At 37.2% G+C, this 41,887-nt stretch carries 57 protein-coding genes and 3 pseudogenes; 54 read left to right on the forward strand and 6 right to left on the reverse strand.

All coding sequences use genetic code 11. From position 1 onward, the window contains the following. From ACINWC743_RS01150 to ACINWC743_RS01390, 50 genes are all read left to right on the forward strand, one after another. Positions 1-471: phage regulatory CII family protein (locus tag ACINWC743_RS01150; protein ID WP_157432061.1), on the forward strand; the 471-nt coding region annotated here is incomplete at its 5' end. Between the two features lie 48 nt (positions 472-519). Further along, the gene (locus ACINWC743_RS01155; protein ID WP_009584050.1) at positions 520-795 is read left to right on the forward strand and encodes a hypothetical protein; all 276 of its coding nucleotides are present in this window, start codon (positions 520-522) and stop codon (positions 793-795) included. Beyond that, on the forward strand, positions 792-1,088 hold the full coding sequence (locus tag ACINWC743_RS01160; RefSeq protein WP_009584038.1) for a hypothetical protein: 297 nt from the start codon (positions 792-794) through the stop codon (positions 1,086-1,088). The genes ACINWC743_RS01155 and ACINWC743_RS01160 overlap by 4 nt, the downstream gene beginning before the upstream one ends. Continuing rightward, positions 1,085-1,444, forward strand: coding sequence for a hypothetical protein (locus ACINWC743_RS01165; RefSeq protein ID WP_009584057.1), 360 nt, complete (start codon positions 1,085-1,087; stop codon positions 1,442-1,444). The genes ACINWC743_RS01160 and ACINWC743_RS01165 overlap by 4 nt, the downstream gene beginning before the upstream one ends. Further along, the gene (locus ACINWC743_RS01170) at positions 1,441-2,364 is read left to right on the forward strand and encodes a hypothetical protein (RefSeq protein ID WP_009584069.1); all 924 of its coding nucleotides are present in this window, start codon (positions 1,441-1,443) and stop codon (positions 2,362-2,364) included. The genes ACINWC743_RS01165 and ACINWC743_RS01170 overlap by 4 nt, the downstream gene beginning before the upstream one ends. Further along, positions 2,361-3,113, forward strand: a complete 753-nt coding sequence (locus ACINWC743_RS01175) for an ATP-binding protein (protein WP_009584030.1) — start codon at positions 2,361-2,363, stop codon at positions 3,111-3,113. The genes ACINWC743_RS01170 and ACINWC743_RS01175 overlap by 4 nt, the downstream gene beginning before the upstream one ends. Then, the gene (locus tag ACINWC743_RS01180) at positions 3,110-3,505 is read left to right on the forward strand and encodes a hypothetical protein (RefSeq protein WP_009584058.1); all 396 of its coding nucleotides are present in this window, start codon (positions 3,110-3,112) and stop codon (positions 3,503-3,505) included. Before ACINWC743_RS01175 ends, ACINWC743_RS01180 begins: the two co-directional genes overlap by 4 nt. Continuing rightward, positions 3,490-4,269 (forward strand): DNA-methyltransferase, encoded by a 780-nt coding sequence (locus ACINWC743_RS01185; protein ID WP_009584059.1) that lies wholly within the window; start codon positions 3,490-3,492, stop codon positions 4,267-4,269. Before ACINWC743_RS01180 ends, ACINWC743_RS01185 begins: the two co-directional genes overlap by 16 nt. Then, positions 4,266-4,502 (forward strand): hypothetical protein, encoded by a 237-nt coding sequence (locus ACINWC743_RS01190; protein ID WP_009584052.1) that lies wholly within the window; start codon positions 4,266-4,268, stop codon positions 4,500-4,502. The genes ACINWC743_RS01185 and ACINWC743_RS01190 overlap by 4 nt, the downstream gene beginning before the upstream one ends. After that, positions 4,499-5,014 (forward strand): hypothetical protein, encoded by a 516-nt coding sequence (locus tag ACINWC743_RS24660; protein WP_009584034.1) that lies wholly within the window; start codon positions 4,499-4,501, stop codon positions 5,012-5,014. Before ACINWC743_RS01190 ends, ACINWC743_RS24660 begins: the two co-directional genes overlap by 4 nt. After that, positions 5,011-5,388: an HNH endonuclease gene (locus tag ACINWC743_RS01205; RefSeq protein WP_009584060.1), complete on the forward strand. Its 378-nt coding sequence runs from the start codon at positions 5,011-5,013 to the stop codon at positions 5,386-5,388. The genes ACINWC743_RS24660 and ACINWC743_RS01205 overlap by 4 nt, the downstream gene beginning before the upstream one ends. After that, on the forward strand, positions 5,381-5,746 hold the full coding sequence (locus ACINWC743_RS01210) for a hypothetical protein (RefSeq protein WP_009584073.1): 366 nt from the start codon (positions 5,381-5,383) through the stop codon (positions 5,744-5,746). The genes ACINWC743_RS01205 and ACINWC743_RS01210 overlap by 8 nt, the downstream gene beginning before the upstream one ends. Further along, positions 5,736-5,912, forward strand: coding sequence for a hypothetical protein (locus ACINWC743_RS24415; RefSeq protein WP_009584024.1), 177 nt, complete (start codon positions 5,736-5,738; stop codon positions 5,910-5,912). Before ACINWC743_RS01210 ends, ACINWC743_RS24415 begins: the two co-directional genes overlap by 11 nt. Continuing rightward, positions 5,905-6,303 carry a hypothetical protein gene (locus ACINWC743_RS01215; RefSeq protein WP_009584074.1) on the forward strand — a complete coding sequence of 133 codons (399 nt, stop codon included), beginning with the start codon at positions 5,905-5,907 and terminating at the stop codon, positions 6,301-6,303. The genes ACINWC743_RS24415 and ACINWC743_RS01215 overlap by 8 nt, the downstream gene beginning before the upstream one ends. Before the next feature lie 4 nt (positions 6,304-6,307). Then, positions 6,308-6,997, forward strand: a complete 690-nt coding sequence (locus ACINWC743_RS01220; RefSeq protein WP_009584031.1) for a hypothetical protein — start codon at positions 6,308-6,310, stop codon at positions 6,995-6,997. Between the two features lie 191 nt (positions 6,998-7,188). Next, entirely contained in the window at positions 7,189-7,788 is a 600-nt protein-coding gene (locus ACINWC743_RS01225) for a hypothetical protein (RefSeq protein WP_009584035.1), read from the forward strand. Between the two features lie 27 nt (positions 7,789-7,815). Next, positions 7,816-8,058, forward strand: coding sequence for a hypothetical protein (locus tag ACINWC743_RS01230; protein ID WP_009584070.1), 243 nt, complete (start codon positions 7,816-7,818; stop codon positions 8,056-8,058). 111 nt (positions 8,059-8,169) lie between these two features. Then, positions 8,170-8,478 (forward strand): hypothetical protein, encoded by a 309-nt coding sequence (locus ACINWC743_RS01235; protein WP_009584042.1) that lies wholly within the window; start codon positions 8,170-8,172, stop codon positions 8,476-8,478. A 215-nt stretch (positions 8,479-8,693) separates the two neighbouring features. Beyond that, positions 8,694-9,110 (forward strand): hypothetical protein, encoded by a 417-nt coding sequence (locus tag ACINWC743_RS01240; RefSeq protein WP_009584037.1) that lies wholly within the window; start codon positions 8,694-8,696, stop codon positions 9,108-9,110. Beyond that, positions 9,091-9,384, forward strand: a complete 294-nt coding sequence (locus tag ACINWC743_RS01245) for a hypothetical protein (protein ID WP_009584032.1) — start codon at positions 9,091-9,093, stop codon at positions 9,382-9,384. Before ACINWC743_RS01240 ends, ACINWC743_RS01245 begins: the two co-directional genes overlap by 20 nt. 13 nt (positions 9,385-9,397) lie before the next feature. Next, positions 9,398-10,039, forward strand: a complete 642-nt coding sequence (locus ACINWC743_RS01250; RefSeq protein ID WP_009584040.1) for a putative metallopeptidase — start codon at positions 9,398-9,400, stop codon at positions 10,037-10,039. Positions 10,040-10,098: 59 nt separating this feature from the next. Next, positions 10,099-10,563, forward strand: a complete 465-nt coding sequence (locus tag ACINWC743_RS01255; RefSeq protein ID WP_009584045.1) for a DUF2280 domain-containing protein — start codon at positions 10,099-10,101, stop codon at positions 10,561-10,563. After that, on the forward strand, positions 10,564-12,102 hold the full coding sequence (gene terL / locus ACINWC743_RS01260) for a phage terminase large subunit (RefSeq protein ID WP_009584047.1): 1,539 nt from the start codon (positions 10,564-10,566) through the stop codon (positions 12,100-12,102). 1 nt (position 12,103) lies between these two features. Next, entirely contained in the window at positions 12,104-13,597 is a 1,494-nt protein-coding gene (locus ACINWC743_RS01265) for a phage portal protein family protein (protein WP_009584028.1), read from the forward strand. A gap of 10 nt (positions 13,598-13,607) precedes the next feature. Beyond that, entirely contained in the window at positions 13,608-14,810 is a 1,203-nt protein-coding gene (locus ACINWC743_RS01270) for a phage minor head protein (RefSeq protein ID WP_009584055.1), read from the forward strand. Next, on the forward strand, positions 14,811-15,101 hold the full coding sequence (locus ACINWC743_RS01275; RefSeq protein WP_005029010.1) for a hypothetical protein: 291 nt from the start codon (positions 14,811-14,813) through the stop codon (positions 15,099-15,101). It abuts the gene before it with no gap. Between the two features lie 55 nt (positions 15,102-15,156). Next, positions 15,157-16,116 carry a hypothetical protein gene (locus ACINWC743_RS01280; RefSeq protein WP_009584026.1) on the forward strand — a complete coding sequence of 320 codons (960 nt, stop codon included), beginning with the start codon at positions 15,157-15,159 and terminating at the stop codon, positions 16,114-16,116. A 3-nt stretch (positions 16,117-16,119) separates the two neighbouring features. Further along, entirely contained in the window at positions 16,120-16,497 is a 378-nt protein-coding gene (locus ACINWC743_RS01285) for a hypothetical protein (protein WP_009584029.1), read from the forward strand. An 11-nt stretch (positions 16,498-16,508) separates the two neighbouring features. Next, complete coding sequence (locus ACINWC743_RS01290; protein WP_004824736.1) at positions 16,509-17,585, forward strand: major capsid protein; 1,077 nt, start codon at positions 16,509-16,511, stop codon at positions 17,583-17,585. Positions 17,586-17,595: 10 nt separating this feature from the next. Continuing rightward, the gene (locus ACINWC743_RS01295) at positions 17,596-17,964 is read left to right on the forward strand and encodes a hypothetical protein (RefSeq protein WP_009584061.1); all 369 of its coding nucleotides are present in this window, start codon (positions 17,596-17,598) and stop codon (positions 17,962-17,964) included. A gap of 8 nt (positions 17,965-17,972) precedes the next feature. After that, on the forward strand, positions 17,973-18,413 hold the full coding sequence (locus ACINWC743_RS01300; protein WP_009584065.1) for a gp436 family protein: 441 nt from the start codon (positions 17,973-17,975) through the stop codon (positions 18,411-18,413). Then, positions 18,414-18,911: a phage virion morphogenesis protein gene (locus tag ACINWC743_RS01305; RefSeq protein ID WP_009584048.1), complete on the forward strand. Its 498-nt coding sequence runs from the start codon at positions 18,414-18,416 to the stop codon at positions 18,909-18,911. Then, positions 18,886-19,308, forward strand: coding sequence for a hypothetical protein (locus ACINWC743_RS01310; protein ID WP_004824732.1), 423 nt, complete (start codon positions 18,886-18,888; stop codon positions 19,306-19,308). Before ACINWC743_RS01305 ends, ACINWC743_RS01310 begins: the two co-directional genes overlap by 26 nt. A gap of 8 nt (positions 19,309-19,316) precedes the next feature. After that, a complete protein-coding gene (locus tag ACINWC743_RS24420; protein ID WP_009584025.1) occupies positions 19,317-19,487 on the forward strand; it encodes a hypothetical protein in 171 nt (56 codons plus the stop codon). Then, entirely contained in the window at positions 19,480-20,214 is a 735-nt protein-coding gene (locus ACINWC743_RS01315; protein WP_009584027.1) for a hypothetical protein, read from the forward strand. The genes ACINWC743_RS24420 and ACINWC743_RS01315 overlap by 8 nt, the downstream gene beginning before the upstream one ends. Positions 20,215-20,278: 64 nt before the next feature. Next, a complete protein-coding gene (locus tag ACINWC743_RS01320; protein WP_009584053.1) occupies positions 20,279-20,839 on the forward strand; it encodes a hypothetical protein in 561 nt (186 codons plus the stop codon). A 60-nt stretch (positions 20,840-20,899) separates the two neighbouring features. Then, on the forward strand, positions 20,900-21,181 hold the full coding sequence (locus tag ACINWC743_RS01325) for a hypothetical protein (protein ID WP_009584067.1): 282 nt from the start codon (positions 20,900-20,902) through the stop codon (positions 21,179-21,181). Between the two features lie 2 nt (positions 21,182-21,183). Next, the gene (locus ACINWC743_RS01330) at positions 21,184-21,768 is read left to right on the forward strand and encodes a hypothetical protein (RefSeq protein ID WP_009584033.1); all 585 of its coding nucleotides are present in this window, start codon (positions 21,184-21,186) and stop codon (positions 21,766-21,768) included. A 2-nt stretch (positions 21,769-21,770) separates the two neighbouring features. After that, positions 21,771-22,319 carry a hypothetical protein gene (locus tag ACINWC743_RS01335; protein ID WP_009584023.1) on the forward strand — a complete coding sequence of 183 codons (549 nt, stop codon included), beginning with the start codon at positions 21,771-21,773 and terminating at the stop codon, positions 22,317-22,319. 96 nt (positions 22,320-22,415) lie between these two features. Beyond that, a complete protein-coding gene (locus ACINWC743_RS01340) occupies positions 22,416-25,466 on the forward strand; it encodes a tape measure protein (RefSeq protein WP_009584022.1) in 3,051 nt (1,016 codons plus the stop codon). Positions 25,467-25,469: 3 nt separating this feature from the next. Then, a complete protein-coding gene (locus tag ACINWC743_RS01345; RefSeq protein ID WP_009584049.1) occupies positions 25,470-25,883 on the forward strand; it encodes a hypothetical protein in 414 nt (137 codons plus the stop codon). Continuing rightward, complete coding sequence (locus ACINWC743_RS01350; protein WP_009584056.1) at positions 25,876-27,831, forward strand: hypothetical protein; 1,956 nt, start codon at positions 25,876-25,878, stop codon at positions 27,829-27,831. The genes ACINWC743_RS01345 and ACINWC743_RS01350 overlap by 8 nt, the downstream gene beginning before the upstream one ends. Then, on the forward strand, positions 27,831-29,447 hold the full coding sequence (locus tag ACINWC743_RS01355) for a hypothetical protein (RefSeq protein ID WP_009584062.1): 1,617 nt from the start codon (positions 27,831-27,833) through the stop codon (positions 29,445-29,447). Before ACINWC743_RS01350 ends, ACINWC743_RS01355 begins: the two co-directional genes overlap by 1 nt. Before the next feature lie 53 nt (positions 29,448-29,500). Further along, on the forward strand, positions 29,501-30,718 hold the full coding sequence (locus ACINWC743_RS01360; RefSeq protein ID WP_009584064.1) for a hypothetical protein: 1,218 nt from the start codon (positions 29,501-29,503) through the stop codon (positions 30,716-30,718). A gap of 3 nt (positions 30,719-30,721) precedes the next feature. Further along, positions 30,722-31,042: a hypothetical protein gene (locus ACINWC743_RS01365; protein ID WP_009584051.1), complete on the forward strand. Its 321-nt coding sequence runs from the start codon at positions 30,722-30,724 to the stop codon at positions 31,040-31,042. After that, positions 31,042-31,434, forward strand: a complete 393-nt coding sequence (locus ACINWC743_RS01370; RefSeq protein WP_009584072.1) for a hypothetical protein — start codon at positions 31,042-31,044, stop codon at positions 31,432-31,434. Before ACINWC743_RS01365 ends, ACINWC743_RS01370 begins: the two co-directional genes overlap by 1 nt. Before the next feature lie 11 nt (positions 31,435-31,445). Then, positions 31,446-33,497 (forward strand): hypothetical protein, encoded by a 2,052-nt coding sequence (locus ACINWC743_RS01375; protein ID WP_009584071.1) that lies wholly within the window; start codon positions 31,446-31,448, stop codon positions 33,495-33,497. After that, entirely contained in the window at positions 33,490-33,720 is a 231-nt protein-coding gene (locus tag ACINWC743_RS01380; protein WP_004831754.1) for a hypothetical protein, read from the forward strand. Before ACINWC743_RS01375 ends, ACINWC743_RS01380 begins: the two co-directional genes overlap by 8 nt. A gap of 63 nt (positions 33,721-33,783) precedes the next feature. Then, a complete protein-coding gene (locus ACINWC743_RS01385) occupies positions 33,784-34,155 on the forward strand; it encodes a hypothetical protein (RefSeq protein ID WP_009584066.1) in 372 nt (123 codons plus the stop codon). Next, positions 34,152-34,667: a glycoside hydrolase family 108 protein gene (locus ACINWC743_RS01390; RefSeq protein ID WP_009584046.1), complete on the forward strand. Its 516-nt coding sequence runs from the start codon at positions 34,152-34,154 to the stop codon at positions 34,665-34,667. The genes ACINWC743_RS01385 and ACINWC743_RS01390 overlap by 4 nt, the downstream gene beginning before the upstream one ends. A 106-nt stretch (positions 34,668-34,773) precedes the next feature. On the opposite strand, the pseudogene ACINWC743_RS01395 reads toward ACINWC743_RS01390, so the two are convergent. The 5 genes and pseudogenes from ACINWC743_RS01395 to ACINWC743_RS01415 form a co-directional block, all read right to left on the reverse strand. Further along, positions 34,774-35,106, reverse strand: a pseudogene (locus tag ACINWC743_RS01395) (SOS response-associated peptidase family protein); the annotation flags it as partial. Between the two features lie 19 nt (positions 35,107-35,125). Beyond that, a complete protein-coding gene (locus ACINWC743_RS01400) occupies positions 35,126-35,803 on the reverse strand; it encodes a hypothetical protein (RefSeq protein ID WP_009584039.1) in 678 nt (225 codons plus the stop codon). Positions 35,804-35,806: 3 nt separating this feature from the next. Further along, the gene (locus tag ACINWC743_RS01405) at positions 35,807-36,142 is read right to left on the reverse strand and encodes an STAS-like domain-containing protein (protein WP_035299982.1); all 336 of its coding nucleotides are present in this window, start codon (positions 36,140-36,142) and stop codon (positions 35,807-35,809) included. 18 nt (positions 36,143-36,160) lie between these two features. Then, complete coding sequence (locus ACINWC743_RS01410; RefSeq protein WP_009584036.1) at positions 36,161-37,183, reverse strand: hypothetical protein; 1,023 nt, start codon at positions 37,181-37,183, stop codon at positions 36,161-36,163. Between the two features lie 121 nt (positions 37,184-37,304). Next, positions 37,305-38,519: a tyrosine-type recombinase/integrase gene (locus tag ACINWC743_RS01415; RefSeq protein WP_009584043.1), complete on the reverse strand. Its 1,215-nt coding sequence runs from the start codon at positions 38,517-38,519 to the stop codon at positions 37,305-37,307. 586 nt (positions 38,520-39,105) lie between these two features. On the opposite strand from ACINWC743_RS01415, the pseudogene ACINWC743_RS25155 reads away from it, so the two are divergent. The 3 genes and pseudogenes from ACINWC743_RS25155 to ACINWC743_RS01425 all read left to right on the forward strand — a co-directional run. Then, a pseudogene (locus ACINWC743_RS25155) lies at positions 39,106-39,397 on the forward strand (terminase); the annotation flags it as partial. Positions 39,398-39,575: 178 nt separating this feature from the next. Continuing rightward, complete coding sequence (locus tag ACINWC743_RS01420; RefSeq protein ID WP_005032415.1) at positions 39,576-39,953, forward strand: hypothetical protein; 378 nt, start codon at positions 39,576-39,578, stop codon at positions 39,951-39,953. Next, positions 39,944-40,174 carry a hypothetical protein gene (locus ACINWC743_RS01425; protein ID WP_035299985.1) on the forward strand — a complete coding sequence of 77 codons (231 nt, stop codon included), beginning with the start codon at positions 39,944-39,946 and terminating at the stop codon, positions 40,172-40,174. The genes ACINWC743_RS01420 and ACINWC743_RS01425 overlap by 10 nt, the downstream gene beginning before the upstream one ends. A 392-nt stretch (positions 40,175-40,566) precedes the next feature. Here ACINWC743_RS01425 and ACINWC743_RS01435 read toward each other — a convergent pair whose 3' ends face one another. After that, positions 40,567-40,968 carry an EF-hand domain-containing protein gene (locus ACINWC743_RS01435; RefSeq protein WP_227510921.1) on the reverse strand — a complete coding sequence of 134 codons (402 nt, stop codon included), beginning with the start codon at positions 40,966-40,968 and terminating at the stop codon, positions 40,567-40,569. Between the two features lie 253 nt (positions 40,969-41,221). Between ACINWC743_RS01435 and ACINWC743_RS01440 the strand changes: the two are divergent. Beyond that, a pseudogene (locus ACINWC743_RS01440) lies at positions 41,222-41,887 on the forward strand (IS5 family transposase); the annotation flags it as partial.

Here is a 41,887-nt window from a genome sequence, read left to right on the forward strand (position 1 = left end):
CAAAACGCTATTTGGCAAATGATAAGTAAAACACCTGGTTTTACTCCTAAAGACATTGCCCAAGTAATAGGGGATTCGCATAACACAGTTTGCAATTACGCAAATATTAATATGCCGAATCACTTACCAAGCATCAAAAAATTAGAAGCAATTCTGTATTACACGCAAAACCCAGCTTTATTAAAAATTTGGGCGCATGAGCTTGGTTATGCATTGCTGCCTGTTGAGTGTGATCGAAGTAAACACCATGAGCTTTCTATTTTTGAAGCAATGATGCAGCACAACATCAAGTCAGGCAAAGCAAACAAGGTTGTTTATGACGCTTATGAAGATGGTGTGGTAACACCTCAAGAATATGAAGAGATACACCAACTCACACAGAATTTAATTGAATTGGCGACTGCTGTAGACCAAGCAGCACTAAAGCAAATGAAAAAATTTACATCAGGTGCAGAAATAGAAAAAGCCTGATTTCGTGGATCAGGCTTTTAGTAATTCAAACATTTGCAAGGATTGAATATGAAAACGAATTTATCACAACAGCAAGACACAAACAAGATTTCAGACAATTATAGGACTGGGGACTTGGTTGTAATTATTGATCACCAATCAACAGATTTATTTACTGTAACTGAGGTAAAGGGTGACTTTTTTGGGGATTGGGTTGTTATGACTAATTCCAAAAATGTGGAGTGGAGCAGTGGAACAAGATTTATTCGCCCCGCAACCACGGCAGAAATCAAAGCCAATCGCCGTTTAACTGAAGCTGAACAAGCTTTAGCGGAGGTTTCATGAATAGTAGCTTTAAATCAATACCTGAGCACAAGCAATCTCAGCAGATCCAGTCGTTTTATGAACCAACTTTAGAGCTTTTAGAAAGCTTGCATGAGATTAAGAAAAATAATTTAAAAATGCGTGGTTACAACGAAGAAAACGCGGCAGTTACAAAAGAGGAACTGTCTCAAAAAATGGCTTACCGATTCAAAATTACAATCTGGTTTGCCAGTCAAGTTATCTCAAGTTTGATAAGAGCTGATCGGATTATTTCATTCGGTGGGTATGTAAAACCTAAAGGTGGTGCGCAATGAGATATTCAGCAAAAAGAAAACAGGATATTTCTGTTTCAAAAGCTCCAATTGAAGCGGTAATCCCATTGCTAGAACCCGTAAGAATTTACACAGCCATAGAGCTTGCAGCAATGCCTTTATCAAAAATGAATGAAGCAATAGCAGCTCAAGAGGCTTATTACCTCATCGAGCATACAACAAAAATGGGGGGGCAAGCCAAAGTTGTGCGCCGTTTAATGCAAGAGGGCGCTCCATTAATACAGGTAATAGAGAAATCAAGAACACGATACAAGATCAAAAACGAGTATGTCGAACCACGAATTATTCGACAGTTGGAAAAACGTGGATTCGTCAAGCTGAATGGAGGTGCTAAATGAATTATTTTAGTACAGGGCATGAGGTCGTTGATCAGGTAGGGAGTGTTCATTTAGAGGGAAATGTATTGCCTACTAATTGGTTTAATTCATTTCGTCTAGAGAATGGAAAACCTGATGTAAATGCCGTTATTTTACTCTCTGAAATAGTGTATTGGCATCGTCCAACTGTGGTTCGTGATGAGGATTCTGGTCAAGTTATAAGCATGAAAAAGAAGTTTAAAGCTGATCTTTTGCAACGTTCTTATCAGAGTTTTTCTGATCAATATGGATTCTCTAAGCAGCAAGTCAAAGAGGCTTTAGATCGTCTTGAGCAATTTGGAGTGATTAAGCGTCATTTTCGAACAATTGAGGCTAACAGTCAGAAATATAACAATGTTTTATTTATTGAGTTGATTACCCCTGTGCTTTTTGAAGTGACAACCCTATCACTTTCAAAATGGGGAGGGTCTACCTTTTCAAATAGGGAGGCTCCCCATTTCAAAAGGGGGACAAATACAGAGAATACTACAGAGATTACTACAGATATAAACTCTCAAGAGAATTTGTCTGAAAATTCGACTCAGGACGATTCATGGAAACCTAATCCTGAATTCTTAAAAAATATCATTCGTCAAACAAAATTTAGTCAACGAGTGGACGAAGTTTTATTGATGCCTGATTTTCAATTTCACTTAGGAAATTTTAATGCGCACTGGGAAGATAAAATTTCACTGACTGAAAACCAAAAAACTCGAAAATTTGTTACTTGGTTGCTAAAAGAGTTTGAGGATCAGATTTTAAAATCTACACCTAAAAAACAAACAAGATTGATTAAGACCAAATCACAAATAGTAAATCGAAATGTTAATGATGCATGGGCTGATATTCCTCAATATCAGGGTCCAGTAGAGAACGTTGAAATACCAGAGGACTTCGTATGAATGCTATGACCTCAATGGAATTTCAAAAAGTAAGTGCATATTGCACCAAACACAAAGTTCAAATGATTCAGACAGGACCTTTTCAAACCTGCCCTAAATGTGCCATTTCAGATGTAGTAACTGGCAATAAGGAGCATCAAGCAGAAGTAGATCAAATGGTACGTGATAATCATTTTGCTGGCGCAATGATTCCTCAACGTCATCAAAATTCAGGGTTTAAAAATTACATCGTGAATCCAGAATTACCTGGACAAAAAAATGCTTTATCGGAAAGTGTGTCTTTTGCCAAGTTAATGATTGCTGGTGATAAAAGAAATTTCATCATGTCAGGCAAAACTGGTACTGGGAAAACTCATTTAAGCTGTGCAACTGCTAGAACACTTCTAAACAAGGGTATTTACGTTCGATACATCACAAGTGAAGAACTTGCTCAAAAAATAATGAATGCATGGGATAAGGACACTAAAGATCAATCAGAGCAATCATTGATTTATGAGTTCACTCAGTACGATCTACTTATTCTTGATGAATATGGTCTACATGACCGTGAAAAGCGTTTAGAGCTTGTTCATAAAGTCTTGTATTCACGTTATGACGCAATTAAATCAACAATGCTTATCTCAAATTTTACTCTCAAACAACTCAAAGAAGATTTGGGTGATCGTCTGTGGTCAAGATTCCAACAGGGCGGTTTAACTCTAGTTGAGTGCAATTGGGGTGATCAACGGATGCAAGGGGAGTCGGTATGAATGCGGTTGAGTTTGTTAGGAAATTTGGGTGGGTGAAGGCTGTTGAAGCTATTAAAAATGCGCCCCCACTGGATGATAAAGTTTGGTATTTCTTTTGGTGCAATGAATGTGGAAATGGCGGAAGTTCACAAACAATGAACACTGACTCTTACATGTCTGATTATTGTGCTTGTTCAGTATGTACTTCTGAAGATTTGAAATCAGATGATGGTGTATATGAAGAATTAAAAAGCCTAGTCGAGAGCTGGGAGATGGTGGGGTCTTATGGTGGGCTAGTTAATGCAAAAATTGAAGTTAAGTACATAGATTTGGATTGGGATTTTAAGAGTCCTCGTCAATTGCGTTTAGAGCAAGCCATTGCAGACGTGGAAAGCGTATGGGGTGGGGTGTGAAAGACTTCAATCTAATGCATGGTGATTGTCTCGAGCGAATGAAAGAAATCGAGAGTGGTACCGTAGACATGATTCTTTGCGACTTGCCGTATGGGACAACGTGCTGCAGTTGGGATGCTGTTATCCCATTTGAGCCGCTTTGGGTTGAATATGAGAGGGTAATCAAACCTAATGGGGCGGTAGTCTTGTTTGGCGCTGAACCATTCTCTAGTCATTTAAGATTGTCTAATTTACAGAATTTTAAATACGATATCGTCTGGGACAAAGTTAAAGGGGTTGGCTTTTTAAATGCAAAAAAACAACCTATGAGAAACCATGAAATCGTTAGTGTTTTTTATAAAAAGCAATGCACTTACAATCCGCAAAAAACGACTGGTCATAAGCTTAAAAAATCATCGCGTGGAAAACATCTGCAGACAGATGTGTATGGTCAAATGAATAATGATTATACATATGAATCAACGGAGCGTTATCCGCGATCCATTCAAGTTTTCTCAACTGATACTCAAAACTCATCTTTTCATCCAACGCAAAAACCAGTTGCTCTTTGTGAATTCTTAATTCGCACATATACAAATGAGGGTGAGACTGTTTTAGACAACACCATGGGGAGCAGTACCACAGGCGTAGCTTGTGTAAATACTGGTCGTCACTTTATTGGAATTGAGAAAGAACAAAAGTATTTCGAAATTGCGAAAGAGCGTATTGCATCGGCTGGAATTGAGAAAGCAAGACAGCCTGACTTATTCGAGGTGGCGGTGTGAGTCAATCAAAACCTAAATACATTGAAACCGAACTTGGCACAGAAAAACTTTGTATTTGTTGTGATGAATATTATCCACTCGATGATGAGTTTTTCTTTCATCGCAAAAGAAAAAACAAGATGGGGGAGAAAAAACAATACGAAGCACCATGCAAGGCTTGTTATCCAATTCATTACAACAAGCAGACAAGTGGACGTTACAGCATTAAGTCGAATTATGAGGTGGCACTATGACAACGATAAACAACCTGACAATTGAGCGGATGAGAGAGATTGTTTCTAAAGCACCTACCAACGCTGAAAGTTATCAAGGTGGTTACTACTTTCGTGAATCACCTCAATTCATGTTTCACAATGGCTTTCATGATCAATGGAATTTAACAGACAACGACGGTTTGTATTTTAGGGCTGCTGGATTTCACCCTGTACGGATAGACGACCTCCGCACCGCCATTGCAAAACATGACGAACAAGGAAGCAATCCTTCCGAGTTTAAGGTGGGGGATTTGGTGGTTTTAAACCAAAGCCACTCACAGAATAGAGTTCTTAAAATTCAAATGTTTCATGAAGATTTTATTAGAGCTTTTGTGAGTGATTCAATCAAATATTCTTTTGGACATAAGATTAATTTCAGACACGCAACCCTTGAAGAAATCAAAGCAGGTCACCGCATAGATGACACAACAGACCACGTCACAGACATTCGCAATCATGTTAGCCCGAGTACAAGAGTGGTGGATTTATGAAATTAACCAAAATTCAACGTGCCGAATTAAAACAAAAATTTGGTGGTCATTGTGCATATTGCGGTATTGAACTGGGTGATAAGTGGCAAGCAGATCATTTAGAGCCAATTCGCAGAAATTCAGATGGTACATGTTTGAATCCACATTTAGATGTTTATGAAAACCTGATGCCTGCTTGCAACATTTGCAATAAGAATAAGCATTCATTCTCATTGGAATTTTGGCGAAAAACTTTAGAGGACTCAAACCGCAAACTTAAGGATTATGTCGCAAATTACCGACTAGCTTTGATGTTTGGACAGGTGCAAGAAACAACTCAGCCAATAGTTTTTCATTTTGAAAAGTTTGGAGTGGAGGCAGAACGTCATGGATAAGTTTGAAAAGGCTATTTGTGAACATAATCCACTCTACAAAGAGGGTTTGCAGGATAAATATTATCAGGGAGCAAAATGGGCATGGCAATCCCGACAGGCTGAGGTTGATGACCTAACCAAAAAGAATAAGGAAGCATACAGTCGTGAAATTAAAGAATTTGAAAAAAATTTGATTTTAAAAGCTGAACTTGAAGAGAAAGACAAAAAACTCAAAGCAGTTGAACTGATATTGATTGAGCTAAAAGAATCAATGACCAATTTCAAAGAATTGGATCTGTACGACAAAGGTGTGAGAGTGGCTACAACTTACACAATTGATGATTTGGAAAAAGCCCTGCGAGGTGAGCATGAATCTTGAATCTAAACCTGTATGCATGGATTGCTTCATTGCTGAGGATGTTCGCTTTGAGCCTGAGCATTCAGAGTTTCTATGTCCAAGCTGTGCTCATTTCAGAGATCAACAAGAAAATGAATCTGAACTTTACGATCAATATGAAGATTGGGGGGGGATTGATTTTGTCTAGCATCTCGATTGCTGATTATTTGAAGAATTATGCGACAAAGAAAAGGAAACCAAAGCGCCGTAATTTGACTAAAAAAGAACGTGTTGTAAGTGAAGGTGAAGCAATATTAATTCAGCATTTTAAGGCTTATGGAATTGGATATGAACAAGAGTATCAGTTCAATGAAAATCGAAAATGGAGGGCTGATTTTCATATTACAGGTACCAAAATTTTAATTGAAGTTGAAGGAGGTATTTGGAGCAATGGCAGACATACAAGAGGTAAAGGCTACATAGCAGATATGGAAAAATATAACTCAGCTACAGAGTTGGGTTATTCAGTGTATAGATATAGCACTGAGCAGGTTAAGAGCGGTAAAGCGATTGAAGAAATTAGACGGTTAATAGGGTGAGTTTATGACAGCAACAGCAAAATTTGAGAAACATCGAAAAGAGACTATAGTTCACGATTTACGCCGTTTATTATTTACTCCAAGTCGCTCAAAGGTCGATTTTACATTGCTCGACTTAGCACAAAAAACAATGGATGGATTTAAGGACGGTGTAGGTGGACCATCAACATTCGGAAGTAAGGTCAATAGTGCTGCTCTAATGATGCAGGATATGAGACCAGAAGTTTATTCAATGTTGTGGGCATTAGTTCGTTCAATCAATCCTACTGATCGTCACTTTGCATTACTTCATAATCTACTAACTTCTGAAATTCGCTTAAAGTTTAAAGAGGATGGTTTTAAAACCAAACAGATAACAACTAAAGAAGCTGCAAAAGGTGTTGCCCGTTCAGCGCTTATTCAATTTTTATTTAAACGAGGTATGTGCACCAAATGTAATGGAAAAGGGTTTGTATTTTCAAAAACTGATAAAAAGCATGTTGAGTGCAGTAAATGCGAAGGGAAAAAAGAAGATGCTTACAATCAATCAGAGCGGCATCGAATTTCTTGTATGAGCATTGATCGAAAAGCTTATTTAAGAACTTATGATAAATACGAAAAGGTAGCATTAGATATTTTAGGGGATTGGAGAATTGATCTTGATGCTCACTTAAGAGGATATTTTCACTATGTGGCTGAAGAATATAATTTATGATTGCATAGTCCCAAAATAAAGGGTATATTTTTCTATACTGGTCGTATTACGGTTTATCCGAGACCAAAACAGTTTTGATTTATTTTTCATGCCTACTAAATTCTACTTTAGTGGGTATTTTTTTGTTCATTATTTAGATTGTAGTAATTCAGTGTATAATTTATATTCCCAATAAAAAATAAGGAATAACAATGCCTTTTGCAGACTTGATGAATGATACAATTTCTATTTATGATGAATATGGAAATCTTGTTAAAGAAGGAGTTAAAGCAAGTGTACAAGGTGGTAAAGCTGTACATACTTTAGGTGCTGATTTTGCAGTTAATATAGGCTATTTTGTTGAAAGAAAAACTCCAGCAGGGGTTGTGGAAAGATATAAAGTTCTAGAGCCAAATTACTATGGCAATTTCCATGGCATTCCAGCGCATTATCAAATGAAAGTTGTAAATGTGAATGCCATTCCTGATCCTAGAACAAGCTCAACTATTAATACAATTCATGCTTCAGGGAACGCAAGGGTTTACCAAAATAGCGTAGATAATTCTATAAATACATATACCGCAACTCAATATAAGCAAGCACTTAATCAAGTAAAGTCTGACATTTTGGATTTAGACCTTGATGAAGTCGAGCAAGCGCTAACAACAAAAGCTATCACCAAAATAACCGAAGAAATAGAAAGCGGTAGCCCAAACAAGGATAAGTTAGGTGCTTATATTTCACTTCTACCTACTGCAGTTGCGACCCTTGAATCTTTGGGAAATTTGGCAACAATGATAGGTTTGAATTAAATTAACAATATGTTTTAAGGAACTTTTATGAAAAGAATAGAATATTTCTCTGCTAAAAAAGAAGATGGCATATACGAATTTAATAAAGAATATTTCGGTGGACAACAGCCTTCTGATTGGTTTCATAGTTCAGATGGTGGGCGATTTGAATTAATATTAAAGTTGGAAGATTATCCAGATGTTCGTTTTTTTATTTATCATAATGAAAAAACTAATGATGAAGATTTAGAAAATATCAAAGCTGCATGGAAAGCATATTGTCCTGAATAAAGAAATAACATAAGTAAAACCTCTTGCAAGGGGTTTTTTTATATCTTTAGATTGAAAATTGATCATTAAACCTTTATATATTATTAGAATTAACAATATTTTGGGGTGAGTATGGATTGGTTGAGAGAGAAGCTGTGGCAATTGGATGCTTTCAAAAAAACATTTCCAAAAGTTTTTTGGTTGTTGTATTTGTTAGTGTTTTTAGTTATGGGTTCAGCGATTTTTTATTTTCCGTTCCTGAATGCAATCGCAAATATAGATTTTGGTTTAATGGGGAAACCTTTTTTCTCAATTATTTCAACTCATATTGAGGTATTAAAATGGGGCGTGTTTGTTGTCCCATTAATTGTCCTTTTATTAGGATTAAATTTTGCTGATAAAATCTATCAAGAAAGATTGGATCAGCTTCGAAGGTTTTAATGAAAATTGATTGTAAAACCACACACTGTTGGGCTTTTTTATTGCCAAAACCTTTGACATTTTTATTTAAAATTATCTCTTAAGTATTTAATTTTGAATAGAAATGTTTTGACATTATTTTTGACATTTTTGTTTTAAATTTGCCGAAAGCATTACGGCACAAAGAACCCCGCTGAATTCTAGATTTTGGCGGGGTTTTTATTTTTAGGTGGTATATGGAAATTAATAAATACACCACTCTTACCCAAAAGAAGCCAATTAAAACAAAACCAAGAGCAAAACCTCTACCCAAAGCAACCCAAAAATATTTAGAAGCTGAAGAGACTTTGTTTCAAGAATTAGAAGAAAACCTAATCGGCTATCGCCGTAAATTTCAGTTTGAATCAACTAGAAATTGGCGATTTGATTTCTATATTGTCAAACTCAATTTACTCATTGAGATTGTTGGTAGCCCTTGGGCAATGGGGCGTGGTGGTAAGAAGATAGCAAATTCATTTAACAAATATGATCTGGCTGAAGATATGGGCTATAAGATTGAGCGGTTTCATCCTGATTCAATTCTATCAGGTCATGTGATTCGCTGGATCAAGTCGAAGTTAGAGAGTTTAGAAAATGAAACAAAGAATATATAAGAAACTGTGCAAACAGGCAGAAGTAGTTTTGGTTCATGGTTTTGGATTTAATCAAGATGATTTTAAGAATGATTCCAACGGTGTACCACATGTTGTGATTGATGAGTGTTATGAGGAATTTGAACAATCGGCTTTAGATGAATTGTTGGTAATGATGGAGGTCCAAGATTTGGATTGTGATGTATATAGCCTAAAACCCAATGCAAGACTCATTAAGGAAGCTATTAAATTCATGTATATCCCACCTCACCTATACTCATTTTTCCGTATTTAAATGGATTGTTGCAATGGACCAGATTAGACCATTTCCACCGACAGACTTGATAGACCAAGCTGAGGAAGAGGTAGCGATTCGCTTGGCACCTGCAGCGGATCTAAAAGAATGGGTAGAGAAAAACTTCTTAACCCTTGGTGGTGAACTTCATAATCCTGATCATGACCACATAGCTGAATTACTTCATGATGACGAAACATTCTTAGCATTCGCATGGGCTTCGTCTGCCGCCGTTGCTAAAAAACGAATGGTATTAGGTCAATGTGAAAAGGTGATGTTTAACCAAGGCGGATGGCGTAAAGCTCGGCAAGAACAACAAATGCGTGATTGGTTTGGGTTTGTTCCTGTTTATCTAATTACAATCGATGCAAGCTTTTGTGAACGTGCGAACGATCGTGAATTCTGTGCTTTGATTGAGCATGAGCTATATCACATTGGTGTAGAACGTGATGAAGATGGGGAAATGCTTTACAGCGATCATACAGGCTTACCTAAGCATTATTTAGCAGGTCATGACGTTGAGGAATTTATAGGAGTGGTCAAACGTTGGGGAGCAAGTGAGGACGTTAAGCGCATGGTTGCAGTCGCTCAAAACCCGCCGTTTGTTTCGGATTTGGAAATAACTAAATGCTGTGGAACGTGTCTAATTAACTGAGCCTTGAGGCTCTTTTTTTTTGGCTATTTAGGTTGACGTAGGTTGACAGGATTAAGGGTATGGCAGCACTAAAAAAAGAGGTAAAACTCTTTATAGTTCGATCACTTGCCGTATTTAACACACCAACAGAAACGGTAGAGCTCGTCAACCAAGAATATGGGGTGATTGTTACTAAACAGCAATGTGAGAAATATGACCCAACAAAGCGAGCAGGTGAAAATCTCAGTGAAGAATTGAAGAAAGATTTCGAAAAGACTCGTGAAATGTTTTTAGGTAAACCTGAAAACATCCCGATAGCAAATTTATCAGTTCGATTGCAACGTTATGAGAACATGTTTATAGGCACAAAAAACAATGTGATGAAATTAAAAATTCAGGAACAAGCTGCTAAAGACATGGGTGGTCAGTACACCAATCGACAAGAAATTACAGGAAAAGGGGGAGAACCTCTACAAACTACTTTTGTTCAGGCTACGCAGGAGCAGGTAAACGAAGCAGTAAGGAGGGCGCAAGAGGAGTATTAAATGGATCTGCAAACGCAAGTAGAAAAGTCATTGTGTGAGCAAGAACATTTGTATTTCACAAGACGCTTTTTTAAGCCACGTATGGGCTTCAAATTTATGGTGAACTGGCATCATGAATATGTGGCTTGGCTAATAGATGAGGTGGTAAAAGGTAATATTGCCAATTTGGTTATAAACGTTCCACCCGGAGCGGGTAAGACCGAACTAACTACAAATCTAATCGCAAGAGGAATAGGCTTAAATCCTCGCTCTCGATTTCTTTATCTTTCTTATTCTCAATCACTTGTTGAGGATGTTTCATCTACAGCTAGAAACATCGTGAAATCTGATGATTTTCAGCGTATGTGGACAACAAACATTTCAACCAGTACGGATGCTAAAGCAAGTTGGAAAACGACTGTAGATGGCTATGAGGCAGGGCATATTTATGCAGCTTCAATGGGTGGACAAGTAACAGGACGAAGAGCCGGAACATTAGCTGAGAATGGATTTACTGGGTGTATTATTCTTGATGATCCTTTAAAACCTGAGGATGCATTTAGTAAACCCGCAAGAGATAAAGCTAATCGAAAAATCTTAAATACAGTCAATTCACGAAAAGCAAAATCTGATACGCCAATCATCATGATTATGCAAAGACTTCATTCAGAAGATCCTACAAATTTTGTGATGACTGGAAATGTACCAGGTGAATGGACTCAAGTTTCCATTCCCGCATTAATTGATGACGACTACATTTCGACTTTGCCAGAACACATTCAAAAACTGATTCCTCGTAATGTTGAGAGAGACTCAAAAGGACGTCAGAGCTACTGGCCACTTAAAGAATCTTTAACCTCACTCTTACAATTGGAAAAGGGTGGAAAGGATAAGGATGGCGCAAAAGTTTCTAGGTATACATTCAGCAGTCAATATCAACAATCACCGAAAAAATTAGGTGGTGACTTAATTAAATCTGAATGGTTCGGGTATTACTCAGAATTACCATCACTTCAATGGCGTGCGATTTATGTAGATACAGCTCAAAAAATCAAAGAGCACAATGACTACACTGTATTTTTACTTGTTGGGCTTGGCATTGATGGGAAGCTGTATTTAATTGACTTGCTACGTGGAAAGTGGGAAGCACCAGAAATGAATCGTCAAGCTCAGGCTTTCATTGATAAACATAAAGATTATACCTATGAGCTAAGACCTATACGCTGGATGAAAGTTGAAGATAAAGCCCACGGTACACAGTTAATTCAGAATCTTGGCACCTATTCAGGTGTTCCAGTGCTTCCAGTACAACGTGGAACAGACAAATTAACTCGTTTAATGGATATACAAGTGCCTCTAGAGAATGACTACGCAAATAATCCAGAAGATAGATTTGTCATGTTGCCAATGAATGCGCCGTGGGTTTCGGCATTCACTGAAGAGTGTGAGGCGTTTAATGCTGCAATGACTCACGATAATGACGACCAAGTTGATACTTTGATTGACGCAGTTGAAGAGGCAACAGTTATGCAAAATTATCAACCACCAAGGGCGGGATAAAATGGCTAAAAGCAAAAAGAAACAGAAGGAAAGCCAACGTTCAGCAGGCGGTTATCTATACACGCAACAGGCTGAAATGGCTCTTCTTAATTATTTGACCAAAATGCCTGATGTGGATGAGGTTTTAAGAAAAGCCGGAGTTACTCGTCATCGGTTATCTGTATTGATGTACGATGATGAAATTTATCAATGTGTAGAAAAACGCCAAGATAAACTTGAGAGTTCTCCTTTTCGTTTAGATCCTGAAAGCGGAATTAAAGACAGTATTCAAACCAAAATATTGACTCAGCAAATTACAAAATGGTGGTCTGAGTTGGTGTTAGGTGCGCAGAATGCCCGTTGGTATGGTTATTCTGTTATAGAAGCCGTATATAACAAGGAGATGCTACACATTGAGAAAAACACAATTACGCCTTTTGTGGGGTGGGGGTGGATTGGTGTTAAGCCAATGCAATGGTTTGAGCCAAAGAATGATGGGCGCTTAATACTGCAGCGTAACTACAACAGCCTGAACAAAGATTTAGAGTGTGATCAAAACCTCAAGTATTTTCTTACCCAATGTAAACCGACTTATGAGAATCCATTAGGCGAAGCATTATTTAGTCGCTTGTATTGGCTGTGGTTTTTTAAGAATGGTACAACTAAATTTTGGGCTAAATTTGTTGAGCGTTTTGGAAATCCTTTGCTACTAGGTAAGTCAGCAAATGTTAATGCGATGATGGATGCTCTACTTCAAGCACATGCGAGTTCAGTATTATCACTTAATAATGGTGAGTCTGTCGAAATACTTTCAGCTTCATCAAATGGTAATGGTGGATCAGCAGCCTTTGAGTCTTTCGATAAGAAAATCGAGAAAAGTATTCAAAAAGTTGTTCTTGGGCAGACTTTAACAAGCGGTACTGATGGATCTGGTTCACGTGCTCTCGGCGAGGTGCATTTAGAGGTCCAAAACAATAAGGTTAATGCTGATATTCGAATGATTACTTCAACGATTCAAGCAATTGTTGATGCTCTTTGCGCTTTAAATGGTTGGGAAAAGCACACCATTGTCATTGGTGATGAAAAATCACTTAAAGCAGATCAAGCAGATCGAGATGTAAAGCTGAAAAATGCAGGTGCCAATTTAACAAAGCAGTATTTTCAGCGTAATTATGACTTATTGGACGGTGATGTTGCTGAAACAGGTGCTCAAAATGGTGTAGCAGCTTTACCTCAATTCAAAGCATTACCTAATCTACCTTTCAAGTTTAAAGCGGGTAAGCAAAATCTTTCGGCTAATCAATTGGAAGTTGAAGAGCTTACAGCTTCTCAAGAGGTGATTAAATTACTCGATCAGAAACAAGTAAATGAACTGATTCAAAGTAGTAAATCGCCTGAAGAGTTGGCTTATAATTTAATGCAGTTAATACCAGGTGCAACACAATCAGAATTTACAGCGAATTTAGAGCAGGCTTTGTTTACGGCTGGTGTTTTAGGTTGTGTAACTGCCAAGTGAGAGAGGTACCATGAAACCTGTTACTTTTCTTGAAGCATTAAAATTCGCAGAATCACGAAAGATCGTATTGCCTGATGAATTTTATTCAATGGATTTAAAGACCCGACAATTGGCAACAACGGTCGGGTTTTTATCGAGTATTGAGCAAATTCAAACAGTGATTAAGGGCGTCAATAAAGCTATTGCAGATGGTACGACTTTTGAGGATTTTAAAAAGTACGTTGCTGATAATGACATTATTCTAAGTGAATCATATTTAAGTAATGTTTTTAGAACCAATATACAGACAGCTTACAGTCATGGACGTTGGGAGCAACAACAGCGAAACAAAACTAAAAAGCCGTATTTGATGTACTCGGCTATTGATGATAGTCGGGTTCGACCAGAGCATTTGGCATTAAACAAAATCATACGCCACATAGATGACCCATTTTGGCTGTTGTATTACCCGCCGTGGGGTTTTATGTGTCGATGTACTGTTATTGCGCTTACAGAAGCTCAGGCGAAGAAATACGGTATTACTTCGGATGAAGATCTACCCGAAGTTGCTCAAGAAATGGGATGGTCTACAAGTCCTATGACTTACGGGGATATGTCGAAATTAGTAGACACTAAAATCAGCGAAACGATTTTAGATAAAGATTATCTCTTAGAGCAAAAGAAAGTAGTTCAAGCTGAATGGACTGCATCGTCAAGATTAACTGATCTATTTGCACCGATGACAGACTCAAGCCGTGATTTATTCAAAGTGATTTCAGATACAGTCATTCCCTTAGATCCTGAAATAAGACCAAGTGCAATCAAAACTTTTATTGATTACGTGCAGGGAAATGATGACAGGCTTACAAGCTATCTTAATCAGCCCTCAATCAATCTTGCTGAGGATGTGCTTAAACGATGGATCAAGGAGGATATGTCTAAGATTCAAGCAATTTCTGCAAATACGAGCGAAGTTATTTCGGGATCTTCGAATTTGACTCAAGTTGCATCGATGGAAGTGGGTAAAGTCATCACTTTAGACTCTCCTATGCTAATTGCAGGTGAATCTAACATCATGATTCAAATTGAGAATGCAAAAGGCTTGGGTATTGATCTAGCTAAATTGAATGCAGGTCAAGGCACGTTGTTGGGATTAGGTCTATCGTTTGAAGTTGTTTCAATTGAAGCTGCAAGCGGGGTAATTATTTATAAACTTAAAGCATTGGTGAATTAAATGAAATTACATTTAAGAGATGGCTCTATATTGCAATACAAAACGAATATGGAGCTTAAAGGATTGGTTATTGATTCAATCGAATTAGAGTTTACTGATAACAATCTCATACCTGAAGAAATTATATGGTGCTGGGATGGAAAGACTTCAATTGATCAAACATATTCATTTGAAGAAAAGATGAAGTTAATCGAAACTTTATCTAATGCTCTTAAATGCAATGATCCTTGTGTTTATGAACACAGTAAGTTAGCTGAGAAAAAGCTACTGTTACTTATCTCAAGTCTATAACTTTTTAAGATTTATTAACCGCCCAATAGGGTGGTTTTTTAATGGAGCATGAAAAATGCCAGAGGAAAACAAAGATCAGTTAAAACATCAATTTACCGCTGTAAATGTACCCATAGTTTTAGCAGAAGATGGAACAAGTAAGCGCCGTACTTTTGATGCGGAAGTGTATAGCGGTGGACGCATAGATAATCATTATTTTTGGGGGAGAAGCGGAGTAGTAATCGATCTTCAAAACATACAGTTAAAAACAAAAATAGGATTAGTGGAAGAGCATTTTGGCGGTCTACGTGTTGGGGTTGCTACTGAATTTGAAACAACCAATAAGTTTAGAGCTAAAGGTCATTTTCTATCTAATCCACGTGCACAAGAAATTGTGAGTGATGCTGATGAAGAGTATCCATTTCAAATGTCTTGGTGGGCAGATCCTGAAAGTATTGAAGAAATTTCAGCAGGAAAAACAATCACAGTAAATGGACAGGAATTTACTGGACCATTGCATGTTTTTAGAAATGTGCGTGTGCATGAAATCACAATTTGCGGTGTAGGAGCGGACACACAAACATCCATCCAAGCCTTTTCTAGCAAAACTAACTCAAATCCAATAGAGGACACTAACGTGACTGAACTCGAACAGGCGAAAGCTGCTCAAAAGAAAGCTGAAGAAGAGCGTGACGCAGCACAAAATGAACTTAAAAAGTTCAAAGCTGATAAACGTGCTGATGATATTGCAGTTTTGGAAACATCTCTAAACAAGCAATTTAGCGCTGAAGAGAAGAAGTCCTATACAGATATGGATGACGTATCTTTTAACTTCTTATCTCAGCAATTAAAGCAATTTTCAGCAGGCACACAACAACCCACTGAACAACCAAATGGAAATAATATTCCAAATCAATTTGCTCATTTATTCAGTCATCAAGCGAATGGTGGGCAGGGCGGTGCATCTAATTCAGATCAACCTCACAAGTTTACATCTGGTGCTCAAGCATTCGCTGACCAGAAAAAAGGGGCTTAATAAATGAGCAATAAAACCTACCTAGGAAGTGTGAATCGCGAGACACGACCTTTCAATTTAGATATTGAAAAACTACGCCGTGCAAATGCCAAAGTGACTGCGGCAACAGCCTACAAAGCAGGGGATCTATTGGTTTTATCTGATTCCAATGTGGTGACGCATGCCACAGATGAAAAAACTTGGAATGTTGTATGTGGTCAAGATGTTACCGCGCAACAAGCAACCCAAATGGCAGCAGATGGGATTGAAATCCCGATTTACTTTGGTGGGGTATTTAGCATCGAAGCTGTGCGAATTGCAGGGGAATATTTAGAGGTTTCTAAATACGACTCAGCTCGTGCCAAAGCAACTTTAAACAATATTGAATTTTCAAAAGTATAAGGATTTTTAAAATGCCTCAATCTTTTACAGTTAATGGCGCGCCACTTGAATTGCTTGATGTTGGTGAGCTTGCATTAATTCACAGTAACTATAAGCCAATGGACACATGGCTAATTGATAAATTATTTCCTAATCGTCCTTCATTTGATCGAGATGAAGTACCATTGTCAGAAATTAGCACAGTTCATGATTTAGCACCGCTGGTATCACCTCATCAACCTGGTAAACCATTCGATACTAAACGAGCAGCTAAAGTAGAATTCGTTCAACCTGCATATTACAAACCTAAAAACATGGTCACACCTGCGACAGCTTTTGATGAAGCATTAATTGAGCGCTTGCGTTCAGCAGGAATTATTTCAACTGGTAGCCAACAATTATCTGAACAGGAAAAAATGGTCATTGCTCAGATCGCTGTAATGAAGCGAAACCATGACGCAATTGATAATTCTGTATTGTTGATGGCAACAGAGTTATTGCTTAAAGGGAAGTATCTACTTCAATCAGATGATTATGAATATAACATGGTAGATTATGAACGAGATGCATCGCTAAATTTCACTCCATTAACTCCTTGGAATCAGGCTGGTGCTAAACCTGTAACAGATATTGAATCAATTGAAAAACTTTTGCTTGATGCAAATGGTGGTCCTTCCAAACTCTATGTTATGTCAGGCAAAGTTTGGGCAGCATTATTCATTAATGAAGAATTTAAAGAACGTTTTGTTAAGCCTTATGCTGGTATTGCAGTGCCATATAAACCAAGCTTAAACGTTCAAGAAGGCGCTTCATTTAAGGGCTACTTGGATGAAAAAGAATTGTGGGTTTATGACGCAACTTATCGTTTAAAAGATGGTGTGAAGCGCTTTATTCCAGATGATTACTTTGGTGCTATCTCTGATACTCAAGGATCAATCGCGCAATGTAAAATCAAAAATATGTTGGCTAATGGTGCAGTTGCTAAATATTTTGATCGTCAATGGTATAGCGAAGATCCAAGCGGTATCTTCTTGATGACTGAATCAGCCCCACTTGCAGTGCCATCAAATAAAAATGGTGTATGTGGTGGTACAGGCTTTATTGTTTAAGGGGAATTACATGCCAAAGTACATCGCAAAACAATCCATTGGTCATTTTCGACCTGGTGACGAAATCAAAGGGCTTGAAGATAAACAAATTCAAGCCCTTTTAGTTTCTGGTGCTATTGAAGAAGAGAAAGCACCAGAAAAAACCAAACAGGATGGCTCTGCTCAACAATTGACTGAACTTGCTGCTGAAGTTGAAAAACTGAAAGCTAATGAGCTTTTGCTTATTGATGCCAAAGATAAAGCCGAGGCTGAAGTTGAAAAACTGAAAGCAGAAGTAGTTAAGTTGCAGGATGCTTTAAATGCTTCAAAACCCAAATCTGCAAAGGATAAAGAGCAACCTCAGGCTCAATCCGAAAAGGCTGCAACTGAATCCAAATAGGTGGCGATATGTATGCGACTGAAGAGGATTTGATTAAGCGATTTGGTAATGAAGTTGAAAACCTAAAAACAATGTTACCTGAGGGTGCGATTGCAGAAGCATTACAAGACGCTACAGAGGAAATTGATAGTTATGTGGCGGTAAAGTACAGATTACCGCTTCCTAGCATTCCAAGCACTCTACAGCGAATAGCATGCAATATTGCAAGATACCGCCTTTACTTTCAGCAACCTACTGATGAAGTAGAGAATCGCTATAAAGCTGAAATTGATTATTTGAAGCGGATTGCTGATGGTAAAGCTGTGCTCAATATCCTAAACCAAAATAATGAAGTCACTGAAGAGAAGCCGAAAAACTCACCTGCAACCATGCCAATCGGTACAACTTATCGAGGTGGTGTTTTTGGAGATGATATTCTCAACAGGATGCCAAGCATCAAGGAAGGTTAAATGGCTATTGCAATAACAATCACTGCTGAGAGTTCGCCACTTGAAGCGATCTTTAAATCATTAGGGGCTTATGAGCGTGAAGAATCAAAGCTTTTTAATGAACTTGGATCTGAGCTACTGGACCAAGTTCAATTAAGGTTTATAGAAGGTGTCGGTGTTGATGGAAACCCTTGGGTGCAATCCTGGCGTGCTGAAATGCAAGGAGGTCAAACATTAAGGGATAAAGGCATTTTGATGAATTCCTATACCTATAATGTTTTGCCGAATGGTGTTGAGGTTGGTACAAACGTTGAATATGCAGCGCCTCTTCATTTTGGTGCGCTTATCCTTCCTAAAAATGGCGCATACATAACTTTTAATGTAGGTGGGCAATATCGCAGAGTTAAACAGGTTGTTTTACCGCCACGTACTCAGCTAGGGATAAATCCTGAAAATGAAGAATCACTTTTGAATATTGTAGGAGATTTTATTAATGAGCTCATTCTTCGCAGTTCGTGATGAAATTGCAAATAAGCTAAAAGAAATTCCAAGTTTTAAGGAAATATACACCCCTCATAATTCAGCAAAAATCACAGAAATGATGCAGATAACGCCGTCAGCTCATGTGAACTTTGCCAGAATTGTAAAAAAGGCTGATGCAGGTGCGGGCAAAGTTAATCAACTTGGGCAGCAATGGGCGGTTTCTGTTGCGTGTCGAAATGCTCAATCTCAAATGACCAATGGCAATGCTGTAAATGATGAAGCGGGTGAGCTCACTGAAGAAGTGATTAAACTCTTATCTGGTTGGCAACCTCGTTCCTCAACTCGACCTTTAACACTTATTGATGTTAAAGAGGGTTACAGTCCAACATGCACATACATTACAGTCATTTTTGAATCACAGAAATTTATTTAGAGGTTACCATGACAAAACAATACATCGCCCGGCAAAAAGTCGGGCGTTTTAGTAAGGGCGATACTGTGGGCGGTCTTACTGAAGCCCAAATCAAACAATTAGAGGCAGATAAGATCATTGAAGAGGTGAAGCCATCTGCTCAAACAAAACCAAGCAAAGAGGTGAAAACAGATGGCTAAGGAATATATTTCTTTACAGGGTAAGTTTTACTTATCCGAAATTGCAAATGGTGTGGCGGCTGAAATGCGCCATATCGGGAACGTACCTGAATTTGAGCTTGAAATCACGACTGATCAAGTTGAGCATGAAGAAAGTACATCTGGTCAACGTACAACAGACTTTGTATTGACCAAAAAAACAGGTGTTAATTTCAAAGGTAAACTTGAAGAAGTAGACCAAGCCAATTTGCAATACATCTTGTCAGGTATGAAATCTGAAATTGCAAGCAAGGTTGTTACTGATCAGGTATTAGGAACAGTTAAAGCTGGTCAAGAAATAAAACTTGATGGTTATAGCCTTACACAAGTTTCATTTAAATCAGGCTCAACGGCAATAACAGCCGATAAATATGTGCTTGATGCCGTGTTTGGAACTGTAATTTTTAATGAAGCAATTGCAGATCCTGTTACAGCAAGTTATACAACTGGTGTTGTTAGCCATACCACAATTGCAAGTGAATTTAATAAAGAATATGAACTTTTCTTTAAAGGAATTAATACTGCTACAGGTAAAAATATGGCAGTGCGTTTGTGGCGCACTAAAAAATCACCAGAAACCACTTTTCCATTGATTCATGAAGAACTCGGTCAATATGAAATTTCAGGACAAGCATTATCAGAAAGTGAAAAAGGTTTAGATCCTACACTTGGCTTATATGGTCATGTTGTCACGATTCCAGCAGCATAATTTAAACTACAGGCACAGAGGGCGCAAAAGCGTCTTTTTTTGTGCCTGTATTTAGGAATTTAAAATGAATGAATTTTTTCTGGCTTCTAATAGATCTATTTATGTTCATGATTTAGAGTTAAAACAAATAACAGTAAAAGACTTGGATCAATGGTCTCAGTTTGCAGAACTGATTCGCAAAGATTTAAAAAATGATTTCTCAAAAGAAAATATTGAATCAATTGTAAAACAGCATATTGTTTCGGCTTTAGTGCTTTGTTCGCTTACCACGATTTATGATGTTAAATATTATTCAGATTTAATGAGCAATGAAGCTGATATGTTTTTAGATATTTTCAGAAATGTTCTTAATGTAAACAAAGCATATTTTGACCAAGAGGATTCGAAAAGCCAAAATAAAAAATCTGAAAACACTTGGTTTGATTCATTTCAGTTTTTAATCAGTAAAGGGCATCGACATAAAGATATTTTGGATTACAGCTTTGGCACATTTCTAGAATATTTAAAAGCTGCACAACGTAATGAAAGAAATTCTTTATTAAGTTTTAGTGGTGCTATGCGAGTTTCATATCATGCAGATGCTAAAAGATTTGAAAAGTATAATAAAGAGATGAAATCTGTTTAAAATTCACATTGCGCAACAAACATTCGAAATATATCCTGTTCTAATAATGAGGGGATTTTCATGAAAAAATTATTATTAGCACTTGCACTCTTAAGTTCAGCGGATGTCTTTGCTGTTGATGCTCGAAGCATTAGAACAACAAATGATATTGTTGAGTATAACGATTCTGTAGGAACCATGATGTCTAAGCTTGGACGTCCTGATGGTAAATATGAATACTCAGGTCGAGATACTAGAGGTAAATTAGTATTCTTCACAGACTTCTATTACAGCATTGATGGCTTGAAATACACAATTACAGTGCTTGAAGGCAAAATCTATAGAATTCAGTGGGAGCGTTGATTGTGGAAGTATCAATTTCAAAACAGCAATTAATCTTATTAGTAGGGGCTATTCTTTTGCTGATAGGCGCATTCTTACCTGTTCTCAGTGTACCAATAATGGGTTCATTATCGTTATTCAATAACGGCAGAAGTGATGGTTTAATTATTGCGGGCTTAGCTATTGCAGCTATTGCATTAACTATTTTAAATAAGATTAATATTATTCGTATTGTCGCTATTTCTTCTTTGGGTATCGTGTTTTTTGACCTTTATAGGGTTTATACAAAAATAAGTAATGCAAAAATCGAGATGTCTGAAAAACTTGCTAACAATCCTTTTGGTAACGCAGCTAGCGCAATGATGGATACAATTCAGCTTCAATATGGTTGGGTGGTATTAATTATAGGGTGTTTAATTTTGCTTTTCGGATCATTTTTTAAAATAGTAAATCCTGATGAAGTACGACAAAAGCATAGGGGCGCTATAACAGAAGGGAAAGAGCCCCACATAACAGAGGTTAAACCTTTAATTAGAAAATGTAGGTTTTGCAACGCTGTAATGCCTGAAAAATCATTAAAATGTTGTTCTTGTGGATCAATAAATTAACCATGAATATTGATGAGAAGCAGCTCTACAAAAAATGGTTTGATTTAAACTTTGACGCATCAGAGAAGCAAGCCTTATTGGATATCGGTATTGAGTGCAAAGCAGACCATAAATATTTCAAATATGAAATATTAGATATTTTTGGTTTTTTGAAAAACTATAACCTAAAAAAATTACCTAATTTGTATGAAAGGTTTTTAGAGAGATACATTGAATTAAATCCAATACACATACGATCACAGATTGATAGAAACCTACTTAGAATTGATGATTATTATGCTGCGTGGTTCTTTAATAGGCATTGTTTTTTTAGCATGTTTGATGAGGCAAAAAAAAGACAGGACAGAGTTTTGCTATGGTCTCCATTGATTGATACAAACACCCCATTGGAATGTACCCAGTATTTAAACAAGGTATTTAATACTGATGATATTTTTTTAGAGCAGGCTATTTTACATTGGGAATCCCCAAATCGAGGATGTAGATGTGCTCTATTGACAATAAGGAGAGATCAATTGATTAAAAATCCTGATCTCATTTTTTGGATTTAAATAGTTTCTAAGGGTGCTTGCAGTTCTCTTGTAGTTAAAATTTAAAATTAAGCATAAACCACCATTGGGTGGTTTTTTATTGCCTGAGGAAAAGTAATGGCTGGTCAAAACTTAACATTTAAACTTATTCTAGATGGTGATAACAAAGGTCTAGTAAGTGCGGTAAAGCAATCTGAAAGTTCAGTAAATTCTGTTCTGGAATCAATAAAACAAGAAGCGGAACGACTAAAAAAGACTTCAGAAGAAACAAATAAAGCAACAGCAGATGCTGTTTCTGACGATCTCAGCAAAGATGCTAAGAAGAGCCAACAAGATGTTAGTTCGCTTAACTCGCAATTAGATAAACTTGGAAACGAATCCCAAGAAACAGCGAACCAAATAAGTTCCTTAGATGATTCACTGAATAAAACAAGCATTGAGTTAAATCAAGCAGATAATGCGAGTAAAAAACTAAATAGCGGGTTATCAGGACTTAAGACGGGTTTCGGTGCGGTAGCTGGTGCACTTGCCGCTTTGGGGATTGGGACTTCTGCAATGGAAATTGCAAAAACCGCTGATGAGTGGAATAACTTAAATACCCGTGTCAAAATCGCAGTTGGAAGTCATGGTGATGCGAAGCAAGCATTAAATGATGTCATTAATATTGCAAAAACAACAAACTCAAATTTAACAGCTACTGGAGATTTGTATGCTCGATTAACGAAAATCGGGCAAGAAATGAAAATACCGCAAAAGGATGTTTTAGGGTTAACAACTACAATTAACCAAGCGATTCAAATTTCAGGCGGTAGTGCTGAAAGTGCAGAAGCATCAATTACACAGCTACAACAAGCTTTAGCGAGCGGTGTTCTTCGTGGTGATGAGTTTAACTCAATGATGGAGCAGTCTCCACGATTAACACAAGCACTAGCTGATGGGTTAAATGTAACAACTGGTCAGCTTAGAAATATGGCTGGTGAGGGTAAGCTTACAACCGAGGTTGTGACTAAAGCTCTCCTTGGTCAGTCAGAAACCATTCAAAAGGAATTTTCTCAATTCCCTGTGACAATTGGTAGATCAATTGAGAATTTAAAAACATCATGGACAGTATTTGTAGGTGAACTAGACCAAAGTACAGGTATAAGTGCAAAAGTTGCTGAAGCATTAAACTGGGTTGCTGAAAACCTAGATAGTATTTTCAATACACTCAAGCTCGCAGCGCAAGCTTTTGTTGCATACAAAGCACTGAATATCGCATCAGTGTTCTTAGACAAAGCAACTGCTGTAAGGGCGGCATCACTTGCAATCACTCAGGAAACAACAGCAGTGATTGCAAACACTAAAGCTCAACTCGCTAACAATGCTGCTACAAGTAATACATCAGCCAATATCTCAAAGGCTGCTACAGGTGCTAGTGGTGGAATTATGACGATGATTGGGCGTCTTGGTTCTTTAGGTGTCGCAATTACAGCAATCGGCGTATTAGTTCCAACAGTTTTTGAGCCAGTTGGCACAGCTATTGGTGAGGGTGTTGCAAAACTAATGGGCTATGGTGATGCCATAGAAAAATTAGAGCAACAGCAAAAGAATGAAGCCATCCAGGCAAAAGTAAGAGCTGAATTGCAAGCTGAAAATAATAGACTTGCACAAGAGAGCATCAATAAATCTTATGGTTTGAGCAAAACCTCTCAAGAATTAGTCACGCAATTTAATGGCTTGATTACAGCAGGTAAAAAGTCAGCAGAAGCTTTGAAAGAAGTTAGCGAATCAATGAAATTTGATTCAACAGCTGGTATCAATAACGCTGTATCAGCTTTAAATTATCTACAAAAAACAGGTAAAGCTACTGCGAAAGATGTTCAGGATGTGCTTAGAAACGCTTTGGTTAATGAGGATTTAGTTGTATTCCAAACCAATGCTAAAGCAGCATTCGCTGGTACTGCTAAAGAGGCTGAGAAAAGTGCTGAAATAACAAAAGCTGTGATGGGTTTAGCTTTAGAAAGAACAGGTCTAGATGCTCAACAACTGCAAGGCAGATTCTCTAAAACATTTCAGTCAGCATCTAATGATATTCAAGTTGTTGTAGATCATCTTGATGAATTTAAGCAGCAAGGTATTGATACAGGATTAGCGCTTTCGGAGAGCGTGAATAAAGCGATTAATACCGCTCAAACTGGTCAAGAGCTTGATTATGCAAAAGGCAAACTTGAGCAACTTGCGAAACAAGGCTTAATCACTGGTGAACAAGCAGCTTATGGTTTAAGTTTGATTGAGCAAAAAGCAAATGGATTAGGTGGTTCTTTAAATCCAGTTTTGGCTGCATTTAATGCTCTTGGGATAAAAACGAAAGAGCAATTAACCTTAGCAGCAGAAACAGCAACATCGCAGTTCAACGTTGTTCAAAAAAGCGGTCAAGCTACAGCAGAGGGTGTTCAGCAAGCCTACACACAAATGTTGAATAGTGTGATTGCAACTGGTGACAAGTCGCAAATCGCGATAGCACAGGCTAAAGCTGCATCGCTTGGTTTATCTGTGCAAATAGACGATACAGGCAAAGCCACAGTTCAATCTTTTGATGAGATGAATAGAGCTGCTGACAATCATGCTTCAAGAGTATCCAATGGTGTAACGAGTGCTTATCGTCGCATGGGTGAAGTAGCCCGAGAAGAAGCCCTTTCTTCATCTGAGGCTTGGGCCAAGGCTTTGGATTCTCAGCAAGGTGGTATGCATGTAACACCACGAGGTGAGAGAACTCGGTTAGCATTTAATCAGTCTGAAGTTGAAGCTCAACTTAAAGCAATGGGTTACGATGATAAAAATGCCACCAAAATTGCTAAAAACATTCTTGAGAGTTCTAAGTCAGCAGATGGTCGAAGCTATAAAAACGCATCTATGGGCTGGTTGTCAAAAAACGGCTTTGATATTGTTGGTGCATTTGCAGGTGGGGGTGGCGGAATGTCAAATGCAAACTATGTAAGAGAGCAATTGGAGAGGTATAGTCAATATTCTAACAATACATCTGCAACACTAGACACAGGCGCATCCAAAACTGTGAAGTATGAAATTAGTACCGGAAAGAACAAAGTTGATGTTTATGGTTCGCCATCAGCTGAATCCAATCTTAATTCGATTCTTAGTGAGCTTGAAGCCATCAACAAAGGTAGTTAATTGATGAAATTAATACGCAAAGCGACCAATCAAACCGTTCTTTTAGAGAACGGTTTTTTGTGGTCTGACGAATTTGACTGGAAGCCGATTGAACAGAAACAAAATAGAGCCATTGATGGTGCGCTTATTGTTCAAGAGGGTAAGAAAAAAGCAGGGCGTCTAATCACATTAATACCCTCTGAATCCAGTATGGGATGGGTGAAACGCCGTGAACTCAGCAAAATTATGGACTGGTCAGCACTTCAAGAGCATTTTTATCTTGAGTTTGATTACCCTCATGACAAACGAAAATTCAAAGTTATGTTTAATCATGAAGCAGGGGCAATTGAAGCCAAGCCAGTAAAGGGAATTCCTACGGTTTCTGAAGATGATTATTACAACGTCACAATGCGATTTTTGGAGCTAAACGATGATTGAAACCAAAGACATTGTAATTTACAAGTCGGAACGTTTGACTGATACAGACAACGGGGGTGGTAAATATTCTGGCCAAGTCATTATAGATGGTCAGAGCAATAACCTTTTCAATGATGTATCTGAATTGGACCGTACCCTTGGTGACGTCTCGATGCGCAAAGTTTTTCCTGCAGTATCGACCAATGATACTGATCTATTGATGGGTTCTACAGTTTTTATTTCTGAAACACCGAAGGATCCTGCAGTGTCGGCTTTGCTATTTAGTACAGGAAGCTATACGGATGAGCGTAAATCAGCACAAAACCGAGTCGAATCCTATCTTGCTAAAGGTGGACAAATCGCAGGTACACCACTCGATACGCTTTGGCAAGGTATGAAACAGATTCAAGTCTGTATGTTTACCACTGAAACTGAGAGTAATGTCGGTGATGCGATCGTATTGGTTTCAAATGAGGGCAAAGTAAATAGTCATGAGCAATATGTTCGTATCTTAAAAGTTGAAACTCGTATTTCAAAAATTGTCATCGAGTTAAAGGAAATCGAATATAAGATTGCGACTTATAGTATTAGCGATCCGCTTGAAACTGATTTTGTGGGCTTGTCTGCAAAAAGTTGGTACGCTGGTGAAAAGTCAACAACGATTATCCGTGAAACACTGGTTGCGGACACAGGTAAATACTATTCTTCGACTAAAGCCACTGAAAAAATTCAAGTGGGTGAGTTTACAGTCAATGTTCAGGATGTATTCACTCAGATTATCCCAAGCGCTCAAAGTGAAACTGCAATCATCGATGTAAATGCTGCAGGTGAAAAAGTAGCATTGGTGCCAGGTAATGATGGGGTGGTCACAGCAAGTTATGCAACCTATGTTGCTGAAGCTCAAAATCTTTATTTGGGCTCAAGCATCATGCCTTCTAGTGTGAGTTTCACCTTATTTAATCTTCAAGTGAGTGATATTGGTGGCTTACTTAAAACGACCTCAGGCACACAAGTCGGCACAATTGATTATCAAAAGGGTTTGATTCAATGGACCAGTGCAGCAGGTACAGGATCATTGAATTTAAATGTATCTTTTAAACCTGCTTCTGCACCCACTCAAAATACACAGAGCCAATCGATTAAAGTCACACAAGCAAATCAAGGTTCAAACTGGACAGGGGTTTTAGTTCCCCCACCTGCACCGGGTAGCGTTGCGGTGTCTTTCATGGTGAAAGGTAAGTTTTATGAACTTAAAGATGATGGATCTGGACAGCTTAAGGCAGGTGCCACATCAATTGGATCTGGTTCAATCAATTATGAAACAGGTTCGTGGCTTCTGACTACGGGTGAACTTGCAGATGTCGGGAGCAATATTCTGGTGTTGTGGTGCACACCAATTTCAACCTTTGTACGCTCAAATTTAACCCTTGAGAGTCCAAGCTTTGAGCTTCAACTCGGTGAGGCGGTGGCAGCAAATAGTGTAATGGTGAAGTGGAAACTTGAGGATGTTGAAAAAGTAGCGACGAGTAATGCACAAGGCAAGTTTACAGGCGATGCGACTGGACAGATCAATTATGCGACGGGCGTGGGCAGATTCATTCCAAATCAGTTACCGCAAAAAGGCACAGTTTTCACCATTAATTACAACAGTGGTTACCCTCTCAATCAAAACTTAATTACAACGCCTTCAACGGATCAAGAGTTAAGTTTTAATGTGGGTACAGGCAATGCGCTTCAGGCAGGCAGTATCGAGTTAAAAATGGAATTACAGGACCAACTAAATCAACGTTGGGGGGAGTTGGTTTTAACAGATTCAAAAATTGATGATACAACGGGAAACTTAAACGACAAGTTAGGTAACACCCACGGAACCATCAACTATATAACTGGCGCTGTAGTGATTAAGCCGTTTTTAGAAATATTGGTATATCAAAAAACCTATCAAGTCTTTGAATCATGGAGTAAATAATGGGCTACTATTCTCCACAAACAGAATCCATTCAGTCGGAAAAAATGGTATTAAAATCATATTATCCGACCAATATCAACATTAAATATCGTGATACACCAGAGTTAAGCCCCAATGAAAAGCAAGTTGTAGCGGATAAGCTGAAAATTGATTTAACGCCACAGTTTAGCGAACAGGTATTGACCAATTCAGTGCGTTTTAAACTTGGAAATGATGTTTATGTGGACCGAAATGGCGTGATGTTTAGAAACATAAACAGCACTACAAATATTGGTATCAGTTCGGGATCTGTGAATTATGGTACTGGTGAAGTTGAAATTGATTCTTGGTCGCCATCTAGCGGTAACGCTATTTCATTACAGTCATTGACCACGACTACTGATGCGATTGAGTTAAACCATATCAGTTTTAGAATTCCAGTTATTCCGATTCGCCCTTCGTCAGTGACAGTGGTATTGAGTACGGTTGAATTTGGCGCTTTAACTATCCAGTTTGATGAGTTGGGCAAAGTGGATACAGCGAAAGCTCATGGTTCAGTGAATTATGAAACTGGTTTTGTAGATATTGATTTTTATACCAAGACAGAAATTACTGAAGCAAATAGACCACAAATTGAAGCAAAAGACTGGTACGACGTACTTTTAGAATACGAAGAGCTGAACAAGAAGTATATCAATGTGCCTGTGTGGGTTGTTCCTGACTCTGTTAAATATAATGCCGTGGCTTATACCTATATTCCGCTTGATGCTTCGATTTTAGGTCTATCTGCAACACGTTTACCCCCGAATGGCCGTGTACCGATCTTCCGTGTTGGAGATATTGGCATTGTCAGCGCTGCCAAATCTATGGTGATGCCTGATCATATAGCGGGTAAAACCTATATATTAGATGATAAGCGTATTTCGTGGTGTGAGCTTCAAGACAGTAAAGGCGTGAAAGTTCCTTTCGATATGTATGTTGTGGACTACGATTATGGGGAAGTCACGCTTAATGGAGATTTCGCAATCAATGCTTTAACTCCACCTTTGAGCATTGAATATCGTTATCAGGATATGGGGTTAATTCGTGATGTTCAAATCAGTGGACAAGTCACGTTTACCAAACCTTTGACACACAATTATGAAGCTGAAAATACAATTGTTGGATCGGCATTGGTTGTGGGTGATATGTATGCACGATATTCAAATATGTTCTCACAAGGTACGTGGAGCAATGTGTGGGTTGATGAGCCTACAGGCGCACCAATTTCAGCACGCTATAACGATGCGCTATATCCAATTGTGATGACCAATAAGGGCGCAATTCAAGAACGTTGGGCACTTGTTTTCACCGATAATACAAACTTTAGAATTATTGGTCAGTATTCAGGTCAAATCGGAACAGGCAACATCAACAGTGACAATGCACCGATTAACCCGGTTACAGGTGTACCTTACTTCAAGATTAAAAAAGAAGGTTGGGGAACTGGTTGGGTGCCTGGCAATGTAATCTTTTTTGATACCCATGCAGCCATGCATCCAGTTTGGGTAATTCGTACCGTTAAACAGTCTGAACCCACTGAGCTTACAGATCAATTTCAAATCATGCTACGCGGTGATATAGACCGAATTCTATAAATCCTATTAATTTTTGATAACCGCCTAAGGCGGTTTTTTTATGAGTAAAAGAAATGTCGAATACAGATATTAAGTGGTTTAGTTTTGGAAATACAAATGCGCCTCAACTCTCAAACTCATGGGGTTGTATGATCGATGTGCTCGATGCTTGTCTGGTCACAGGCATGGGCTCTCAATTGGTTTCAACACTGGTCGTAAAAGATGGAGTAGCAACGGCAACTTTTGGCACAAGTCATAACCTACAGCAATTCCAAGTTGTTGAGATTTCCAATGCAGATCAACAGATATTTAATGGCGAACATAAAGTTTTAGGTGTGACCTCTAACACGATTGAATTTGTCATTAATTCACCCGATACGATGGCTACAGGTACGATCTCTTGCAAATTAGCATCTTTGGGATGGAAAAAGGCATTTTCAGGCACACAAAAAGCGGTCTATAGCGCAAAAGATAGAACAGCGAATCCTTATTTTTTAAGAGTCGATAACAGTCTAGATCCTGTATATAACACCAATTATGCAAAATATGCCAAAGTGGGTATTTTAGATTCTTGCACTGGCATTGATGATTTAACTGGCAATCAAGCGCCATTCGATCCGACAAAACCCAGTCGAAACTGGACAGGAGAAGGAAATAGTAATGGATGGTTTAAATGGCGATATGCAGCCATTGCTGATGTAGCTTACTCAACATATGTATCAGAATATCAATTACCTCAAAATGGAAATCGACCTTGGGTGCTGATTGGGACAAAAGATAGCTTTTATTTAATTAATGGTTTAACTATTGGGCAAACTTTTGAAGCCCCTTATTGTTTTGGAGTAATTCAACATAAGGGATTAGCCAAGCCATTTCTTTGTGCATCCAATCATTCAGCAACATTTAATGATTACATATCTATTGGTACACCTCTTTCAAATACTGGTAGGGCAGAAGTAGCAGCAATGACAGGGTATTCAGGCGCTCTGATAAACACTCGTTATAGCCGTTTGATTAGCGGTTTTGGTAATGTTATTTCTGGTGCTGCTGCCAACTCAATCAAATCAGATCCAACTGAAGGTTATGTACTCTCACCAATATATTTCGCTGATCCAGATGGTTACATTATGGATGCATTACCATTGGTACAAGCTTGTGTGAATGATGCGACTGCAACAGCAAATTACGCAATTTTCTCTGAACCAAACAAAGCATATATCGGTTGCCGAATGCGTTCAGACACTGGTGGAACTCTAGGAATGTTATTTTTCACTATCTACGATGGAGAATAAAGCATGAAAATCCTATTTGGAGAAAGTGAATTTAGCCAAGTCGGGTCTAGACCAGCTTTTAAGATACTAAATGGTGAGTATTCACCCAAAGCATTGGCACATAAGGCGAACATTTTAATTAAAGGGATAACCACGAAATTAAACGTTCCAATTGCTTGCCCCGTACGAGCTTATAATCGAATTACGGGTGAGTTGTTAAGTCGAGCACATTCTAAAAGTGACGGCACTTATTTGCTCTTTGGTCAAAGTGATTCTAAAAGTTATGTCTTGGCTGTAGATCCAGCAGGCGAATATAACATTGCAGTACAGGATAAGGTGAGCTGATGATTGTCCCATCTATAGCAGCGAGTCTTGCACAATTGCAAGCATTGGCAACTTACATTGATCAAGGTAGCGCAAATGCTACCTTTGTTTTTTATAGTAGTGCAAAACCTGAATCTTTAGATATTGCTGCGGATAATACAACTCGCTTGGTTATCCTCACTTTGCCGAAGCCTTGTTTTAAGAAAATGAATGCAGACAGCATTGAGCTTCATCAAACTGATGCTTCAGTGGTCGTTAAAAATGGCACAGCAATATGGGCACGTTTATTCAATGGCGCAGGGAAAGCGGTTGCCGATTTTGAAGTGGGAACAGATATTAGCTTGAATAATCCCGGATTAATTCAAGGTAGCACTTTGATGTTGAACTCAATTGTGTTTAAGCCGAACGTTTAAGAGGTGAGCATGTGTCTAACTATACACCTCCCAAGATTCACCATGTCGACCTGAAATTTAAAGATCTTGCGACAGGATCTACATCATTAAATTTCGGGGCTGAGAATGCAGAAACAGCATCATTAGATGCCGTTATAAACACAGCATTCATTGCCAAAATGCAAGCTCAGACCTATGACTATAATGCGCTTTCTTCAGTTATATCGACACGCTTAGAAAGTTATATAACAGGTGTGGTGGGTGATGCTTCAACAATTGATAGTAATCTAAACACTGCATTCAATGCTGCAATTAACGCAGTCGTCATTGATCGCTTTTGCAGTCTAGTAAGCACCATACAAACCAATTTTAAATCTGAATCAAATGCTCGTTTTGATATTAATTTTAATCGTGGTGTGTTTGGTGAGAGCCTATATCCATTTCAAAGCCGGGCAAGGGTCTTAAGCAATTCAATTGGCTTAATCTGGTCAGATCCTTATATACGCGCCCATCAAAATGGGCTTCAGTATGAATTTGGTGCTACCCGAAGTATTCAGCCGTTCAATCGTTTTGACAAAGGCTTGAATCTGCATAGGGCTGTACGTGCTGTATATGAACAGGCTGTGACTTTAAGAGGTGTTACAGGCTTTGTTTGGCAAGAAAATAAATTAGCTTTCATTACTCAGAATTTAGTTTTTGAAGAATCCAAAAAACTCAAGATTCATGCAATTTTCGATTGGGTTGAATTGGTCCGAAAAAACAAGATTATTCGATACTCACATGAAGTCGCTCATGTATTTGAAAAGCGTTATCAATTCATTGCTGATCAAGGCTTAGAGTTCATAACTACAGACGCAATTCCATGGGAAAAAGCGAAATCAATTCATTATCGAAAACATGCAATTCAGCCTTGGCCAAAGCCTGAGGAAATTACACCACAGGGCTGGGATAAGAAAAGTATTAGGCTCAATTTCTGCTGCACAACTAATGAAGTCGATCGCCTTAACGCTCATTTAAATTTTGAACCTGATAAATGTTTACCTGATCCTCAGAAACCGCAAATTCCTGAAATCAGCAATAAGAATTGGTGGTATATCGTGAATGAATTATCTGTAACACGGTTAGATAATGGTGAAAATATCAATGTACTGGATGGCAATTATAGTAGCGATCGCAGCCGATGGTGTTGGTCGTATAGTTTGACCGTTCCAAATAGTGAAATCAGTAAACTTGAGCCAATCAATGCACAACCCGTGATTTTAAAAATTATGGTGAATGGGCATGAGCATCATATGCTACTTGAAAACCGTAGCAGATCTCAAAAGTTCGGTTATATCACCTATAACCTATCCGGGCGTAGTCAATCCGCATTACTTGATGCGCCATACGCCCCCACAAGAACTTATTTACAGGAGAATGAAAGAACCTCGGTACAGTTAGCGCAAGCTGAGTTGGATCGAGTGAATAATCAAGCCGAATTGAATTGGAAACTGGTTGATGCGTTGGGCTGGATTGTTCCAATCAACAGCTTAAGCTATTCCAATCAAACACCGATTGCCGTCATTAAAATGTTGGCAGAGAGTGCAGGCGGTTTCGTTTACAGTGAGAAAGCCGGCAATAAGCTCACAATCAAACCGAAGTATAAAAAAACTTTTTGGGATAACGTGATTTTAAATGATTACGATCGCTTAATTCCCGAAAGTATTGTCACGGATTTATCGACTGACTATGAGCTCTATCCAGACTATAACGGTATCACATTAAGTAATGATAGAACTGGTAACACTGGTCAAGTTAAACGTTCAGGTACTGCAGCAGATATTTTGCTTGAAACAGTGAATAACCCATTGTTTACAGTGGATAGCATGGGGGCATTTGGTAAAGCTGAGTTAGCAAAAGCAGGTATGGTTGAAACACACAGTATTGCGATGCCAAATAGTGTCGAAATCGGTGAATGTTCACCGGGTGAATTGATCGGTTTTAATGGCAGTTGGTGGGGCATTGTTGATGCTGTTTCTGTCTCATTCACTCACGCCGTTACTAATCAAGCAATTAAGGTCGAAAGGGTGAATCGAGATGAGTAATGCATTAAAACGTTTACTAAATTTACTGCCTAAGTCACCCGAATTTATTGGGACCATCACACATGAAGATCATCCTAAATATAAGGTTTTAGTGATTGATGGCAGTGGTTTAGTTCTGTGCACGAGTAATGCACGTTACACAGTCGGCACAAAAGTTTTTATCTCGAATAATGAAATCAAAAGATCTGCACCAGAGGGCACTGTGGTTCAGATAGAAGTATGAAATTAACCAAATACAGGCACCCAATCGGGTGCTTTTTTATTGCCAAAAATTAGGGGAAATACATTGAACGATCCGATTTCAATCAAAAGCTTACCATGGCTTTTTAAAATTATGGCTGCGGTAATTGGGGCAATTTTTGCACTTACTTTATCAGGAGATATAGACACTCAAGGACGTATCAAAATCACGATGGGCGTCATTATGAAATTTACTTTCAGTGTTGCTATCAGCTTATACGGTGGATCTGCATTTATTGAGTATTACGACTTAACCCACTACACACACATGGCACAGGGATTTGTCATGTTGATTTTTGCCATTTTTGGAATGCTTTGTATTGGTATTGCTTACCAGTCAGTGCAGCTACTTAAAGGCAAATCTTTTAATGAAATCATCTCTGAGGTTAAAGAGGCATTTGGAGCAATATTTAAATGAATTTTGAAAAAGCATTTGATCGATTAATTGGCCATGAAGGTGGATTTTCAACTGATCGAAATGATCCTGGTAATTGGACGGGTGGAAAAGTTGGAAAGGGGGTATTAAAAGGTACTAATTACGGAATTGCTGCCAATACATACCCAAATTTAGACCTTAAAAACTTAACCATTGAACAAGCCAAAGCAATCTATAAAAAGGATTGGTGGGATAAATTAGGGGCTGATCAATTACACCCAGCGATCGTTTTTCAATTGTGGGACTTTGCTGTAAATGCGGGGAAGAGTCGAGCAATCAAGGAGCTACAACAGTCTGTTGGTGTTCCGGATGATGGAATTATAGGACCTAAAACAATTGCTGCAGTAAATGCTAAAGATGTGAATGATGTTCTATTACTGTTGGCTTCTGAGCGTTTGAGTTTTTATACGTCCTTAAAAACTTGGGCAACTTATGGCAAAGGGTGGACTAATCGAGTCGCTGAGAATCTAAAATATGCAGCTCAAGATAATTAGTTTTTTACTTTGCTCATTTCTAACTGGTTGTACTGCCCACACTGTTAATACAAATGTGAGTGTTGGTATTTGCGTGAAAGCCCTCTGAGTGAGGGCTAATTTTTACATACCAATGTGCTTTGCCATCAATGTATTTGGGCTCATAAAATTCTTGAACAGGTACAAGACAAAACTTGCTGTACTTCCATGCATGGCGAAAACTTGGTTTCTCAGCTACAGTTTCAGTTCTCGCATTATATGTATGTGAGCTAAACTTGAAATCTTTAGCCCAACTCGGCAAAAGTCCAAACTTACCGACATCTAGATCAAAACCGCGCATAATGATTGGAGCATGGTATCCTGGATAGACATGCGATTTTAATTCTAGGTCTAACTGATCAGGCTCGACATCAAGAAAGGCGAGGGAGCTTCGGGTGGGAATTTCATAGTTTGAGCACATGTTTAACCCCCAAAATAAATCAGAAAACTTTTCGAGAATTATTCTCTAAATGAGAAATTAGTTCAGCTCCAATATTGACTATCTTGTCTATTGATTCTTGATCTAGTACAGCAAGACGCTGTTTTTTCTTAATATTATAAATTTGAGTATGCGATTTATTGAATAAAACATCTCGATCTTGTAGTTTATTGGTCTTAACAATTAATTCATTATTTTTATTAACAAATTTTTTTTCAAGACTCAATATTGTATCATCTAAAATTGTTTCTTGATAAATGACATCAAGCGATTCTGATTTAATTTTAGAACGTTTAGAAACATATCTTCGGAACAAGAAGAAACAAGCATAATTCAATGGTCCTCCATAGGGAAAAGCTAATATATTTTCTGTCAAATAGTTCAGATGTGAATTTATTTTAGCTTTCAAAATTAGAAGTTCATTTAGAGTTTTTTCATCTACTGTTTCGCCAATTTGAAATTTATTAATTTTGATAACAAATTCAATAACAAAATCATTTATTTTGATGATTTCATCAGATATTGACTTTAAAGAACGCTGTTGAGTTTGATTGTGAACCCTTTGAACAAAAACATATATAGGCACCACAACAAGGAGCTTCACAAAATCAAATGAGCTGAAGAAAGAAAATAAGCCAATAAGAATATTGGCTTTACAATCCCAAAGAAACTCTAACAATTGTTAAGCCTCATTTATATATGTTTCAATTCGCTCTTTAATTATTGGTCGTTTAGGACTTTTGATAACTAATGCATTTTTCAAAAAATCTTTAGTAAATCGGCTATTGCGGACTAAACCACCGAAAGCCTCTTCTAAAAAAGATGAACCTGCCATTGTAACACCAGTAAAATCAACAATCAGATGATTGTTTGATCCATTAGAATTTTGAATAACTTCTAAATTTGGTGTCAAAAATTTTTCACGAAAAGTTTCACCAGTATATTCTCCATCAGAAGAAAAGCGCCCAGCAGGGCGAGGATAAAAGTCTGTAGCAATGTTAATAATCATATCAGTCATGTCCATCCCCCTATTCAACTAGAGTTCGTGCTCTTGAGAAGATGAAAGAGAAACTAAGGGTAACTTCCAGAAAATAATTGTACCATTAATTTGATCTTTGAAATTAATCATTTTCTTAAATTTTTGTCCATCACTCGCCCAAATTCCTCTTCTACTATAAACCATTAAAGTAGAATTTTTGACAGTTTTACAAACTTCTAACATATCACCAAAGCCTTTACCACGATGTTTCTCATTTGTACTAGTTCTTCTAAATACACTGGCTACATCAATTAGTTGCGCATCGTCCATGCCAAAAAAGTTATTCAAATCGAAGAGGTTTTTTAATCTATTTTTCATATGATCATCAATTTTATCGGGAACGGTAGCCGGAATACTCTTTCCTAAATCAGTTATGACCAGTGAAAGACAATCAGATGAAACTTTTAATGAGACTTTCCATCCAAGGTATCTGTAATTTTTATCGTAAGCATGATTTAAAACATTACTTACTGCTTCTGAAATAGCATCATTTACTATTAAGAATGTATCATATTCTAATTTTTCAGAAAGAATATTTTCAATCTCATCATAGTCCTTGCCAAAAGTTAAATCAGTTCCTTGAAATGTATGCCAATTTGTCATTTCATGATTTGAATAACTTTCAGCTAATCCTAGGTGCGAATGTAAACCAAGTTTTGTCATCATGGCACGGACTATACTACTTTTACTCGAAGCTCTAGAGTGTATTTTTACTTTCTTATATCGCTCGATTATATGTGAAAAATATATTGTAGCTGGCGCATAAAGAGTTTCAACTTTACTGAAATCTAAATACAAAACATCATCAGTTCTAGGTGTTTGTCTATTCTGAATTTGTTTCGTTGCTTTTAATATTTTGCTTCGACAATGTTTTTCGCCCAGACTAAAAAATGGTTCAAAAATGATACTTTTATTTTTTTTAAACTCATTTTTTATATTTTCTTTCCTTGATTTTGTATATAGGTCTCTTTGGGTTGCAATAGTTTGTTTTAACAACCAATTTTTAGTAAGTTTTTTCATAAAATCTCGGAATTTCTAAAATAATTTCAAACAAGACTGTAATCATTTTGCAATGTTAATCTAAAGATAAAAAAAATGCATTTTTTTTATCTTTTATTTCAACTTTTCAATATGATATATTTCATTTAATATCGTTCCAACTATCTACAATATCTGCCCAATCTTGTAGCATATTTCTTCTTTCTTCTAAATATCTTGCATGATTATATGAAGCCCTTGTTTTATTATCATCTGCATGTGCAAGCTGCTTCTCAATCCAATCTTCATCATATCCTTTTTCATTCAGTAGTGTTGATGCTGTAGCTCTGAAATCATGTGCAGTTACTTCACCAAGCCCAATATACTCAAGCATTCTATTTAATGTTGTGGAGGCAATCATCCCAGTTTTATAGACTGAAGAAAAAACATATTCTTGGTTTCCAGTTACAACATACTGCTCTTGCAGAATTTTAAAAATTTGATCAGACATTGGAACAATATGAATTCTATTTTTCTTAGTTGTGCGCGCTTGTCCAGTACGTTTAGAAGCAATTGGGAATGTAATAGTTCTTGCTTCAAAGTCCACAAAATCCCACTGCATACGTCTTATTTCAATAGTTCTTAGCATAGAGTACAACATCGTCAACCCTGCATTTTTTACAGTTGTAGATCCTCTATAGTTTTCTAATTTACTTCTTAGATTTTTAGCTTCTTCTTTCGTCAATGGTCGAGCATGTTCAACATCCGGTCGTTGGACTGCGCCAACTACTGCAAGGGTAGGGTCGTACTCAGCCCGTAAACTGGTAATTGCATAACGCATTACAGCGCCTATAAATTTTCGATTTTGTATAGCTGTTACTTCACCAGTACCGAAATTTTTTTGTTTTTTAATACGCTTAATCGTATTTTTCATAATTGTAAGAATATCAGCAGATGAGACCTCTTTTATATCTTTGTCACCAATTACTTTGTAGACATCTTTATTCATAGAGGTGTCAAATTGATTCACATATCGCTCAGACTTTGATTTTAGATATTCATTTTTATATTCTTCTGCAATATCTTTAAATGTATTCGATGTAACTTCTACTTGAGTATTGGCTTTTTTTTCTTGAGCTGGATTTTTTCCACTTAATAAAAGTGCCTTAGCTTCATCTCTTTTCTTTCTAGCTTCTGCTAATTGAACCATTGGATATTCACCAATACCAACCATCGTTGTATTTTTTTGCCATTGGTAACGATAACGCCAATACTTTCGACCATTGGGACGAACTTCAATATATAAGCCCAGTGAATCAATAACTCGATAAATTTTATCAGTTGGCTTTAATGATTTGATTTTTGTATCGCTTAACATTGAGTACACTTTGAGAAAAATTTAGGTGTACTCAATAATGTACTCAAAGTGATGCGTTTTGTATAGTTTTTCAAGGTTTTATACAGTTTGATAAATGATTGAATTTTATAAATTATAAGATTTTAAAATTTGCTGTAGTTTTATTTAATTTGCTCAATGTTTTTTTTCGATCATTAGAAGCATATTGATACTAACCTATAGAAATTTATCAATTTATTTTGTTTGGTGATTTTGGATACCCGTTAGGTTACCCGTTTTGGCAAAAGTACCTAGTCACAGCACAAAATAAAAAAAGCCTGCTAGGTGCAGGCTATAATATCAGATTCTTGTTTAAATTCTTCCACTTTTTGCTTTACATAGGACTCATACCAGAACACATTTTTTTCCAAAATTCGATTGGACCGTTTGATATTTCCTTTGTTAATTTCAGAGTAGAACTTTTTGCTACCTTATTCTAAGTAATCCATAATAACATTAGCTCGGACATGACGATCAATTTCCATCAACCTTCCTCCTTTTCTTCTATCAATTCACCATCACAAAAGCAGCAAAACTTAAATTCATGTTCACTTGGTAAGGATTTCTCTTTCATGGCAGTACTTTAAAACGCCTGCCTATTTCAGAGTTTGGTAAAATTTGTGCAAAAAATCCAGATAATGCGCGTGAAATTGTCACTGGTGCTTTTGAAGCTGTGAGTGTTGATGAAAAAATCACACTTGAATCAACAGCTGAGGGTTAGACGGGCTATTTTTATGATTATTGCCAAGAAGCTGAAAAGCTTCAATTACAAGGTAGAACTTTAGTAATATTAGATTGGAAATTCTTTTTCTTTTTTGTAGAAAAATGGTGAATATACTTTGCCAGTTGCAGGTGAATTGGCAAGACTTGATATAAATTATATAAAACTGACAAATATCTAATTGAGAGATTGATTAATCCATTAACTGACTAGAAATATACACTGAAGCAGTTAAAAGAAATTGATGAGAAGACATTTAAGAATTTAGGGTTTTCAGTATAATGTTGCTAATTTTTTAAATAATGGAAAAAACTTAAATGAAATTAATAATTTATTTTTTAGGATTTTTATTTGTGACTAACAGTTTTGCGGGGGTAGCTCAGCCATTTGAAGATGAATACTACAGGTTGCAAACTAAGTTTATTGAGGCTCAAACTAATAGTAATGATGTTTACAGGTATCCTGACGGGAACATGGTTACCAAGGTTGAAGATAAAATTAAAATTCAAGCCGCTAGAGACTGTTTAACATGGAAAGCAGAAAGGGATTTTGATTTACATATTTTAAACAACTTTAAAGAGTATGAATCTGCAAAAGAGAAATCATTTTTTATTAATGCTAGTAAAGATGAGTGGCTAGACAATTTAAAATATTTAAATGAAAAAATAAACAATCCAGAAAATAAATGCATTTAATCTCAAATTACAGAATGCCGCTGAAAGGCGGTTTTTTTATTGCCTGTGCAAATCTCAGGCTTACAACTCCGCAAGGTGGTTATTCCTCGCCTCTTAAAATTACTGAACTCAAACTTTGCCCAAATTGGATTAATACGGCTACTGCTGACACTGCTGTTCCACCACTAATTGAGATTGCTTTTATTGTTGTTTATATTGGTTTCATCCAAAGCATTTGCTGAAAATTAAACGAATGAACTCGAAGATATTCTTCAGAACGATGAAGGTGGTCATTACTTCGTACTAGCAAATAGAGCATTTTCAATTATGGGGTTCAGACAGGATGGAAGAAAGATAAGTGATCTTCAAAATAAGCTCCTTTCTGTAGACGAAAAATACAATAAAAATGAAATTAACAAACTAATTCAAAAAGCTTATAAAGAGCCGATTAATTCGAGTGTAATGGGTAAAATGGTTATCACGTCGAATTTTATGAATGACATCGAGCAAGAATGTATGCAACAAAACCCAAATAATAATGAATAATTTTATATACTTTTAAAAATTCAAATATTAAAGCCGAGTTATCACAGTCCAGTTTTTATACTCTCGTAAGAAGACTATTCAATAGTGGTTAGTTTTTAAATAAAATATTCATAAATTTTTGCCATGTAGAATCTGGTTTAATTTGCTCTCGATATTCTAATTCCGCACATGGATTTGTAAAATAGTAACTATAGACACCTTCAGCAAACTCATTTTTACTGAGTTTCCCATTTTTATCATCATCTAATTTCTCGAATATACTTAACCGATTGGGGTCTTTTTTTGATGGTGGATCTACCCATGGCATTGGCTCTTTTAATAGATTTAGTGCAACCCACTCATTTTTTTCAAGAAGTTTATTTTTGTTTTTATCAGCAGCTTGAAAAAGCATTGCCCAATCAGGTGTTGCAGGTTCACAGCCGTAAACAAAGTTACTTGCGGTTGTACACAACATTATCAATATAAAGTGTCTTATTTTAGAAATTTGCATACAAATTCACTGTTAAAAGATGGAATCAATAATGCCAAATGTCGTTTTAGCTTACAATGAAGAAAAAATTAGCAATTTGCCCTAAACACTTTCTAAGATCATTTTTTTAAATCAATTAAAAATGGGCGTATCACATGACTGACTCAATCAAAGTGGTTTTTATTTTAAAAGATTTAGGGTGTGTTGACACTTTTAGATTAAAAAATAGCGAAGTAGTAAAATTAAATCGCCAAACCCAATTTTACTATTCGCTATGCCTCGTACCATGTTAACAGATCAACACTGGCAAAAGTTGAAAGCTATTTTGCGTAATTTATCCATTCATCTCAACTCAAATTTAAGAAATTTTATTGAAGCGATTCTTTATAGGATAAGAACTGGATGTCCTTGGCGTGACATACCCACTTGCTTTGGACAACCGAACTCTATTTTTAAACGTTTTAATCGCTGGTCAAGTAGTGGTAAGTTACTCACTATATTCAAATTATTATCACTGAATACCGATATGGAATGGCTATTCATCGATGGTTCCCATATTCGTGCTCATCAACATTCTGCGGGTATTGCTGATCAGGCAATCTCTAAAAGTGCAGGAGGAAACTCCTCCAAAATACATTTAGTTGTAGATTCAAATGGGAATCCTATTGATTTCATTATTACTGATGGAACACACATGATGTTAAGTCGCACCTGATTTAATTTCAAAACTCATTTAAATGAGGCAGAGATTGTATGTGCAGATAAAGGCTACGATTCAGAGCCATTAAGACAGCAGATTAGAGCAACTGGAACAAAAGCAATATACCTAAAAAACCAATAGCCAATCAAACAATGACCATATGGATTGGTATTTATATAAAATCAGGCACTTAGTAGAAAATATGTTTTGTAGGTTAAAGCAATTTAGAGGGATAGCCAC

Source organism: Acinetobacter sp. WC-743, from assembly GCF_000335555.1.
Classification (GTDB): Bacteria; Pseudomonadota; Gammaproteobacteria; order Pseudomonadales; family Moraxellaceae; genus Acinetobacter; species Acinetobacter bereziniae.

Coding starts and splice junctions, on each gene's coding strand:
- ACINWC743_RS01155 (WP_009584050.1), top strand. CDS start 520: ATGAAAACGAATTTATCACAACAGCAAGACACAAACAAGATTTCAGAC.
- ACINWC743_RS01160 (WP_009584038.1), top strand. CDS start 792: ATGAATAGTAGCTTTAAATCAATACCTGAGCACAAGCAATCTCAGCAG.
- ACINWC743_RS01165 (WP_009584057.1), top strand. CDS start 1,085: ATGAGATATTCAGCAAAAAGAAAACAGGATATTTCTGTTTCAAAAGCT.
- ACINWC743_RS01170 (WP_009584069.1), top strand. CDS start 1,441: ATGAATTATTTTAGTACAGGGCATGAGGTCGTTGATCAGGTAGGGAGT.
- ACINWC743_RS01175 (WP_009584030.1), top strand. CDS start 2,361: ATGAATGCTATGACCTCAATGGAATTTCAAAAAGTAAGTGCATATTGC.
- ACINWC743_RS01180 (WP_009584058.1), top strand. CDS start 3,110: ATGAATGCGGTTGAGTTTGTTAGGAAATTTGGGTGGGTGAAGGCTGTT.
- ACINWC743_RS01185 (WP_009584059.1), top strand. CDS start 3,490: ATGGGGTGGGGTGTGAAAGACTTCAATCTAATGCATGGTGATTGTCTC.
- ACINWC743_RS24660 (WP_009584034.1), top strand. CDS start 4,499: ATGACAACGATAAACAACCTGACAATTGAGCGGATGAGAGAGATTGTT.
- ACINWC743_RS01205 (WP_009584060.1), top strand. CDS start 5,011: ATGAAATTAACCAAAATTCAACGTGCCGAATTAAAACAAAAATTTGGT.
- ACINWC743_RS01210 (WP_009584073.1), top strand. CDS start 5,381: ATGGATAAGTTTGAAAAGGCTATTTGTGAACATAATCCACTCTACAAA.
- ACINWC743_RS24415 (WP_009584024.1), top strand. CDS start 5,736: ATGAATCTTGAATCTAAACCTGTATGCATGGATTGCTTCATTGCTGAG.
- ACINWC743_RS01220 (WP_009584031.1), top strand. CDS start 6,308: ATGACAGCAACAGCAAAATTTGAGAAACATCGAAAAGAGACTATAGTT.
- ACINWC743_RS01225 (WP_009584035.1), top strand. CDS start 7,189: ATGCCTTTTGCAGACTTGATGAATGATACAATTTCTATTTATGATGAA.
- ACINWC743_RS01230 (WP_009584070.1), top strand. CDS start 7,816: ATGAAAAGAATAGAATATTTCTCTGCTAAAAAAGAAGATGGCATATAC.
- ACINWC743_RS01235 (WP_009584042.1), top strand. CDS start 8,170: ATGGATTGGTTGAGAGAGAAGCTGTGGCAATTGGATGCTTTCAAAAAA.
- ACINWC743_RS01240 (WP_009584037.1), top strand. CDS start 8,694: ATGGAAATTAATAAATACACCACTCTTACCCAAAAGAAGCCAATTAAA.
- ACINWC743_RS01245 (WP_009584032.1), top strand. CDS start 9,091: ATGAAACAAAGAATATATAAGAAACTGTGCAAACAGGCAGAAGTAGTT.
- ACINWC743_RS01250 (WP_009584040.1), top strand. CDS start 9,398: ATGGACCAGATTAGACCATTTCCACCGACAGACTTGATAGACCAAGCT.
- ACINWC743_RS01255 (WP_009584045.1), top strand. CDS start 10,099: ATGGCAGCACTAAAAAAAGAGGTAAAACTCTTTATAGTTCGATCACTT.
- terL (WP_009584047.1), top strand. CDS start 10,564: ATGGATCTGCAAACGCAAGTAGAAAAGTCATTGTGTGAGCAAGAACAT.
- ACINWC743_RS01265 (WP_009584028.1), top strand. CDS start 12,104: ATGGCTAAAAGCAAAAAGAAACAGAAGGAAAGCCAACGTTCAGCAGGC.
- ACINWC743_RS01270 (WP_009584055.1), top strand. CDS start 13,608: ATGAAACCTGTTACTTTTCTTGAAGCATTAAAATTCGCAGAATCACGA.
- ACINWC743_RS01275 (WP_005029010.1), top strand. CDS start 14,811: ATGAAATTACATTTAAGAGATGGCTCTATATTGCAATACAAAACGAAT.
- ACINWC743_RS01280 (WP_009584026.1), top strand. CDS start 15,157: ATGCCAGAGGAAAACAAAGATCAGTTAAAACATCAATTTACCGCTGTA.
- ACINWC743_RS01285 (WP_009584029.1), top strand. CDS start 16,120: ATGAGCAATAAAACCTACCTAGGAAGTGTGAATCGCGAGACACGACCT.
- ACINWC743_RS01290 (WP_004824736.1), top strand. CDS start 16,509: ATGCCTCAATCTTTTACAGTTAATGGCGCGCCACTTGAATTGCTTGAT.
- ACINWC743_RS01295 (WP_009584061.1), top strand. CDS start 17,596: ATGCCAAAGTACATCGCAAAACAATCCATTGGTCATTTTCGACCTGGT.
- ACINWC743_RS01300 (WP_009584065.1), top strand. CDS start 17,973: ATGTATGCGACTGAAGAGGATTTGATTAAGCGATTTGGTAATGAAGTT.
- ACINWC743_RS01305 (WP_009584048.1), top strand. CDS start 18,414: ATGGCTATTGCAATAACAATCACTGCTGAGAGTTCGCCACTTGAAGCG.
- ACINWC743_RS01310 (WP_004824732.1), top strand. CDS start 18,886: ATGAGCTCATTCTTCGCAGTTCGTGATGAAATTGCAAATAAGCTAAAA.
- ACINWC743_RS24420 (WP_009584025.1), top strand. CDS start 19,317: ATGACAAAACAATACATCGCCCGGCAAAAAGTCGGGCGTTTTAGTAAG.
- ACINWC743_RS01315 (WP_009584027.1), top strand. CDS start 19,480: ATGGCTAAGGAATATATTTCTTTACAGGGTAAGTTTTACTTATCCGAA.
- ACINWC743_RS01320 (WP_009584053.1), top strand. CDS start 20,279: ATGAATGAATTTTTTCTGGCTTCTAATAGATCTATTTATGTTCATGAT.
- ACINWC743_RS01325 (WP_009584067.1), top strand. CDS start 20,900: ATGAAAAAATTATTATTAGCACTTGCACTCTTAAGTTCAGCGGATGTC.
- ACINWC743_RS01335 (WP_009584023.1), top strand. CDS start 21,771: ATGAATATTGATGAGAAGCAGCTCTACAAAAAATGGTTTGATTTAAAC.
- ACINWC743_RS01340 (WP_009584022.1), top strand. CDS start 22,416: ATGGCTGGTCAAAACTTAACATTTAAACTTATTCTAGATGGTGATAAC.
- ACINWC743_RS01345 (WP_009584049.1), top strand. CDS start 25,470: ATGAAATTAATACGCAAAGCGACCAATCAAACCGTTCTTTTAGAGAAC.
- ACINWC743_RS01350 (WP_009584056.1), top strand. CDS start 25,876: ATGATTGAAACCAAAGACATTGTAATTTACAAGTCGGAACGTTTGACT.
- ACINWC743_RS01355 (WP_009584062.1), top strand. CDS start 27,831: ATGGGCTACTATTCTCCACAAACAGAATCCATTCAGTCGGAAAAAATG.
- ACINWC743_RS01360 (WP_009584064.1), top strand. CDS start 29,501: ATGTCGAATACAGATATTAAGTGGTTTAGTTTTGGAAATACAAATGCG.
- ACINWC743_RS01365 (WP_009584051.1), top strand. CDS start 30,722: ATGAAAATCCTATTTGGAGAAAGTGAATTTAGCCAAGTCGGGTCTAGA.
- ACINWC743_RS01370 (WP_009584072.1), top strand. CDS start 31,042: ATGATTGTCCCATCTATAGCAGCGAGTCTTGCACAATTGCAAGCATTG.
- ACINWC743_RS01380 (WP_004831754.1), top strand. CDS start 33,490: ATGAGTAATGCATTAAAACGTTTACTAAATTTACTGCCTAAGTCACCC.
- ACINWC743_RS01390 (WP_009584046.1), top strand. CDS start 34,152: ATGAATTTTGAAAAAGCATTTGATCGATTAATTGGCCATGAAGGTGGA.
- ACINWC743_RS01405 (WP_035299982.1), bottom strand. CDS start 36,142: ATGACTGATATGATTATTAACATTGCTACAGACTTTTATCCTCGCCCT.
- ACINWC743_RS01410 (WP_009584036.1), bottom strand. CDS start 37,183: ATGAAAAAACTTACTAAAAATTGGTTGTTAAAACAAACTATTGCAACC.
- ACINWC743_RS01415 (WP_009584043.1), bottom strand. CDS start 38,519: ATGTTAAGCGATACAAAAATCAAATCATTAAAGCCAACTGATAAAATT.
- ACINWC743_RS01420 (WP_005032415.1), top strand. CDS start 39,576: ATGAAATTAATAATTTATTTTTTAGGATTTTTATTTGTGACTAACAGT.
- ACINWC743_RS01425 (WP_035299985.1), top strand. CDS start 39,944: ATGCATTTAATCTCAAATTACAGAATGCCGCTGAAAGGCGGTTTTTTT.
- ACINWC743_RS01435 (WP_227510921.1), bottom strand. CDS start 40,968: ATGCAAATTTCTAAAATAAGACACTTTATATTGATAATGTTGTGTACA.